This window comes from Streptomyces sp. NPDC042002, assembly GCF_055588305.1.
In genome coordinates this window covers 97273-152691 of the sequence record NZ_JBVJCT010000004.1, presented here as the reverse complement: position 1 = coordinate 152691, position 55419 = coordinate 97273, and the positions used below count along the sequence as shown (strand labels likewise).

46 protein-coding genes and 4 pseudogenes (1 of these 50 only partly in view) are annotated in these 55419 nt (G+C 72.0%); 20 read left to right on the top strand and 30 right to left on the bottom strand.

The annotated features are described in order from the left end of the window. A protein-coding gene (locus ACZ6KY_RS08370; RefSeq protein WP_469309806.1) for a GAP family protein crosses the window boundary here: on the bottom strand, positions 1-630 show its 5' portion. 15 nt of this gene lie to the left of the window's left edge; only the first 630 of its 645 coding nucleotides appear in the window; the start codon lies at positions 628-630; its stop codon lies beyond the left edge, outside the window. Positions 631-870: 240 nt separating this feature from the next. Between ACZ6KY_RS08370 and ACZ6KY_RS08365 the strand changes: the two genes are divergently transcribed. From ACZ6KY_RS08365 to ACZ6KY_RS08340, 6 genes and pseudogenes are all read left to right on the top strand, one after another. After that, complete coding sequence (locus ACZ6KY_RS08365) at positions 871-1764, top strand: YhjD/YihY/BrkB family envelope integrity protein (protein WP_469309523.1); 894 nt, start codon at positions 871-873, stop codon at positions 1762-1764. 174 nt (positions 1765-1938) lie between these two features. Next, positions 1939-2250, top strand: a pseudogene (locus ACZ6KY_RS08360) (GMC oxidoreductase); the annotation flags it as partial. Continuing rightward, positions 2247-3665, top strand: a complete 1419-nt coding sequence (locus ACZ6KY_RS08355) for a DUF2252 domain-containing protein (protein ID WP_469309522.1) — start codon at positions 2247-2249, stop codon at positions 3663-3665. The pseudogene ACZ6KY_RS08360 and the gene ACZ6KY_RS08355, both read left to right, overlap by 4 nt. A 22-nt stretch (positions 3666-3687) precedes the next feature. Further along, on the top strand, positions 3688-5505 hold the full coding sequence (locus ACZ6KY_RS08350) for a glycoside hydrolase family 15 protein (protein ID WP_469309521.1): 1818 nt from the start codon (positions 3688-3690) through the stop codon (positions 5503-5505). Between the two features lie 179 nt (positions 5506-5684). Further along, positions 5685-6272, top strand: coding sequence for a histidine phosphatase family protein (locus tag ACZ6KY_RS08345; protein ID WP_469309520.1), 588 nt, complete (start codon positions 5685-5687; stop codon positions 6270-6272). Positions 6273-6472: 200 nt separating this feature from the next. Continuing rightward, entirely contained in the window at positions 6473-7207 is a 735-nt protein-coding gene (locus ACZ6KY_RS08340; protein WP_469309519.1) for an SIR2 family NAD-dependent protein deacylase, read from the top strand. 419 nt (positions 7208-7626) lie between these two features. Here ACZ6KY_RS08340 and ACZ6KY_RS08335 read toward each other — a convergent pair. Both ACZ6KY_RS08335 and ACZ6KY_RS08330 read right to left on the bottom strand, forming a co-directional pair. Further along, positions 7627-7905, bottom strand: a pseudogene (locus ACZ6KY_RS08335) (lytic transglycosylase); the annotation flags it as partial. 158 nt (positions 7906-8063) lie between these two features. After that, positions 8064-9350, bottom strand: a complete 1287-nt coding sequence (locus tag ACZ6KY_RS08330) for a glycoside hydrolase family 6 protein (protein WP_469309518.1) — start codon at positions 9348-9350, stop codon at positions 8064-8066. A gap of 552 nt (positions 9351-9902) precedes the next feature. Between ACZ6KY_RS08330 and ACZ6KY_RS08325 the strand changes: the two genes are divergently transcribed. After that, positions 9903-10631, top strand: coding sequence for a glycoside hydrolase family 16 protein (locus tag ACZ6KY_RS08325; protein WP_469309517.1), 729 nt, complete (start codon positions 9903-9905; stop codon positions 10629-10631). A gap of 98 nt (positions 10632-10729) precedes the next feature. Here the strand turns inward: ACZ6KY_RS08325 and ACZ6KY_RS08320 are convergent, their stop codons facing one another. Continuing rightward, a complete protein-coding gene (locus ACZ6KY_RS08320) occupies positions 10730-11743 on the bottom strand; it encodes a LacI family DNA-binding transcriptional regulator (RefSeq protein ID WP_469309805.1) in 1014 nt (337 codons plus the stop codon). A 659-nt stretch (positions 11744-12402) separates the two neighbouring features. On the opposite strand from ACZ6KY_RS08320, the pseudogene ACZ6KY_RS08315 reads away from it, so the two are divergent. Then, a pseudogene (locus ACZ6KY_RS08315) lies at positions 12403-12543 on the top strand (IS5/IS1182 family transposase); the annotation flags it as partial. A 116-nt stretch (positions 12544-12659) separates the two neighbouring features. On the opposite strand, the gene ACZ6KY_RS08310 reads toward ACZ6KY_RS08315, so the two are convergent. The 4 genes from ACZ6KY_RS08310 to ACZ6KY_RS08295 all read right to left on the bottom strand — a co-directional run bounded on the left by ACZ6KY_RS08310 (position 12660) and on the right by ACZ6KY_RS08295 (position 16349). Further along, positions 12660-13142 carry a methylated-DNA--[protein]-cysteine S-methyltransferase gene (locus tag ACZ6KY_RS08310; RefSeq protein ID WP_469309516.1) on the bottom strand — a complete coding sequence of 161 codons (483 nt, stop codon included), beginning with the start codon at positions 13140-13142 and terminating at the stop codon, positions 12660-12662. Next, positions 13139-14746: an AlkA N-terminal domain-containing protein gene (locus ACZ6KY_RS08305; RefSeq protein ID WP_469309804.1), complete on the bottom strand. Its 1608-nt coding sequence runs from the start codon at positions 14744-14746 to the stop codon at positions 13139-13141. Before ACZ6KY_RS08305 ends, ACZ6KY_RS08310 begins: the two co-directional genes overlap by 4 nt. Before the next feature lie 281 nt (positions 14747-15027). Next, positions 15028-15957: a M48 family metalloprotease gene (locus ACZ6KY_RS08300; protein ID WP_469309515.1), complete on the bottom strand. Its 930-nt coding sequence runs from the start codon at positions 15955-15957 to the stop codon at positions 15028-15030. Next, positions 15954-16349 (bottom strand): BlaI/MecI/CopY family transcriptional regulator, encoded by a 396-nt coding sequence (locus ACZ6KY_RS08295; RefSeq protein ID WP_469309514.1) that lies wholly within the window; start codon positions 16347-16349, stop codon positions 15954-15956. Before ACZ6KY_RS08295 ends, ACZ6KY_RS08300 begins: the two co-directional genes overlap by 4 nt. Positions 16350-16467: 118 nt before the next feature. Between ACZ6KY_RS08295 and ACZ6KY_RS08290 the strand changes: the two genes are divergently transcribed. From ACZ6KY_RS08290 to ACZ6KY_RS08275, 4 genes are all read left to right on the top strand, one after another. After that, positions 16468-17139: a DedA family protein gene (locus tag ACZ6KY_RS08290; protein ID WP_469309513.1), complete on the top strand. Its 672-nt coding sequence runs from the start codon at positions 16468-16470 to the stop codon at positions 17137-17139. Further along, on the top strand, positions 17136-17759 hold the full coding sequence (locus ACZ6KY_RS08285) for a phosphatase PAP2 family protein (protein ID WP_469309512.1): 624 nt from the start codon (positions 17136-17138) through the stop codon (positions 17757-17759). The genes ACZ6KY_RS08290 and ACZ6KY_RS08285 overlap by 4 nt, the downstream gene beginning before the upstream one ends. Positions 17760-17768: 9 nt before the next feature. Further along, the gene (locus ACZ6KY_RS08280; protein WP_469309511.1) at positions 17769-18431 is read left to right on the top strand and encodes a response regulator transcription factor; all 663 of its coding nucleotides are present in this window, start codon (positions 17769-17771) and stop codon (positions 18429-18431) included. 64 nt (positions 18432-18495) lie between these two features. Further along, positions 18496-19884 (top strand): sensor histidine kinase, encoded by a 1389-nt coding sequence (locus tag ACZ6KY_RS08275; RefSeq protein ID WP_469309510.1) that lies wholly within the window; start codon positions 18496-18498, stop codon positions 19882-19884. Positions 19885-20116: 232 nt separating this feature from the next. Here the strand turns inward: ACZ6KY_RS08275 and ACZ6KY_RS08270 are convergent, their stop codons facing one another. From ACZ6KY_RS08270 to ACZ6KY_RS08260, 3 genes are all read right to left on the bottom strand, one after another. Beyond that, positions 20117-20965 (bottom strand): COG4705 family protein, encoded by an 849-nt coding sequence (locus ACZ6KY_RS08270; protein ID WP_469309509.1) that lies wholly within the window; start codon positions 20963-20965, stop codon positions 20117-20119. A 69-nt stretch (positions 20966-21034) separates the two neighbouring features. Then, positions 21035-21940, bottom strand: coding sequence for a lysylphosphatidylglycerol synthase transmembrane domain-containing protein (locus tag ACZ6KY_RS08265; RefSeq protein ID WP_469309803.1), 906 nt, complete (start codon positions 21938-21940; stop codon positions 21035-21037). Positions 21941-22260: 320 nt separating this feature from the next. Beyond that, entirely contained in the window at positions 22261-23766 is a 1506-nt protein-coding gene (locus tag ACZ6KY_RS08260; RefSeq protein WP_469309508.1) for a hypothetical protein, read from the bottom strand. 230 nt (positions 23767-23996) lie between these two features. Between ACZ6KY_RS08260 and ACZ6KY_RS08255 the strand changes: the two genes are divergently transcribed. The 3 genes from ACZ6KY_RS08255 to ACZ6KY_RS08245 are packed head-to-tail and all read left to right on the top strand — an operon-like array spanning position 23997 to position 26276. After that, positions 23997-24380, top strand: coding sequence for a BlaI/MecI/CopY family transcriptional regulator (locus ACZ6KY_RS08255; RefSeq protein ID WP_389399498.1), 384 nt, complete (start codon positions 23997-23999; stop codon positions 24378-24380). Beyond that, a complete protein-coding gene (locus ACZ6KY_RS08250) occupies positions 24377-25276 on the top strand; it encodes a M48 family metalloprotease (RefSeq protein WP_469309507.1) in 900 nt (299 codons plus the stop codon). Before ACZ6KY_RS08255 ends, ACZ6KY_RS08250 begins: the two co-directional genes overlap by 4 nt. A gap of 46 nt (positions 25277-25322) precedes the next feature. Further along, positions 25323-26276 carry an endonuclease/exonuclease/phosphatase family protein gene (locus ACZ6KY_RS08245; RefSeq protein ID WP_469309506.1) on the top strand — a complete coding sequence of 318 codons (954 nt, stop codon included), beginning with the start codon at positions 25323-25325 and terminating at the stop codon, positions 26274-26276. A gap of 123 nt (positions 26277-26399) precedes the next feature. Here ACZ6KY_RS08245 and ACZ6KY_RS08240 read toward each other — a convergent pair whose 3' ends face one another. The 7 genes from ACZ6KY_RS08240 to ACZ6KY_RS08210 form a co-directional block, all read right to left on the bottom strand. Next, positions 26400-26909: an O-acetyl-ADP-ribose deacetylase gene (locus ACZ6KY_RS08240; protein ID WP_469309505.1), complete on the bottom strand. Its 510-nt coding sequence runs from the start codon at positions 26907-26909 to the stop codon at positions 26400-26402. After that, on the bottom strand, positions 26906-28315 hold the full coding sequence (locus tag ACZ6KY_RS08235; RefSeq protein WP_469309504.1) for a phytoene desaturase family protein: 1410 nt from the start codon (positions 28313-28315) through the stop codon (positions 26906-26908). Before ACZ6KY_RS08235 ends, ACZ6KY_RS08240 begins: the two co-directional genes overlap by 4 nt. A 221-nt stretch (positions 28316-28536) precedes the next feature. Then, entirely contained in the window at positions 28537-29403 is an 867-nt protein-coding gene (locus ACZ6KY_RS08230; protein WP_469309503.1) for an inositol monophosphatase family protein, read from the bottom strand. A gap of 148 nt (positions 29404-29551) precedes the next feature. Next, positions 29552-31372, bottom strand: a complete 1821-nt coding sequence (locus ACZ6KY_RS08225; RefSeq protein ID WP_469309502.1) for a gamma-glutamyltransferase family protein — start codon at positions 31370-31372, stop codon at positions 29552-29554. A gap of 167 nt (positions 31373-31539) precedes the next feature. Beyond that, complete coding sequence (locus ACZ6KY_RS08220; protein WP_469309501.1) at positions 31540-32358, bottom strand: DUF4232 domain-containing protein; 819 nt, start codon at positions 32356-32358, stop codon at positions 31540-31542. A 35-nt stretch (positions 32359-32393) separates the two neighbouring features. Beyond that, the gene (locus ACZ6KY_RS08215; protein WP_469309802.1) at positions 32394-33062 is read right to left on the bottom strand and encodes a response regulator; all 669 of its coding nucleotides are present in this window, start codon (positions 33060-33062) and stop codon (positions 32394-32396) included. A gap of 32 nt (positions 33063-33094) precedes the next feature. Then, the gene (locus tag ACZ6KY_RS08210) at positions 33095-34207 is read right to left on the bottom strand and encodes a sensor histidine kinase (protein WP_469309500.1); all 1113 of its coding nucleotides are present in this window, start codon (positions 34205-34207) and stop codon (positions 33095-33097) included. Between the two features lie 214 nt (positions 34208-34421). On the opposite strand from ACZ6KY_RS08210, the gene ACZ6KY_RS08205 reads away from it, so the two are divergent. After that, the gene (locus tag ACZ6KY_RS08205) at positions 34422-35429 is read left to right on the top strand and encodes a carboxymuconolactone decarboxylase family protein (protein ID WP_469309499.1); all 1008 of its coding nucleotides are present in this window, start codon (positions 34422-34424) and stop codon (positions 35427-35429) included. 221 nt (positions 35430-35650) lie between these two features. Beyond that, positions 35651-36319, top strand: coding sequence for a hypothetical protein (locus tag ACZ6KY_RS08200; RefSeq protein ID WP_469309498.1), 669 nt, complete (start codon positions 35651-35653; stop codon positions 36317-36319). Between the two features lie 40 nt (positions 36320-36359). On the opposite strand, the gene ACZ6KY_RS08195 is transcribed toward ACZ6KY_RS08200, so the two are convergent. The 10 genes from ACZ6KY_RS08195 to ACZ6KY_RS08150 all read right to left on the bottom strand — a co-directional run bounded on the left by ACZ6KY_RS08195 (position 36360) and on the right by ACZ6KY_RS08150 (position 49157). Then, positions 36360-37886 carry an NCS1 family nucleobase:cation symporter-1 gene (locus ACZ6KY_RS08195; RefSeq protein WP_469309497.1) on the bottom strand — a complete coding sequence of 509 codons (1527 nt, stop codon included), beginning with the start codon at positions 37884-37886 and terminating at the stop codon, positions 36360-36362. Between the two features lie 125 nt (positions 37887-38011). Then, a complete protein-coding gene (locus tag ACZ6KY_RS08190; protein WP_469309496.1) occupies positions 38012-39034 on the bottom strand; it encodes a TIGR03842 family LLM class F420-dependent oxidoreductase in 1023 nt (340 codons plus the stop codon). 19 nt (positions 39035-39053) lie between these two features. Beyond that, positions 39054-40454, bottom strand: a complete 1401-nt coding sequence (hydA, locus tag ACZ6KY_RS08185; protein WP_469309495.1) for a dihydropyrimidinase — start codon at positions 40452-40454, stop codon at positions 39054-39056. A gap of 196 nt (positions 40455-40650) precedes the next feature. After that, complete coding sequence (locus ACZ6KY_RS08180; protein WP_469309494.1) at positions 40651-41493, bottom strand: nitrilase-related carbon-nitrogen hydrolase; 843 nt, start codon at positions 41491-41493, stop codon at positions 40651-40653. Positions 41494-41662: 169 nt separating this feature from the next. Continuing rightward, positions 41663-43219 (bottom strand): PucR family transcriptional regulator, encoded by a 1557-nt coding sequence (locus ACZ6KY_RS08175; protein ID WP_469309493.1) that lies wholly within the window; start codon positions 43217-43219, stop codon positions 41663-41665. A gap of 155 nt (positions 43220-43374) precedes the next feature. Beyond that, on the bottom strand, positions 43375-44658 hold the full coding sequence (locus ACZ6KY_RS08170; RefSeq protein WP_469309492.1) for an aspartate aminotransferase family protein: 1284 nt from the start codon (positions 44656-44658) through the stop codon (positions 43375-43377). Next, positions 44655-45497, bottom strand: coding sequence for a nitrilase-related carbon-nitrogen hydrolase (locus tag ACZ6KY_RS08165; RefSeq protein ID WP_469309491.1), 843 nt, complete (start codon positions 45495-45497; stop codon positions 44655-44657). Before ACZ6KY_RS08165 ends, ACZ6KY_RS08170 begins: the two co-directional genes overlap by 4 nt. Before the next feature lie 287 nt (positions 45498-45784). After that, positions 45785-47521, bottom strand: coding sequence for a hypothetical protein (locus ACZ6KY_RS08160; protein ID WP_469309490.1), 1737 nt, complete (start codon positions 47519-47521; stop codon positions 45785-45787). Between the two features lie 162 nt (positions 47522-47683). After that, complete coding sequence (locus tag ACZ6KY_RS08155; protein WP_469309489.1) at positions 47684-48619, bottom strand: HAD hydrolase family protein; 936 nt, start codon at positions 48617-48619, stop codon at positions 47684-47686. 283 nt (positions 48620-48902) lie between these two features. Further along, positions 48903-49157, bottom strand: coding sequence for a helix-turn-helix domain-containing protein (locus tag ACZ6KY_RS08150; protein ID WP_469309488.1), 255 nt, complete (start codon positions 49155-49157; stop codon positions 48903-48905). Between the two features lie 32 nt (positions 49158-49189). Here ACZ6KY_RS08150 and map point away from each other — a divergent pair, with 32 nt between their 5' ends. Continuing rightward, positions 49190-49957: a type I methionyl aminopeptidase gene (gene map / locus ACZ6KY_RS08145; RefSeq protein ID WP_469309487.1), complete on the top strand. Its 768-nt coding sequence runs from the start codon at positions 49190-49192 to the stop codon at positions 49955-49957. Positions 49958-50026: 69 nt separating this feature from the next. Here the strand turns inward: map and ggt are convergent, their stop codons facing one another. Continuing rightward, positions 50027-51841: a gamma-glutamyltransferase gene (ggt, locus tag ACZ6KY_RS08140; RefSeq protein WP_469309486.1), complete on the bottom strand. Its 1815-nt coding sequence runs from the start codon at positions 51839-51841 to the stop codon at positions 50027-50029. Between the two features lie 103 nt (positions 51842-51944). Here ggt and ACZ6KY_RS08135 point away from each other — a divergent pair, with 103 nt between their 5' ends. Next, positions 51945-52757, top strand: coding sequence for a hypothetical protein (locus ACZ6KY_RS08135; protein ID WP_469309485.1), 813 nt, complete (start codon positions 51945-51947; stop codon positions 52755-52757). A gap of 261 nt (positions 52758-53018) precedes the next feature. Then, positions 53019-54596 (top strand): alpha/beta fold hydrolase, encoded by a 1578-nt coding sequence (locus ACZ6KY_RS08130; protein WP_469309484.1) that lies wholly within the window; start codon positions 53019-53021, stop codon positions 54594-54596. A gap of 73 nt (positions 54597-54669) precedes the next feature. Here the strand turns inward: ACZ6KY_RS08130 and ACZ6KY_RS08125 are convergent. Next, positions 54670-54897 (bottom strand): annotated as a pseudogene (locus tag ACZ6KY_RS08125) (amino acid ABC transporter permease); the annotation flags it as partial. Positions 54898-55419 lie beyond the last annotated feature (522 nt).

Here is a 55419-nt window from a genome sequence, read left to right as displayed (position 1 = left end):
GTAGATGCTCTTGCCCACCAGCCACAGCCCCAGGAACAGCACCAGCGACACCAGCGCCTGGTCCTGGTGCCCCTCCAGCCACCCACGCAGCCTCTCCAGCCGGACGCGCGCCGATCGCGGCGCGAACGTCGCGTAGAGCTCCAACGTGAGGATGCTGGACGTGGCCAGCAGGACGTAGCCCATCAGCGCCGCGTACGACGCGGCGTGCGAGAGGTCGGCGTCCACGACGGTGGCGGCTCCGGCCGCGACCATCCCCCACGGCTGGAGCAGCAGCGCCAGCCCGGCCGCCGACCAGGGCGAGATCCGTTCGATCCGCGACATGAAGCCGGCGGACTTCGGCCGCTTGTCGATGTTGCGGCGGGTGCGCTCCGCGTAGAGGACGAGTCCGACGCCGATGGCCAGTTTGGCGGCCAGCGCGGCCGTGGACGGCGCGGATTTCGCGGGCGGTGGCTGGCCGCCCGTCATGAGCAGGACCGCGGCGATGATGCCGACGAAGGTGGCAAGCCAGGTGAGGATGAAGGCGAGGCCCTTCCAGATCCCGTTCCGCGACGACAGCACCAGCACGAATCCGGTGACCGGCAGCGGGTCCAGGGCGATCACCAGACCGATGAGCAGCAGGTCAAGGACCATCGCCGCCCCCGCGTGGTCTCGCGCGGCTCGCAGCCGCGGCATCGCGCATGCCTTCATCGTCACCTCCCCCGCCCACGTCCACAAATCCGCGCTTCCGCCATGCTCATCACGGCTCGCGGCCCACCCCCGTACGGCCCAACGGCGCTCGCGCCGCACGCCGGGCGACCGCGCCGGACTGCACCCTGGTGGCTCGGTCACCCCCGACGGGGTGCGCGGCCAAGACCCGACGCGGGGAGCGGAATGCGCGCAGGCGAAGGACCCGGCCCGGACACCGGCGGCGGCCGGAGCCGCCTGCGCGAGCGGTCGGCGGCGCTGCGGGCCCGGCTGCTGGGGCTGCGGGCCGGCGCCGAGAGACGGTTCCCGGTGATCACCCGCCTCTCCTCCCATCTCATCGCGGTGAACCTGCTGGACTCCGCGACCCGGCTCGCCGCCCAGGCCTTCCTGACCGCCGTCCCGCTGCTCTTCGTGGTCGCCTCCTTCGCCCCTCAGTCGGTACGCAAGGAGATCGTCGACTCGGTGCACGACATCCTCGGCATCACCGGCTCCGCCGACCAGCAGCTGAAGAAGGTCTACGGGGCCGACTCGGCGGGCCTGCGGCAGAGCACCGGGGCGGTCAGCCTTGTGATGGTGCTGCTGTCCGCCACCGCGTGCAGCCGGGCGATGCAGCGGCTCTGCCAGCGCGCCTGGCTGCTGCCGGCCGCGAGGGCGCGGATCGCCGTCTGGCGCTGGTTCGTGTGGATCGTGACCCTGCTGGTCGTCATCGCCCTGCAGGGACCGCTGCGGACCGGCTTCGGCGTGGGGTCCTGGCTCGGCCTCCCGCTGCTCCTGGTGACCGAGGTCGGTGTGTGGTGGTGGACCCAGCACCTGCTGCTCGCGGGGCGCGTCCCGTGGCTGCCTCTGCTGCCCGGCGCGATCGTGACCGGGGTGGCCCTGACCGTGCTGTCGGTGATCGCCAAGGTGTACGTGCCCAACGCCCTCAACCACAGTCTGGAGCGCTACGGGTCGCTGGGCGCCGTCTTCACCGTGCTGTCCTGGCTGATCGGACTGTGCGTCGTCATCTCCGTGGGCATCACCGCCGGTGCCGTCATCGCGCGGGAACCCGCCGTGGTCCGCCGCCTGGGCTCGCCCGATTAGCTCAACTCGCCGGACATATCGCCCAGAGCTACCTTGGTGATTGATCGGGCCGGATGCCCCCTCTACCGGCAGGCCAGGACGACGATCCAAGGACGGTGGCCGGCATGACCGACTCACGTCACTACGACGTCATCGCCATCGGAACCGGCGACGACCGGGCCGGACCGTGCACACCGGCGCCTGCGGCACGAACGGCAGGGCGTGTTCGGCCACTTGGGGATGCGCGAACACCATCTCCTGTCGCACGGCATCCATCTGCACAAGGGCATGCCCATCGGCGCGACGGCACACCGGGCGGGGACGGTCCGCTTCGGGCCCGACCCCGCCGCTTCGGCTCTCGCCATCAACTGCGAGGCCCATGACCTCGACAGCCTCCACGTCGTCGACACGAGCTTCTTCCCGAGCATCGGCGCGGTGAACCCCTCGCTGACCGCCATCGCCGGCGCACTCCGCGTCGGCGACCAGATCGCGGAGCGTCTGCAATGACCCCCAAGCACCCGGCCGACAGCCACCCCCCGCACCACACCCCGGCGGAGCGCGCCGCGCTCGGCAAGGCCGCCCGGTCCGCCGTACCCCGCTCCAGCCACGCCGACTTCGCCCCCTCACCGAAGCGGAACGACCCGGTGGACGTCGTGGAGGGGCAGTCGGCGAGCCGGGTGCCCGAACTCGTGCCGATCCGCTACGGCAGGATGACCGAGTCGCCCTTCCGCTTCTACCGCGGGGCCGCCGCCATCATGGCCGGGGACCTCGCCGACACCCCCCGGTCCGGTATCAGGGTCCAACTGTGCGGCGACGCCCACCTGTTGAACTTCCGGCTGCTGGCCTCGCCCGAGCGCCGCATGATGTTCGACATCAACGACTTCGACGAGACGCTGCCCGGACCCTGGGAGTGGGACGTCAAGCGGCTGTCCGCCAGCTTCGTCATCGCGGGCCGGGCGAACGGCTTCGACAGCAAGGAGCGCGCCGACATCGTCCGTGCGACGGTGCGGTCGTACCGCGAGTGGATGAGACGCTTCGCCGGTCTGGGCAATCTCCCCGTGTGGTACACGCATTTCGACGAGGAGTGGGTACGGACCCATATCGCCGGGGAGCTGAGCTCGCGGGCCCGCGAGCGCTGGTCCAGGACGACGGCCAAGGCCCGTACCCGGGACAGCCTCCAGGCCTTCGCGAAGCTCACCCACATGGTCGACGGCAAGGCCCGCATCGCCCCGGATCCGCCGCTCATCACGCCGTTGCAGGATCTGCTTCCGGATGTCGAACGCGGCGCGCTGGAGAAGCAGATCCGCAGGCTGGTCGAACGCTACGGCCGCAGTCTGAACTCGGACCGACGGTTCCTCCTGGAGCAGTACCGAATGGCCGACGTGGCCCGCAAGGTGGTCGGTGTCGGCAGTGTGGGCACCCGCTGCTGGATCATCCTCCTGCTCGGCCGGGACGACACGGATCCGCTGCTCCTGCAGGCCAAGGAGGCCGACGAGTCGGTGCTGGCACCGTTCGCCGGCGCCAGCGAGTACCGGACGCAGGGCGAGCGCGTGGTCGCCGGCCAGCGGCTCATGCAGGCCACCAGCGACATCTTCCTGGGCTGGGAGCGGGCCGACGGCATCGACGGCCGCCGACGGGACTTCTACGTACGGCAGTTGCGGGACTGGAAGGGCATCGCCGAACCCGAGGTCATGGTGCCGTCCGGTATGCGGGCCTTCGGTGAACTGTGCGGTGCCACGCTGGCCCGCGCGCACGCGAGGTCGGGCGACCGGATCGCCATCGCCTCCTACCTGGGCGGGGGTGACGTCTTCGACCGGGCGCTCGTCCCGTTCGCCGAGAGCTACGCCGACCAGAACGAGAAGGACCACCGGGCACTCGTCGACGCCGTCCGCTCGGGACGCGTCAAGGCCGAAGCGGCCTGACAAGCCCGACAAGGAGGCCAGCATGGACCGCTATCCGCCCATCGCCGACCACGGCCTGGTCGGGGACCTGCAGACCGCTGCCCTGGTGTCGTCCCAGGGCGTCGTCAACTGGTTCCCGGCACCACGCTTCGACTCCCCCAGCGTGTTCGCCTCGCTGCTGGACCACGACGGCGGCGGCTACTTCCGCCTCGCGCCCGATCACCCCGAGGGAACGTGGAGGCAGCTCTACTACCCGGACACGGCCGTCGTGGTGACCCGCTTCATGTCCCCGGACGGCGTGGGCGAGATCATCGACTACATGCCGGTCCTGCCGGGCCCCACGCCGACCGACCGGCACAGTCTGGTGCGCGTCGTCCGCTCGGTACGCGGCACCGTGCACTTCGCTCTGGAGTGCCGGCCGCGGTTCGACTACGCGCGGGCCACCCACGAACTCGAACTGACCCCCGGCGCAGCGGCGTTCCGGTCCCCGGCCGCGACCGCCTACCTCCAGGGCAACATCCCCTTCGAACGCGACGGACAGGACGTCCGGGGCGGCATCACCCTGGACAACGGCGAGCAGGCGGCCGTGGTGTTCACGGTGTGCGGGCCCGACGGCGAAGCGCCGCCGCCCCCCACGATCGACGGGGTCACCGAGGACCTGTGGAGCAACGTCGACTTCTGGCAGAAGTGGGTGCGCACCTCGAACTACCGGGGCCGCTGGACGGAGATGGTGCACCGCTCCGCGATCACCCTCAAGCTCCTCACCTACGCCCCGACCGGCGCGCCGGTCGCCGCCCCCACCATGGGACTGCCCGAGCAGGTGGGCGGTGAGCGCAACTGGGACTACCGGTACACGTGGGTGCGGGACGGCTCGCTGTCCGTGCGGGCGCTGCTCGACCTCGGCTTCGAGGAGGAGGCGCACCAGTTCACCCGCTGGATCGGCGACCGCCTCCAGGCACGCGAGGGACCGGACGACGAAGTCCTCCAGATCATGTACCGGGTCGACGGTGATCCGCATCTGACGGAGGAGATCCTGGAGCACTTCGAGGGCTACCGCGGCTCGTCCCCGGTGCGCGTCGGCAACGCGGCCTCCGACCAGTTGCAGCTCGACATCTACGGCGAGGCCCTCTACGCCCTGGCCGAGGGCCGCTCGGTCGGTGAGCGGGCCGGATACCACGGCTGGAAGGGGCTGGCCGGCATCCTCGACTGGCTCGCGGACAACTGGGACCGGCCCGACGAGGGCATCTGGGAGACCCGCGGCGGGCGCAAGGACTTCACCTACAGCCGGGTGATGTGCTGGGCCGCCTTCGACCGGGGACTGAAGCTGGCCGCCGAGTTCAGCAGACCGGCCGACACCGCCCGCTGGACCGAGGCCCGGGACGCGATCCTCGAACAGGTGATGGCGCGCGGCTGGAGCGACAAGCAACAGGCGATGGTCCAGCACTACGACGGCGACGTCCTGGACGCCTCCCTGCTGCTGGCTCCCCGTGTCGGCTTCGTCTCCCCGCGGAGCCCCGGCTGGCTGAGCACCCTGGACGCCATGGAGCGCGTCCTCGTCTCGGACAGCCTGGTCTACCGCTACGACCCGCAGGCCTCGCCGGACGGACTGCGCGGCTCCGAAGGGACGTTCAGTCTCTGCACCTTCCTGTACGTCGACGCGCTCGCCCGGGCGGGACGGCTCCCCCAGGCCCGCTACACCTTCGAGAAGATGCAGACGTACGCCAACCATGTCGGCCTGTTCGCCGAGGAGATCGGACCGAGCGGCGAGCAACTGGGCAACTTCCCGCAGGCCTTCACCCATCTCTCCCTCATCATGGCCGCGACGACACTGGACGAGGCGCTCGACCGGCAGCGTCCCTGAACGGCGGGATGTCCGGTCCCTGCGGCAGCGGTTCGACGGTCACGAAGGACACCACGGCGGATCACCAATCCGCGTTCACAGACTTGGACGTCATCTCATTCGGCGAGTCGGCTGCGGCAATGAGGGCGCAGGTGACGAAGTGTCCAGTTGTGACGCCTGATCAGATATCGTGCGCAGCCATGGGTGAACTGATACTGGTCAGGCACGGTCAGACCGGATGGAGCCTGTCGGGCCGGCACGCCGGCCGCACCGACGTTCCGCTCACTGACGCGGGCGAGGCCGCGGCCAGGTCGCTCGCTCCGAGGCTTGCCCGACGCCATCTGACCGCCGTGTTCAGCAGCCCGCTGAGCCGCGCCGTGCGGACAGCCGAGTTGGCGGGCCTTACCGGCGTCAAGCCCGATCCCGACCTGGTGGAGTGGGACTACGGCGGCTATGAGGGCCTTACCGCGGCGCAGATCCAGGAGACGAGGCCGGGCTGGGACCTGTGGCGGGACGGTGTCGTTCCCGGCGACGCGGCCCATCCTGGCGAGCAGCTCCAGCAGGTGGCCGCGCGCACGGACGCGGTGCTGGACCGGATCCGGCCGCTGTTGGACGACGGCGACGTCGCCGTCGTCGCCCACGGTCATCTGGCACGCGTGCTCACCGTGCGCTGGCTCGGCCTGGACGCGTCCGCCGGCCGACTGCTCGGCCACCCGCATCCAGGCACTCTCGGCTTCCTGGCCACCGAGGACGAGCAGCCCTTCATCGCCGCCTGGAACGTCCCGTAGCGGCAGCCCGCCGCTTCACGCCTGCCGTGGAAAGCGCCGGAGGCGAATGAGCGCCGCGGCGATCCCGGCGAAGGCCGGGAAGTATTCCAACTGTCGCTCGTGAGGCTCGTAAGGGCGGTGCAGGCAGCGGCGCCCGACCAGCACGGGCCGCACCCTGATATCCGCTCGCTCCCAGCAGGCAGGCGTCCTACTCTCGCCCCATGACCAAGCCCCTCGTCGCGCTTCTCAGTGGCGCGGGCATCTCGACCGATTCCGGAATCCCCGATTACCGCGGCCCCAACGGCCTGTGGCGGAGGGATCCCGAGGCCGAGAAGCTCGTGACGTACGAGTACTACATGGGCGACCCCGAGATCAGGCGCAGGGCGTGGCGGATGCGGCGCGAGAACCGGACGCTCCAGGCCGAGCCGAACGCCGCGCACCGGGCCGTGGCCGAGCTGGAGCGCTCCGGGGTGCCCGTGCGGGTCCTCACCCAGAACGTCGACGGACTGCACCAGCTCGCCGGCACGCCCGCCCGCAAGGTCCTCGAACTGCACGGCACCGCAAGGAGTTTCGTGTGCACCGGGTGTCATGCGCGCGGGCTCATGGAGGACGCCCTCGCCCGGGTCGACGCCGGTGAGGACGACCCGGGCTGTCTCACGTGCGGCGCGATCCTCAAGCCCGCGACCGTGATGTTCGGCGAACGCCTCGACCCCGTCGTCCTCGGCCAGGCCGCCGCCATCACCAAGGCCTGCCAGGTCTTCATCGCCGTCGGCAGCACCCTCCAGGTCCAGCCCGCCGCCGGCCTCGCGGGTGTCGCCGCCGACCACGGGGCCCGGCTCGTCGTCGTCAACGCCGAACCGACCCCGTACGACGAACTCGCCGACGAGGTCATCCGCGAACCGATCGGCACCGCGCTGCCGGCACTACTGCGCGGGCTGAGCACCGAAGGGAACTAGGGTCCGTCTTCAAAGATCATCAGATTGGTGGTTCATGGTGAGGTGATACGTCGCCATGAACCAACCGATCAGGAAGGGGAGTTGCTCGCTCCACTCATATCGCGGGCCGCGACAGGCCGTCCGCGCGTGGAGGACCGGCAGGTCGTCAACGGGATGGTCTAGAAGATCCGGACCGGGGTCTCGTGGTGTGACCTGCCGGAATGCCACGGACCGTGGAAGACGGTCCGTACCCGCTTCCGCCGCTACGCGCTGGACGGCATGTCCACCCGGGCTCTCCAGCGGATCCAGGCCCACGCGGACGCGGACGGCGACATCGACTGGCTCGTGCGGATCGACTCCACCATCGCGCGTGCTCACCAGCACGCCGCCGCCACCGGCAGAAAAAGGGGATCCACACGGGGCACGCGGTGGTGGCGCGACTACGAGGCGGCGGCCACCGTCAGTTCGACGGTCAGTGTCGCCCCGCCGGTGGTGGTGACACGGAGCAGGAAGGTGCCGGTGGCGTCGTCGGCGTACAGCTTCGGCAGCTTGAGCGGGCCGTCCGCGTCGGTGGCCAGGGTCGTGAGGGCGCGTACGGTCCTGCCGTCCGCGTCCTTGAAGCAGGGGCCCTTGTCGTGGCGGTCGGCACGGCGTTCGGGATCACTTCGACGCCGGCCCGCCGCAGCGGCCGGTACGCCTTGCGTTCGCGCTCCTGAGTACCCATCGGTCACTGTTTCCAGCAGGGCCTACGCGCCGAGGGGCCCCGGCCACATCCGGCGCGGAGCTTTCCCTCCGGCCCGCCCGGGTTGCGGACGGGCCGGAGGGGGTCCCGAGGGCCGGTGTCCGACAGTGCGCTGGTGGGGTCCGAAAGGCCCTGTCAGCGCGGGTGGTTGAACGTCGTTGGCGGGTTGGCGTTGCGGGCGAGGGTGTGGGCGAAGTCCGGCCACCAGGCGCCGGCCGGCGGGTCCTCCACGCCGCCGTACTCGGGGTCGCCCGGCCCGGCCGTGCCGCGGTGGCAGGTGCCGTCGGACTCGCCGATGGTCTTCACATAGAGGTAGGCGTCGGCCAAGGGGGCGCCGGTGTCGGTCGTGGGGCGGTCACCGACTCCGCGGCCGGGGGCGTTGCACCAGTGCTCGTCGTCGGTGTACTTGCCGGGCGGCGCTGTCCACGCGCCGAGTCCGTTGCGGCCGGTGTCGAGGACGTAGTGGGTGAGCCGGTCGGTGGGGGGTGTGCCCACGTTGCTGTCGTACCAGGCGTCCGTCCAGTGCCAGGTCGAGGGATCGGCGAACTCGACCGCGTCGCCCGGGATTCCGTCGTTGGGTGCGGCGGAGGAGTAGTACTGGCTGGCGCATCGGCTGGCCGGTCCGGCCGCGTCGGCTGAACTCGTGGCGAACCAGACGCACTTGGACACCCACGTGGCGTACCGGTTGAGCTGGTCGGTGGGCTGGTAGTTCGAGACGTTGAGGGCGAAGCCCTGGGCCTGTCGCAGGCCGGCGTCGAGGAGCCGGCCTGCGATCTCGCCGACGGGCTGCCAGTTGCTGGTGCCGGCGTCCAGGTAGACGGAGGTGGCGGGGTCGGCCCCCAGGGTGCCTACCGCCGATCTCACCTCGGCGATCCGGGCGGTGGTGAGCGAGCCTGTCGGGTCGGTGGTGGGTCCGCAGTCCTTGGGGAGCAGCGCGAGCGAGTCCGGTTCGACGATGGCGACGGCCTTGCTCGCGCCGATGGCGCCGGCCACCGCCTTCACCCACGCGTCGTAGGCGGCCGAGTCCGCCGCGCCGCCGGCCGAGTACGAACCGCAGTCGCGACCGGGGATGTCGTACAGGACCAGCAGCGGGACGGAGCGGGTCGCCCTCGCGTCCCGGACCAAGTCCTGCACCCGTGTGCCGACTTGCCGGGGTGTTCCGTCGGTCAGCCAGGTCGCTTCCGGCCAGGTGGCGAGTTCGGCCATGTTCCGCGCGTCGGTGATGTGGCCGGCCCGCAGGTCGGTAAGGGCCTGGTGGGCGGCCTCGCTGTGCGGATCGACGTAGAAGCGGGTGGAGCTGTCCAGTGTGCGGCTCGGTGTCGCCCTGGGGGCGGCCTGGGCGGCGGGGGACAGGCCCGTCACCATGACAGCCGCCGCACAGGCCACGAGGGCCAGTCGGCGGAGCGGTCTGCCCTTGATCATGGGGCGGAGTCTCCTTGTCGTGGGTGGGGGGTGTGCCGGGCGGCTGCGCGGACGGCGGCAACCGGGGATCGCGGATCGCGTGACGGACCGTCAGCGGAGCACGACCCGGGGGTGATCGACGCTTGGGAGCGCTTCCAGTTTTCAGTGATGATTGAGCGCCCAAGGAACGGTGTCAAGGCTCACGACGCCGATGTGTACAAAGAGCTGACGGGGAGTCGTGTCCGCCGAGCGGTCGGCGGCCGGCCGGGCGAGAAGGACCGTACGACGCCACTTCGCCTTCAGGTGTCGAACTCGCAGCGCATCTCTCATCTCGCTTGATGCGGTGGGAACTTCATTCGAGCTCGCCCGGTGAAGTGATCGACCTCCATCAGTTCAACAGTTGAAGTCGAACCCATTGACAGCGTGTTACGGCGCTGCCATGTTCACCGTCAAAGGCGTGACTCCGTGCCGGTCCGGCACCGGCGCCCATGCCGCACCTGTCGAAGGGAAGCGTCTCCTCGACCTTGGAAGCGCTTCCAAAAATCCCCCACGACCCGAGCAATGGAGCTCACCATGCCACTTACCCTCTTCAAGTCGGTCCGGAGCGCGGTCACGCTGCTGGCGGCGTGCCTGCTGCTTCCGCTCGCGGCTCATCCGGCACACGCCAGCTCCTGGGGAAGCCCCCAGGCCGTCAACTCGTGGAACACCATCAACGGGAGGTGGACCCCCAACAACGAGCTGGAGACGTACACGCCGAACTGCGTCTGGTACGACGGCGGCACACTGATGATCAAGACCTACAAGGCCGCCGACGGCACGTACTACTCGGGCCGCGTGGAGTCGAAGGCGCTCTACGGCTACGGCACCTACAGCTTCACCGCGAACATGCCAAGCGGGCAGGGGCTGCTCCCGGCGGTGTGGGCGGCCTACCTGAACCCGTGGCTGCCGGAGTTCGACGCCGCCGAGATCGTCGGGCAGAACCCGAACACCGTGTTCCAGACGCTCCACGACCAGAACAACGCGCAGACCCAGTACTCGAAGAACAACTCCTCGGGCTGGACCAACGCGTTCCACACGTACTCGTTCACGTGGTGGCCCGATCACGTCGACTTCGCCGTGGACGGCACCATCACGGGCTCGAAGCCGTACACCACCCCGGCCGGCACCGGGATGCACTTCATCGTCGACACGGCGGTGGGAGGCGACTGGCCGGGCAGTCCGAACGCCTCGACCTGGGCGACAGCGGACGGCGCCCGCTACCTGAAGGTCTCCTCGATCACGTACACGCCGTACTACCCGTGACCTGACCTGACCTGACCCGGCGGCCGTCCTCCTGGGTGGCCGCCACCTTGTTGTGGCCCCCATCTAGTGCGGGGCGCCGTGAAGGCGGGCCGTCCGGGTCAGGCGCTGGCGCGCACCACCAGATGCGAGGGAAGCAGCAGCGGACTCGGATCGCCGCCCTCGATGACGCCGACCAGCATGCGGGCCATCTCCCGTCCCAGGTCCCGGATCGGCTGGTGCACCGTCGTCAGCGCGGGGTCGGTGATCCGCGCCACCGGCAGATCGTCGAAGCCCACGACGGCGACGTCGTGCGGAACGGAGCGGCCGGCCTCGCGCAGCGCCCGCAGCGCTCCCGCGGCCATGTTGTCGTTGGCCGCGAACACGCCGTCCACGTGCGGGTGTTGCGCCAGCAGCCTGGCCATGGCGGCAGCCCCGCTGGGCTCGTTGAAGTCGCCGATCTCGAAAGCGTGCGGTGTCCGCCCGGCGAGCAGCAGCGCTTCCCGGTGACCCTGGTGGCGGGCGCGCCCCACCTCCGTGTCCAACGGGCCGCAGATGGTGACGATGTTCTTCCGCCCGCTCGCGAGGAGATGTTCGGTCGCGCGGCGCGCACCTGCGGCATTGTCGATGTCGACGTACCAGCGCGGGTCCGAGCCTCCCGGCCGTCCGCCGAAGACGACCGGCAGAGTCGTCTCCGTCGCTATGTGCGCCAACGGGTCGTCGCCGTGGAGCGCCATCATCATGACGCCGTCCACACCGCGGGACCGCAGCAGGTCGCCCACCCGCTTGCGAGCACGGTCGGAGGCGGCCAGGCACAGCATGAGATGCAGGTCGGCCTCCTCCAAGGCGCTGGAGACCCCGGCGATGACCTGCCCGAAGAAGGGGTCGGCGAGCACCGAGGGGTCGTGCTGCGAGATGACGAGGGCCGCCGCCCCCGCCTGCCGGGTGGCCAGCGCCCGGGCCTTCGGGTTCGGGACGTATCCCAGGTCCCGTACCGCCCGCTCGACCGCTTCGCGTTTGGCGCGGCTGACATGAGGGGCGTTGTTGAGCACGCGGGACGCGACGGAGCGGGAGACCCCGGCGAGTACGGCCACCTCGTCGAGCGTCGGCCGTCCCGGCGGCGAGACCTCTCTCATCATCTGCCCCTTCTTGTCACCGCTGTTGTCACCGCATCCTTTGAAGCGATTGGAAGCCCTTCCATTCTCGTCTGTTCCGACCCGGGCCGTCTGCTTTCCCGGTCCGCAGGCAGCACACGCCGACGATGGTTCCGGGACCGCCGACCGCGAGGCCCGTTCATCCCACCGCGCCCCGCTCGCAGCACACTGCCTCAACCCCGTCCACGATCCGGGTCGTTGGAGCCCGCACAGCACGGGGCGACGACAGTGACACTCCGACCGGTGCAGCCAAAGGGAGGAGGAGCTCGGGTCCCCGGAGGAATACTTCCAGCCGCCATCTATTGCTGTGGCTGGTTTTAGGTGCAAGGTGTGTGTGAGCCCATCCTGTGTCCCCCTCAGGTCGGGATCACCCCTCGGGTCCCGCCTGAGCCGCGCTCTTGGCGCGGGGCCCGCCGCTCCTCCCGGCTCCCCACGGGAGGCTCTGCGGCTGCCCTCAGCCCGGGGCGCGGTTGCCGGACGGGCCGTCATCAGTTCAGCCAGGGCACCCTCAGTGAACGGCAGGTGCCGCTGCGGGTGTTGGTGGGACAAGCCGGGTTCCGGCGGTGGGCTGGGCGCCAAGGCCGGTGTCGACGTTCAAGCGGCCGACGGCGGGTGTGGTCCGGCCTGCCAGGTGGCGGTTCGACCGGCAGATCTACCGCCGGCGCAACGTCGTCGAACGCTGCTTCAACCGGCTCAAAGGCTTCCGCGGCATCGCCACCAGATACGACAAGACCGCCACCTCCTACGAAGCAGCGGTCAGTCTCGCGTCATTCCCGCACTGGGCAAGATCAGTTCGAAGACGGACCCTGGAACCCGGGCCCGGTCGGCCGACGTCACCGAATGGGAGGCACCGCCCAGAGCAGCCAGACGCGCCTCGACTCCTGACGGCCGAGCCGGGTCAGAAGAGTGCTGATCCGCTCTCGAAGTCCAGGAGTTGACGCTTGCGGTCCAGGCCGCCGCCGTAGCCGGTGAGGCTGCCGCTCGCGCCGATCACGCGGTGGCAGGGCACGATGAGGCCGATCGGGTTCTTGCCGTTGGCGAGGCCGACCGCTCGGGAGGCGCCCATGTTGCCGAGGGCTTCCGCGAGTTCGCCGTACGAGCGGGTCTCGCCGTAGGGGATCTGCCGCAGCTGGTCCCACACGCTGCGCTGGAAGGGCGTTCCGATCATGCGCAGTTCGACGGTGAACTCCTTCAACTCACCCTCGAAGTAGGCGTGCAGCTGCTCCGTCACCTCGTCGAAGAGCGTGTCGTCGCGCTCGCCGAAGCTCTCCTCCGGCGGGCGGTGACGCTGCCCGACCATGTGCAGGCCGCACAGGACACCGTCGTCGGCGACGAGGGTGAGGGGGTCGTAGGGGCTGTCGATGACCGTGTGCCGTTTCACTGGGCGTCCTTGATGCGTGAAGTCCGTGGGGTGTGTGAAGTGCGGGGAGTGCGCGTGCGGGGAGTCGGAGTGCGTGGTGCGGGCTTCGTGGCGTGTTCGGGGTGCGGGGTGCCGGCTTGTGACGGGAGGAAGTTGATCGGGTGGGTGTCCGTCGCCCACAGGTACTGGACCGCGTAGGCCCTCCAGGGGCGCCAGGCCGCGGCGCGGGCCGTCAGGGCGGCGGGTGTGGACGGGAGCCCCAGCTCCTGGGCCGCGCGCCGGATTCCGAGGTCGGTGGGGAGGAAGGCGTCCGGGTCTCCGAGGGCGCGCATCGCGATCACGTCGGCGGTCCAGGGTCCGAAGCCGGGGAGCGCGAGAAGCCTGGCCCGGGCCTGCGCCCAGTCGTTCTCCACTCCCAAGTGAAGTGTTCCTTCGGCGAGTTGGCTCACCAGTGTGGTGAAGGTGGTGCGTCGGGTGCGGGGCATCGCGAGCGACTCGGGGTCGAGCGCGGAGAGCGCCTCCGGTGAGGGGAAGAGGTGGGTGAGGCCGCCTTCCGGATCGTCCACCGGCTCGCCGTGCGCGATGACCAGGCGAGCGGCGTGGGTACGCGCGGCGGCCGTGGAGACCTGCTGCCCCAGCACGGCCCGTACGGCGAACTCGGCCTCGTCGACCGTGCGCGGTACGCGGCGGCCGGGGGCCTTGTCGACCAGGGGCGCCAGCAGCGGATCCGTACGCAGCTGGTCGTCGACCGCCACCGGATCGGCGTCCAGGTCGAGCAGGCGGCGGCACCGGCTGATCGCGACGGACAGGTCGCGCAGATCGCTGAGGGTCAGGCGGCACGCGATGTGGTCCGGCATCGGTGTCAGTCCGGCGATCCCGTGTCCGTACGGCAGCCGCAGGGTCCGCCGGTACGCCCCGTCGCGCCACTCCTCCACCCCGGGTACGGCGGTCGCCGCGAGGTGCCCGAAGAGGTTGTCGGGGTTGAGCGGGGCACGGAAGGGGAGCCGGAGGTTCAGTACGCCGGGCGTGCCCGGGGTTCCCGAAGTGGCTCCGGCCCGGTTCTTGGGCAGGCGGGCGCGCAGCTCGCTCGGGGACAGTGCGAAGACCTCGCGGACGGTGTCGTTGAAGGTGCGGATGGAGGAGAAGCCGGCGGCGAAGGCGATCTCTGCCATCGGGAGCGGTGTCGTCTCGATGAGCAGCCGGGCCGTCTGGGCCCGCTGGGCACGGGCCAGCGCCAGGGGTCCCGCGCCCAGCTCGGCCAGGAGCTGCCGCTCGATCTGGCGGGTGCTGTATCCGAGCCGGGTGGCCAGGCCCGGTACGCCGTCGCGGTCGACGACACCGTCGCCGATCAGCCGCATCGCGCGGGCCACCAGGTCGGCGCGGTGGTTCCATTCGGGTGAGCCGGGGCTGGTGTCCGGGCGGCACCGCTTGCAGGCCCGGAATCCGGCCTGCTGACAGGCGGCGGCGCTCGGGTAGAAGGTCATGTTCTGCGGCTTCGGCGGCACGACCGGGCAGCTGGGCCGACAGTAGATCCTCGTCGTCGTCACCGCGGTGAAGAACCATCCGTCGAAGCGCGCGTCCTTCGACCGGACGGCACGCACGCAGCGCTCCGTGTCCGTGTGCATCGCGTTCTGCATGCCTCAAGCATCGGGCACCTCAGAGGGCGGGGCTGGCGAGAATCCGACATCTACCTTGCCCGGCCTGCGACCGACCCGCACCCCTCCCCTTCCTGCTCCTTCCCTTCCTGTCCTTCCCTGTCCCCTCGCGCTCCCCGAGCCGCCGACCCGGCTCGAAGCTCGCGGGAGTGGTGCCGGGCAACCGGCGCCAGAGCTCTACCGCGGCCGGGGCCACCGCCCCGCGTCTGCCCAAGCGCCCGCCGAACCGACACACGTACTGCCGGGAACCGTCAGCGAGCCTCCTCGCCCTGCGCGACCTCCACGTCGTGGTGGAAGGCGACGACACCCGCCCCCGACGCACCGGCCGAGACGGCGGCGCAGGCGGCGAGGAGGAGGGCGATCCAGGCGGCGGCGCGGGGCCGGTGCCGCGGGGTGGAGAGAAGGGCCGCGACCCGCTGCGGAACGGGACCCGTCGTGGCCGCGGGGGCGAAGTCGGGACGGTCGGAGCGGGCGTCGCCGACGGCCAGGGCGGCGCGGGCGATGGCCCGTGCGGTCAGCCTGCGGTCCCCCACGACGACGGCGGCGGCTTCGTCAGCGGCGCGCTCCGCCGCGAGCGCGACGGTCGCGCGAGCCGCGCGCAGGCCCGGGTGGCAGTGGGCCGCGAGTTCGGCCACGACGAGGAAGCGGTGATGGCCGCCGGCGTTGTGGGCCCGCTCGTGGGCGAACAGGGCCTCGCGCTCGTCGGCTCCGAGGCTGCGCAGCATCGCCGTGGTGACGACGATGCGGTGCGGCCGGCCCGGGAGCGCGTAGGCGTCGGGGTGCGGCGATTCGATGACGCACAGGTCGCCCGCGGCGGGCCGGCGGTCGGCCTGGCTGCGCGCGGAGCGGAAGGCGCTCAGCTGGCGCAGGGCCGAGCGGGCGACGGTCCAGGCGCCGAGGGTGAGCGCGCCGGTCGCGGCGGCGGCCGCGGGCAGGACGACGAGGTCCGAGGCCGTGTGCAGGGGGTGGACGAGGTCGCCGAGGCCCGCGAGCAGGGGAAGCTTGAGCAGCCCCGTCAGGACCAGCGCGCCCAGCGAGGCCACGGAGGCGCAGGCCAGCACGACGAGCGCGAGGGTCACCGACCACAGCGCGGCCACCGGGGTGAGCCGGTCGGGGCAGCGGCGGGCCAGCGGGCCCAGCGCGAAGGGGACCAGCAGGGGGACCAGCAGCAGAAGGATCATCCCTCACCCGGTTCCGGACGTGCGTCGAGACCCGGTTCCAGCAGATCCCGCAGGAGCCGCTCGTCGTCCGGGTTGAGCTGCGCGACGAACCGCGCCAGCGCGGTCTCCCGGTCGTCGTCCCGGTCGAGCTCGCTGTGCATGCGGCGTGCGGTGAGGCCGTGCGGGTCCTGGACGGGGAAGTACGCGTAGCCCCGGCCCAGCCGCTCGCGGCCGACGATGCCCTTCTCGTGCAGCCGGGACAGGATCGTCGTCACGGTCGTGCGGGCCAGACCGGAGTCCAGCTCGCTCTGCACGCGTCCGGGCGTCAGCGGCACGCCGGCGGCCCAGAGAGCCGCCATCACGCTGGCCTCCAGCTCACCCGCCGGTCGGCGTTCGTCCTTGTCACTGCTCATGGGAACGATCCTCACCCCGCCATCGTCTACAGTTCAGTAGACCGTCTACAGAATTGTAGTCAGTCGGGTACGAGTATCGACCGTGCCCGCCCGTCCCAGTATGAGAGGGCCCGCGACGATGGCCGCATCATTGTTCACAGCGTCACACCTCGCCGTGAATATTCTCAGCGCCCAGTCCCTGCTCGCCGCCTTCGGCGTACTGGGGGTGGGCGTGGTGATGTTCGCGGAGACCGGCCTGCTGATCGGCTTCTTCCTGCCCGGGGACTCACTGCTGTTCACGGCGGGCCTGCTCTGCACGGGATCGGGGCACAACGGCCTGAAACTGTCACTCCCCCCGCTGCTGATCGCCGCGGCCGTGGGCGCGCTGCTCGGCGCGCAGACCGGCTATCTGATCGGGCGGAAGGCGGGCGGCGCCCTCCTGTCCCGCGATTCCGCCCCACGGCTCCAAGCGGGCGCGCACCGCGCCGAGGAGCTGCTGGAGAGGTACGGCCACGCCAAGGCGATCGTGCTGGCCCGCTTCGTCCCCGTCGTGCGTACGGTGCTGAACCCGATGGCGGGCGCCCTGGGCGTGCCCGTGCGCACCTTCACCGTGTGGCAGGTGGTCGGCGGCCTCGTCTGGAGCATCGGCCTCACGCTCGGCGGGTACGCGCTGGGTTCCTCCATCCCGAACGTCGACCACTATCTGCTCCCGGTCATCGCGGTCATCGTCCTCGTTTCCCTGGCCCCGCTCGCCGCTGGGCTGTACCGCTCCCGCCGAGAGGCCGCGGCGAGCAAGGGGGTCCAGGGATGATCCTGGCTTTCGACGGCTCCTCGATCGACGGCTCCGCCTACCGGTACGTCGCCGATCTCGCTCAGGACTCCCCCTCATGGCTCGACGGCCTGGTGTCGGTGTGGTCGACGTACGGGCTCGGACTGTTCGCCGTGCTGATGGTGCTCGGCTGGTGGCGGGCGCGGCGCGAGAGCCCGCGGGTCGCGGTGGCCGCGCTCGCTGTGCCGGTCGTCGTGCTCGTGGCCTACGGGGTGGACCTCGGCGTGAAGCTGCTGGTGCGCGAGGACCGGCCCTGTCAGAGCCTGCGGGTGGCGACGCTTGAGGCGTGCCCGGCGCCGGGCGACTGGTCGTTCCCCAGCAATCACGCGGCGATCGCGGCCGCCGCCGCCGTCGCGCTGTTCTTCGTCTCGCGGAGCCTCGGCGGCATCGCCGTCGTGGCCGCGGGCGCCATGGCCGCTTCCCGCGTCTGGGTCGGGGTGCACTATCCGCACGACGTCGCGGCCGGTGTGCTCGTCGGCACGCTGGTCGCGATGGCGATGACGGCCGCCCTCCGCAGGCTGCCCGACGTGTCGGAGCACCGGCTGGCCGCTTCGCGGCTCGGAGCCCTGCTCGTCGCGCCCCGGCTCGCGAAGAGCGGGTGAGCGGGGAGTATGCGCCGGCGGATCCTGGTCGTCGAGGACGACCACGCGCTGCGTGACGTCCTGCGGCGCGGGCTGCGGGACGAGGGCTTCGACACCGTGCCGGCCCAGGACGGCGCGACCGCGCTGCGGCTCGCCGGGGACGACATCGACGCGGCCGTCCTCGACGTCGGCCTGCCCGACGCCGACGGACGGGACGTGTGCCAGGCGATCCGGGCCAACGGCTTCCTGTCCCCCGTGATCTTCCTGACGGCCCACCACCACCTCACCGACCGGCTGGCCGGCTTCTCGGCCGGCGGCGACGACTATCTGCCCAAGCCGTTCCATCTGACGGAGCTGGCGGCCCGGCTGCGGGCGGCCCTCAAGCGCGCCGGACCGGGTCCGGCCGGCACGGCCGGTGACCTGGTCCTGGACCCGGTCGCGCACAGCCTGACCGTGCGGGGCCGTCGCGTCGGCCTCACTCCGACGGAGTTCCGCCTGCTGGCGGCGCTGATGGCGGCGTCCGGGGGAATCGTCAGCCGGCGGGAGCTGACCCGGGCCGGCTGGCCGGAGGGCGCCCAGGTCAGTGACAACACGCTCGACCAGTATCTGACCCGGCTGCGCCGCAAGCTGCGGGACGGCGGCAGCGAGCAGACGGTCACGACCGCGCGAGGCATCGGGCACCGCCTGTCATGAAACGCGGTCCTTCACACACCCGGCCGGCCGCCACCGCGGGTTTCCCGACCGGAGGCGTGCGCCCATGAGAACGTTCGCCTCCCGTTGGCGGCCAACGCTCGTCTCCCGTTGGCGGCCGCAGACCCTGCGCGGCCGGCTCTCCCTGGTCGCGCTGACCACCGCCACCCTCCTGATGGTGATCCTCACGGTGGCGTTCAACACGGTCGTACGACAGCACCTCCAGCACCAGGCGGACGACGAGCTGCGCACCCGGGGCACCGCCGTCGCCGCGACCGTCGACACCAGCGGCGCGCGCGTGCGTGTCCTGGAGACGCCGGGCGAGGAACTGCTCGACGCGAACGTGTGGATCTACGCGGGCGACCGGCTCCTGGAGAAGCCGCCCACGGCCACCGCCTCCGGCCCGCTCACCCGGGCGGCCGGAGCGCTCGCCGCGCGGGGCGGGACGCACTGCGTCACCGCCCGTGCCCACGGCCCGGTCCGGCTGTGCGCGCGACCGGTGCCGGGCGACAGCACCGGCGCGACCGTCGTCACCGCCCTCGACCTGGCCCCGTACCGCAGTTCGGCCGACACCCTGCTCTTCGCGTCGCTCGCCCTCGACGCCGCCATGCTCGCCTGCACGTACGCGCTGACGCGCCTCGCGGTGGGGCGCGCCCTGCGTCCCGTGCGCACGATGACCGACCAGGCCACCCGGTGGAGCGCCGTGGCCTCCGAGGAGCGCTTCGGCAGCATCGCCCGGCCCGTCGAACTCGCCCGGCTGGGAGGGTCGCTGGACGCGCTCCTTGACCGCATCCGGGCCCTGCTCCGCCATGAGCGGCAGCTCACCCAGGAGCTGTCGCACGAGCTGCGCAATCCGCTCGCCCGGATCGTCGCCGAGCTCGACTGGTGGCAGTCCCGGCCGCGCTCCGCCGAGGAGACCCGGGCCACGCAGGAGGCCATAGCGGACGCCGCCCGGTCCATGCGCACGATCTGCGACACGCTGCTCGACGACGCCCGTGACGGCGCGTCCGCCGCACCGGGCACCAGTGAGGTCGGGCCCGTACTGCGCCGGCTCGCGGACCGTGCCGTCACGGCGCGGCCGGAGGTGGAGATCGTCGTCACCGGCCCGCAGACGGGCCTGGTGGCCGGGGTGCCGGACGCCCTGCTGGAGCGCATCGTCAGCCCCCTGCTCGACAACGCGCTGCGGCACGCCTCCGCCCGGGTCGAGCTGCGGGCCGGGGGGCGGCCCGGCGGCGTCCGGGTGGAGGTCACGGACGACGGGCCCGGCGTACCCGCGTCGTTCGCGCCGCAGCTCTTCCAGCCGGGGCGGCGCGCCGATCCCGGGGACGGACACGGCGGAGGGGGCCTCGGTCTGCCGCTGGCGCGGCGCCTGGCCCGCTCCGCCGGCGGCGAGGTGCTCCACGAGGAGGCACGCGCCACCGGCGCGACGTTCGTGGTCGGCCTTCCGTCGGGCTGAAGAGTCCGCAGGCGGGTCCGCCCGTGGCCTGGGCACTGCGGTGGCCCGACGGCCTGCGGGACGACCGGCCGGGATGCGGCACTCCTCCCACGTGGCCCCTCGGGGGCCTGACCACCTCTCCGGTGAGCCCGTCGCACACCAGTCCTTCCCCGGCGTGAGAACGGCCGGAGGCGGGCCGCCTCCGGAAGGAATCTCCGGAAGCCGGCCCGCCTCGCGCGTGGACCGATCGCGGTCAACTCGCCTGAAGGGTCGGCCTGTCGGCGGTCGCGACGTCGCGGCGGGTGATCGAGAGGTAGACGACCAGGCCGAGGATGACCGCCAGGAACAGCACGCTGGTGATGACGGTGCCGAAGCCGAGGCCGCCGTCGCCGGTCGGCTGCGAGAGGTAGTCGCCGATCGACGCGCCCAGCGGGCGGGTCAGGATGTACGCGATCCAGAAGCTCAGCACCGCGTTCAGGCCGAGCGCGAAGTGCGCGACGGCGACCGCGGCGATCGCGAGACCGAACAGCACGGCGGAGACCCAGTACCCGAGGGCCATGCGCTCGGCGACCAGGTCACCGGCCGCGGTTCCGAGCGCGAAGGTGAACAGCACCGCCAGCCAGTAGTAGGCCTCGCGGGAGAGCGTGTCGACACTGTGGATGGACAGCGTGCCCTCGCGGCGGTACCAGACGAAGAAGGTGATGGCGAGGGCGACCGCGAACACCGCGGTGCTGGTCTCCAGCGGCACGCCCAGGTTGTCGGTGAGGTTGTCGCTGATCAGCGTCCCCACGACGCTGATCAGGGCCACGGCGAGCCAGTACACGCCCGCCTGGTAGGTCCTCGTACGGAACTGGACCACCAGGACGACCGCCAGCAGCCCGCTCATCAGCAGCGAGACACCGGTCAGACCCATGCCCAGCTTCTCGTTCAGGAGGTCGGCGGCGGTCTCGCCGACCGTCGTGCACAGCACCTTGATGATCCAGAAGTACGCGGTGACTTCGGGAACCTTGTTCCAGCGCAGGCCCGGCCCGGCCGCGTGCGGGGCGCCGGTGCGGCCGTACGCCTCAGGAGTCCCGGAGGTCTCTGTTGTCTCATAGGTCATGAGGCCCGAGGGTGTCAGCGGGAGTCTGAACGCATCCTGACTGCCGTACGCCCCCGGTGCGCCCCCCGTTCACAGCACCCGGCGGCGGATCAGCGTGCCCAGCGCCACCAGCCCCGGGAGCAGCGGGAGCCATACGGTGAGCAGCCGGTAGCCGAGGACCGTCGACGCCGCCGCGCCGCCGGGCGCCCCGGCGAGGGTGAGGGCCAGCGCGAGGGCGGCGTCCAGGGAGCCGAGGCCGCCCGGGGTGGGCAGCAGGACGGCGGCGCTGCTCGCGACGAGGTAGGCGAGCGCCACCCGCGACGGGGGCAGCGGCAGGTCGATGGCCTGCGCGACGGCGATCACCACGGTGGCGTGCAGGGCGGCGAAGGCGAGCGAGCCGCCCCACAGCGCGGCGGCCCGCGCGGGGAGTTCGTGTACGGCCCGGACGTCCAGCAGTACGGAGCGCAGCGCGCGCCGCAGCGGTCGGGCCAGCAGAACCGCGGCGACGGCGGCCACCACGACGGCCGTCGTCCAGGCGGTCACGGTCCAGGCGTTCGCCGTCAGCCGCGGAAGACGAAGGGCGCCGGGGCAGGCCAGGGCGAGGCCGCCGATCAGACAGCCGCGCACGACGGTTCCGGCGCAGGCCTTGACCGCGAGCGCGGTCGCGGACCGGGCGACGGGCAGTCCGCACCGGGTCAGGAAGCGCAGGTTGACGGCGCCCGCGCCGAGTCCCGAGGGCAGGACGTGGTTGGCGGAGGAGGCCGCGAACTGCACCGCCACCAGTCGACCGGCGGGCAGCGGCTCCGTCACCGCGCCCTGTTGGGCGAGGGCCGAGCACACCCAGGTCGCCAGGGTGGCGGCGGTCGCCACCAGGAGCCAGCCCCGGTCGGCGTGGGTGAGCCGGCCGGCTCCCGCCTCGATCACCGGCCAGTGCCGGTGGGCGAGGAATCCGGCGCACAGCAGCACGAGCAGCGAAAGCCCGGCGTGCCACCCCATCCGCCCGTCCCGCACGGCCAGCCGCCGGCCGACGGTCGTCCACCTGCCGTCGGCCGTCACGGCAGACGACGGGCCGCCCGGTCCGGACACGGGCTCGGGCGGCGGCGTCCCCTGGCCGTCGGTCGTCGGCCCGGCGACCGGGCCGGAGTCGGCGGAGTCGGCGACGGACACCGGGGTGCGGCCGGACAGCCCGCTCCCGGCCGGTCCTCGCGTCGCAGCGCCCACCGGTTCGCCGCCGGGAGACCGGCCGAGGCCGACCGCTGGACCGCCCCGGGCCGCGGGCCCGCTGTGCGCCGGCGAAGGCGTCTCCGGCGGAAGGGTCACGGCGTACGGCTCCCCGCTCCCGGAGATACGTAGACGTCCAGGTCACCGGCGCGATGGGGTGCCCAGGTGCGGGCGTACGCGGGCGGCTCGCCCCCCGGAACGGTGACGACGGCGACCGGCGTGCGCCGGGCGGAACGCGTGATGCTCTCCGCGGTGGCGTTGGCGTTGTGGCCGCCGATCGCCAGGGAGGAACAGCCGGCGTAGAAGGCGATGGGGACGGACTGAGTGCCGGTCAGCGCGCAGGGCGGGCGGACACCGAGCCGGTGCAGTTCCGCCGCCGTCACCGCCCAGCCGTGATGACTGTCGGTGGTGCGCCCCACCGCGGCCTGCAGGACCGCGAACTGCACGGCCAGATGTCCGGCCAGACCGACGGCCACCAGTGTCACGATCAGCGGACGCCGGCGCGGGCGGGGGTCGGTGACCAGGTGGACGAGGGCGTCGGCGACCGGGATCGCGACGAGGGCGTAGAGAGGCAGCAGGAAGCGCGGGGCCGCGTATCCGATCATGAAGAGGTACGGGATTCCGGCTGTCGTCGCGCAGGCCAGGAGCAGGAGGGTGGGGGCCGTGCGACGGGCCCTGACGGCGATCACCAGGCCGAGGACGGCGATCAGCGGCAGGACGAACCACCAGGCCATCACCACGGGGTTCGGCATCCCCCCGGTGCACGGCCGGCACAGCACGCGTCCGCCGAGGCTGCGCATCTGGTCGCCGACGGCGATGTTCCAGCCGAGGCCGCCCTGGATGCGCGAACCGTCGGAGAGCCGTTGCCCCAGGCCGCCGTAACCGACGTACGCCTCGATGATCCACTCGGCCGCCCCGGCCAGCAGGCCCCCGACGAGCGCGAGGAGCGGCCGGACTCGCCGCCACCGGGGGACGGCCACGGCGAGGACGAGAAGCGGCAGGGTCACCCAGACCGCGTCGGGGGGCCGCATCCACGCCATCAGCGCGGCACCCAGCCCGATCCCCCACAGCGCCGCCCGGTCACGCCCGCCTGCGTGGGCCCGCAGAAAACACCCGACGCAGACCAGGGCGCCGATCGCGACCCAGTAGTTGGGCATGGCCTGCGGGCCGTAGAAGAGGGTCACCCACAGGGTCGCGAACAGGGCGCCGGCCAGGGCGAGGACCCGCACCGGGAAGAGCCCGCGCCAGACGCGCAGGGCCACGAACAGGCCGAGTCCGGACAGCAGGGCGAGGTAGACCCGCAGCAGGACGGTGGACGACGACCAGGAGGCTATCGGCGCGACGAGCAGCGGGACGCCACGGGCCCGTGGCGCGCTGAAGAAGGCCGCGGGGGCATGCGGGGAGACCTGGCTGACGTACACCGTCTCGTCCCAGCCGAGACCCATCCCGGGGTGCACGATGATCAGTTGGGCGAGCGTGAAGGCGCCCGCGACCAGGGCGAGCAGGCCCAGGTCAGCAGGAAGCCGGGACACGCGGGCCGACCCGTCCGGCGGTTTGGGCCGCCGGGCGCCGATGAACGGGACGTTCAGGGTCTTGACCATCGTCCACCCTTCAGCCCTACACGCTGTAGGGTTTTTTTCACCCTACAAGACGTAGGGTGAAGGCGGGATCCGGGGAATCATGGACAAACTACCGCTCACCGAATGAAGGTGCCGAACGGGAGGGGCGTTCGAGGAAGTACCCGGGGGCGGTATGCGGCCCCTCGCGCCCGGGGCGTGCGCCCCGCATCGGCACCCTTTTCGGCTCCCCTACACGCTGTAAGGTGACGGGCATGGCTGGCACAGGTCCCCACGGGCGGGTGGAACGGCGCAGCGCGGGCGAGCTGGAGAGCGAGGTCCTCGCCGCCCTGTGGGCCACCGACGACGCGCTGACGCCCGCCGAGATCCAGGCCGAGATCGGCGGTGGACTCGCCTACAACACGGTGCACACCATCCTCAAACGTCTGTACGACAAGGGCCTCGTGCTCCGTGACGTTGACGGCCGGCGCGGCGCGTACCGGCCCGCCAAGAACGCGGCACAGCTGACGGCCGAGGCCATGCACGAGGCGCTCGACCGCGGGCCCGACCCGATCGCGGCCCTCCAGCAGTTCGTCACCGGGCTCAGCCGCCAGGAGGAGGAAGCCCTGCGCGACCTCCTCGGAGGGAACGGCCCATGAGGATCGACGTCTACGTTCCGCTCGTACTCGCGCTGTTCCTCACCGGAATCGCCCCGCAGGTCGGCAGGCGGGTGTCGCCGGCTCTGGCGGCCCGGGTCCTCGCGGCGGCGGCCGTGCTGACCGCGGCCGCCTCGACCTGGGCGCTGCTGCTGCTCGGGGCGACGCTGATCGACCAGGCGCCGTCGGTGATCGCCGAGGCCGGTGAGGAGGGCCGGGCGCTGCCCGAGCCCGTCCCGGAGGCCGTCGCCGTCCTGGCGGTGGCCGCCCTCGGCGTGATCGCCCACCGGCTCCTTCGTGTCGTACGGGCGCGCGCCGCGACCCGCCGGGTCCTGCTCAGGCTCTGCGAGGGACACCCGCCGGACAGCGAACTCGTCGTCGCCGCCTCGCCGACCCCGCACGCCTTCGCCATCCCCGGCAGGCCGGGCCGGATCCTGGTCACGGCCGCGATGCTCGGTGCGCTGGAACCCGCCGAACGGCGTGTCCTGCTCGCGCACGAGCGCGCTCATCTCACCCACCGGCACGCGGCGCTGTCGACCGCCGTCGCTCTGGCCGCGGCGGCGAACCCCCTGCTCGTGCCCGTCCGCGACACCGTCGCCTTCCTGCTGGAGCGCTGGGCCGACGAGGAGGCCGCGAGCACCGTCGGGGACCGGCACACGACGGCCCGCGCCCTGGCGCGTGCCGCCCTCGTCTCCCAGCGCGCCCGCCCGGAATGCGCCCTGCACTTCTCCGAACACGCCGTCACCCGCCGGATCGCGGCCCTGCAGACCGCTCCGCCGCCCGTCATGCGGTCCGTCGGTGCGGCCGTGCTCGCGCTCGGCGCCCTGCCCGCGCTGGGCGCGGCCGACGCCACGGGCGATCTGCTGCGGCTGCTGGGCGAAACGCTGCCCTGGGTATAGGAAACCGGGCCACCGCTCGCGGCTCCCGCTGGGTACGGTCGCGCTCATGACACCTTCCGAGACGGCTCACCCCGCCCCCTCGCGCTCCGGGCGGGTGCGGTTCGCGACGTTCAACGTGCTGCACGGCCGGCCGATGGCGGACGGCAGGCCCGTTTCCGTCCCGGCCGCGAGCGGCCCCGAGGCGCCGTTCGTCCGGGCCGTCGCGTCACTGGACGCCGACGTGCTGGCGCTTCAGGAGCTGGACCGGTTGCAGGAACGTTCTGGCGGGGTGGACCAGGCGTCGGCCGCCGCCGCGGGGTCCGGCGCGCGGTACTGGCGCTACGCGTCCGCGTTCCACGGCGTCGCGCAGACGGGCGGCGGCTGGATCCCGGCGGCATCCGAACCGGGGCTGCGGGTGTACGGCCCGCGCGCGACCGACGCGGGCGACGGTGTCCCCTCGCACGGCGTCGCCCTGCTGTCCCGGCTGCCCGTACGGCACTGGAGAGCCCGGCGGCTGGCCCCGGCGCCGGTCCCCATGCCGCTGCGGACGCCCGGACACCGTGGACTCACCGTCTCCAGGGACCAGCCGCGGGCGGCGCTGGCCGCCGTCCTGGAAGGGAGTCGCGGGCCGTTCACCGTGGTGGCACTGCATCTGTCGTTCGTGCCCGGCTGGAACATCCGCCAGTTGCTCACCGTCCGCGCCTGGATCGCCGATCTGCCCCGGCCCCAGGTGCTTCTCGGCGACTTCAACCTGCCCGGCGCGCTTCCGCGGGCGGTCCTCGTCGCGCCCGGGGGGTTCGACGGCAGCGGGCTCCGGTGGAATCGGCCGACGAGCACCCCGCCGGCGCCGCTCGGCTGGCGGGATCTGGCCCGCACACCCACGTATCCGGCGCACCGGCCGCTCGTCCAGCTGGACCACGTACTGGCCACCGGAATCGAGGCGGGCGCGGCCCGTGCCGCGCACGCGCCGAGCACCGCGATCTCGGATCACCGGCCACTGGTGGTCGAACTGCCCCGGTAACCGGCCCGACGGCCAGCAAGGCCGCTCGGCCGACCCGGCCACCCGGCCCACCGTGCGCCCCTGAGCCTCGACGATTCCCGGCCGCCCGGTCCGCTCAATACGCTGGGCCCGGCGTCCGGACCGTCAGCGCAGCTGCCCGGCGAACGCGTCGTACGCCCTTTCGTCGAAGAGCACGAAGCGGACCTCCTCGACGTCGGTCTTCGCGGCCCTGACGGTCTCCACCGCGATGCGCGCCGCGTCGTCCATCGGCCAGCCGTAGATGCCCGCGGAGACGGCGGGCAAGGCGACGGTACGGGCGCCGAGTTCGTCGGCGACCCGCAGCGACTGCCGGTAGCAGGACGCCAGCAGCTCCGACCGGTCCTCCCCAGGGGCATAGCGAGGCCCGACGGTGTGGATCACCCAGCGGGCGTCGAGGTCACCCGCGGTCGTGGCGACCGCCTGGCCGGTCGGCAGTCCCTTGCCGTAGTGGCCGGCGCGCAGCTTGCGGCAGTCGGCGAGGACGGCCGGGCCGCCGCGGCGGTGAATGGCCCCGTCGACGCCTCCGCCGCCGAGCAGCGAGGAGTTCGCCGCGTTGACGACGGCGTCGACGCTCTGCCGGGTGATGTCGCCCTGCACCAGCGTGATCGTGGTCATGACTCTCTCAGCCTTCGCCAGACGGCCTTCGCCGCGTTGTGCCCCGACATGCCGTGCACTCCGGGACCGGGCGGGGTGGCCGAGGAGCACAGGAAGACGGCGGGATGCGGGGTGCTGTACGGGAACGCGGACAGCTTGGGGCGGAACATGAGCTGGAGCCCGGAGGCGGCACCGCAGGCGATGTCGCCGCCCACGTAGTTGGCGTTACGGGCCGCGAGTTCGGGCGGTCCGGCGGTCGCACGGGCCAGTACCCGGTCCCGGAAGCCCGGCGCGAACCGCTCCAGCTGGCGCTCGATCGCGTCGGTGAGATCGCCGGTCCAGCCGTTCGGGACATGGCCGTACGCCCAGAAGACCTGCTTGCCCTCGGGTGCCCGGGACGGGTCCATGACGCTCGGCTGCACGGTGATCAGGAACGGCGCGTGGGGTGCCCGGCCCTCGCGCGAGGCCGCCCGCAGCGCGGTGCCGATCTCCGCTCTGCTCGCCCCGACCTGCACCGTCCCGGCGACACGGGCCTTCTCGGCGGTCCAGGGCACGGGTCCGTCCAGCGCGTAGTCGATCTTGAAGGCGCCCGCCCCGTACCGGTAGCCCTCGTAGTACCGCCCGAACCCCGCGATGCGGGCCAGCGCCTTGGGCGAGGTGTCGAAGACGTACGCGCGCGCGGGCGGCAGATCGTCGAGGCGCTTGACCTCGTAGTCGGTGTGGACGGTGCCGCCGAGGTCCAAGAGGTACGCGGTGAGCGCGTCCGAGATGGACTGGGAGCCGCCGCGCGCCACGGGCCAGCCCCGGGCGTGCGCGGCCAGCGCGAAGACCAGGCCGACGGCGCCCGTGCCGACGCCCTCCAGCGGCGCGATGACGTGCGCCACCAGACCGGCGAACAGGGCCTTGGCCCGCTCGTCACGGAAGCGGCGCATCAGCCAGGTCGACGGCGGCAGCCCGGCGAGACCGAAACGGGCGAGGGTGACGGGGTCCCGGGGCAGCGCGGTCAGGGGCAGCGACATGAAGTCGTGCGCCAGAGTGTCCCACTTGCTCAGGAACGGCGCGACGAGCCTGCGGTACGCGCCCGCGTCGCGCGGCCCGAAAGAAGCCGCCGTCTCGGCCACCGACCGCGAGAGCACCGCCGCCGAGCCGTCCAGGAACGGGTGCGCCATGGGGAGCTCGGCGTGCAGCCACTCCAGGCCGAACCGCTCCAGGGGCATCGCCCGGAAGGCGGGCGAGTTGACGCCCAGCGGATGCGCCGCCGCACACGGGTCGTGCCGGAAACCGGGCAGGGTCAGCTCTTCGGTGCGCGCTCCCCCGCCCACCGTGTCCCGGGCCTCGAACACGGCCACGGAGAAGCCCCGGCGGGCCAGCTCCACGGCAGCCGTCAGTCCGTTCGGCCCCGCACCCACCACGACGGTATCGAGCATCGACGGCACCTTCGGACTCCTTTGTCAGCCGACGGCCACTGAGGATCAGGATATGCCGGAGGACTGACAGCCTTGACGGCACGGGGCGTTGACAGGAAGCGCCCCGGAATCCCGGGCCGGCCGTCGGACCGGAACCGTGTGCCGGCCGCCGGACCCGGAACCCTGGCGGGCCACGGTCGCCGGACGGGAGCCGGAGCCCCCGCGGGCCGCGGAGTTCCCGCTCAGGCCCCGGCCGCCACCTGTTCGGGCTGTGCCGCCAGCAGGCCCGTCACCCGGCGGGCCGTGGCCGCGTCCCGGGCCGCCGTGAACGGCAGCGCGTTGCCCCCTGTCACACGGAACGGCCCGCCGCCGAGCGTCAGGTGAGCGCCGCCCGCCTCCTCGACCAGCAGGAGTCCCGCCGCGTGATCCCAGGCCGCCTCCCAACTGAATGCTGTGGCATCCAACTCGCCGCGGGCGACGGCCAGATATTCAAGCCCGGCCGAGCCGCACGGGCGCGGGACGACGCCCTCGACCCGCAGGCCGAGGAGGGCGCGCTTCTGCTCGTCCGTGGTGTAGTCCGGGTGGGAGGTCGCGATGTCGAGGTCACGGCCGGGCTCGGGCGAACCGGAGCGCAGCGGCACGCCGTCGAGCACGGCGCCCCGGCCCCGGATCGCGGTGGCGAACTCGTCTCGGGCGGGCGCGTACGTCCACGAGGCGTGCACCACGCCGTCCAGCACGAGCGCGACCAGTGTGCAGAACCCGGAGTCGCCGTGCACGAACTGCCGGGTGCCGTCGACGGGGTCGACTATCCAGACGGGCGCCGTGCCGCGGATCGCCTCGTAGCTCGCCGGGTCGGCGTGCACCGCCTCCTCGCCCACCACGACCGAGCCGGGCAGCAGCGCGGTGAGGGCCTCGGTGAGGTACGCCTCGGCCAGCCGGTCGGCGTCCGTCACGAGGTCGTGCGGGCCGGACTTCTGGTCGATCTCGTGCGCGGCGAGCTGCCGGAACCGGGGCATGATCTCGGCGGCGGCCGCCGCGCGGATGGTCTCTTCCACGTCGGACGCGCGGTGTGCGAGAAACTCGTCGATGGTTTCGATGTCTTCGATCATGGCTCCATGACAGCACGCGCCACTGACAATCCCCACCCCTCCGGGGTACTCAGGGTGGAATCACCATGAATTCCCGGAGCGGGACGATCACTGGCGCGGGCCCGCGATCACTGACGCCGGCCCGCAGCCACCAGCGTCGGCCCGCTCCTCACCGTCCGACCGCGTAACCCTGCATCCCGCGCGGATTGGCCCCCGCCGACAGGACGCCCGTCGCGGGATCCCGGGCCACCGCGCACAGCCGCCCCTCGGACCAGGACTCGGCGACCGTGACGTCATGGCCCCGGCGGCGCAGTTCCTCGACGACCCCCTCGTCCGTGCGGGACTCGACGGTGAGGCTGCCCGGGCGCATGCCGCGCGGGTAGAAGGAGCCGGGGAAACTGTCGTTGTGCCAGTTCGGGGCGTCGATCGCGCCCTGGAGGTCGAGTCCGCCGCGCACCTGCGGGCGCAGCGCCACGGACAGGAAGAAGTGCGTCTGCCACTGGTCCTGCTGGTCGCCGCCGGGGGTGCCGAACGCCATGACCGGCACGCCGTCGCGCAGCGCCAGGGAGGGCGTCAGCGTGGTGCGCGGCCGGCGGCCCGGAGTCAGGGAGTTGGGCAGTCCCTCCTCCAGCCAGGCCATCTGGAGCCGGGTGCCGAGCGGGAAGCCCAGTTCGGGGACGACCGGGTTGGACTGGAGCCAGCCGCCGCTGGGGGTGGCGGCGACCATGTTGCCCCAACGGTCGACGACGTCCAGGTGGCAGGTGTCGCCCCGGGTGCCGCCGTCCGGTGCCACCTCGGGTTCCGCGGCCGCGCGGGCCATGGTGGGCTCACCGGCGCCCGGCACCGCGAGCGCGTCGAAGCCGGGCTCCCCGGCGGCCACCACGCGCGCGTGCCCGCTCAACCGCGGATCACGGCCGCCCGGACTGCCGGGACGCAGCTCGTACGACGCCTTGTCCCCGACGAGCGCCCGCCGGGCGGCGTTGTAGGACTCGGAGAGCAGTTCGCCGAGCGGTACCTCGGCCGCGTCGCCGTACCAGGCCTCCCGGTCGGCCATGGCGAGCTTGCAGCCCTCGACGAGCAGGTGGACGTACTCGGCGGAACCGTAGCGGGGCAGTTCGGTCGGGAGCAGCGCCAGTTGCTGGAGGAGGACCGGACCCTGGCTCCAGGGGCCCGCCTTGCACAGGGTCCAGCCCCGCCAGTCGTACGTCGCCGGGGCCTCGTAGGCCGCGGACCAGCCGGCCAGGTCGGTGGCCGTGAGGGTGCCGGTGCGGCGCTCGCCGCTGGTGTCCATGGTGGGCCGGCGGGCCTGCCTGACCAGGGCCTCGGCGATGAAGCCGGAGCGCCATACCTCCCGTGCCGCGTCGATCTCGGCCACCCGGTCCCCCGCGCCGGAGACCTCGTCGAGCAGCCGTCGCCAGGTCGCGGCGAGGGCCGGATTGCGGAACAGCTCGCCGGAGCGCGGTGACCTGCCGTCGGGCAGATACACCTGGGCCGACGAGGTCCACTCCGTCTCGAACATCTCGCGGACCGCTTCCACGGTCTCGCCGACGCGCTCCACGGGCGCGTGCCCGTCCTCGGCGTAGCCGATGGCGTACTTCAGGACGGCGGCGAGCGGCTTGGTGCCGTGGTCGCGGAGCAGCAGCATCCAGGCGTCGAACGCGCCCGGCACGGCGGCGGCGAGCGGGCCGGTGCCGGGTACGAGATCCAGACCGAGTCCCCTGTAGTGGGCGATCGTCGCTCCGGCGGGTGCGACGCCCTGTCCGCACAGCACCCGCACGGCACCGTCCGCGGGGGCGAGGATGATCGGGACCTCGCCCGCGGGTCCGTTGAGGTGGGGTTCGACGACGTGCAGGACGAAACCGGCCGCGACGGCGGCGTCGTAGGCGTTGCCGCCGTCCTCCAGGACGGCCATCGCGGACTGCGAGGCGAGCCAGTGCGTGGAGGACACCATGCCGAAGGTGCCCTGGAGGGTGGGTCGGGTCGTGAACATGCCTGCCACCTCACGGTACGGAGCGATCAGACTCGGTCCCGACTATGGCATTCACCCGGGCCCGGACGGCAGGGCGGGTGGGCGTGGTCCGGGGAGGTCCGGAAGGCAGGCGGTACCGGGGAGGGGCGGGATCGGGCAAGGGTGCGCGTGCCCGGGTGGACCGATGTTCAGGACGCGGGCGCCCAGGCCGTGGTCCCCAGTGTGTTCTCCGGGCCGATGTCGAGGGGGTCCGGCAGCCGCAGGACGACGGCGTCCCGTCCCTTCTGGGGCGCGACGCGCAGATACACGCCGTCCTGGGCCGCCATCCGCCAGTAGAGGACGGCCCGCGCGCTGTCGCCGGGGTGGAGCGTGAAGGGCTCCGGGCCGGGGTCGGCGGGTGCCATGGGCACCTTGTCCGTCCCCGTCACGCTGTGCACGCCCGTGATCGGGGCGCCCTCCCGGTCGAGGACGTCGATGACGGCCGGGTGGCCGTTCACCTGGTACGGCCGCTTGCCGCAGTCGGTGAGGGTGAGCGTCATGCCGCGCAGGCCCATGGCCGCGTCGACCGGTCCCGTGTCGAGGCGCAGGCCGGACGGCGGGCAGCCACGGCCTTGTTGCAGCGGCAGGGGTTTCGACGACCCGGGCACCACGATGACGAGAGGATCGCCGGCGGCGGTCCCGGCCGCGTGCGGGGCGTGAGCGGCGTCGGTCCCGACGACGCTCGGGACCGTGGCCGGAGCGGAGGTGCGTTCGGGGTCGCGCTCACGGTCGATCTCGGCGGACAGGCCGCACCCGCTGGCGACTGTGGCGACCAGGCAGGCGAGGACGAGCGCGCGGATCCACTTCGCACGGAGACCGACGGCGGGGCGCCCGCGACCACTGCTCGGCGGTACGGCAGGGCGCGTACGACCACCGCGCGGAGGTACGGCGACGGTAGGGGCATCGGACCGCCTCGGAAGCTCGGCGGCGGCTGCCGTGCCGGCCCGTGCCGGGCTTGTCGCGATCACGGGCCGATCATGGCACGGTCGCTTGACGGAGGGCGTCACTCCGCCTGCCCTCGTGCCGTCACCAGGCCCGACTCGTAGGCGAAGACGACGAGTTGAGCCCGGTCGCGGGCGGCCAGCTTCGTCATCGCGCGGCTGACGTGCGTCTTGGCCGTCAGGGGGCTGATGACCATGTGCGCGGCGATCTCCTCGTTGCTGAGACCACGCGCGGCGAGCGCGGTGACCTCGCGTTCGCGGCGTGTGAGGCCTTCGAGGCCGGGCGCCGTGGCCCGGTCGGGAGGGCGGGCCACGAACTCCCCGATGAGGGTGCGTGTCACCGAAGGCGACAGCAACGCCTCCCCGCGGGCGACGACTTCGATGGCCTGGAGCAGATCGGCCGGCTCGGTGTCCTTGAGCAGGAATCCGCTCGCCCCGGCCCGCAGCGCCTCGAAGACGTACTCGTCCAGCCCGTAGTTGGTGAGGATGACGACCCGGACTCCGGCGAGCTCCGGGTCGGCGGCGATCCGACGGGTGGCCTCGATGCCCGTCATCACGGGCATCTGTACGTCGACCAGGGCGACGTCCGGCAGCTCGGCGCGGACCAGCGCGAGCCCCTGTGCCCCGTCGGCCGCCTCGCCCACCACCTCGATGCCCTCCTCCGCGTCCAGCAGAGCGCGGAAGCCGGCACGCATGAGTGCCTGGTCGTCGACGAGGGCGACCCTGATCAGGCGGCTCCCCCTGGTCGGCGCGTCCGGATCGCTCATCGCGCCTCCTCCGGCGTGTCCAGGGGCAGTTCGGCCCGGACGGAGAAGCCGCCCTCCGCGCGCGGGGCGGCATGCAGGGTGCCGCCGAGGGCGGTGACGCGTTCACGCATGCCGGTGAGGCCGATGCCCGGGGTGGGAGGCCGGGACTGCCGGGCCATGCCGTCGTCGTACACGCTGATCGTCAACTCGTCCGGCGTGTAGCGAAGTTCGACCGTCACCTTGGCGGGGCCCGCGTGACGGGCGGCGTTCGTCAGGGCCTCCTGGACGATGCGGTACGCGGCGCGGTCCACGGTCGCCACGAGCGGGCGCTCCTCGCCGGTCACCCGCAGATCGACGGCGAGGCCCGCGGCACGGGCCCGCTCCACGAGCAGCGCCGGGGTGCCGGTCGGTTCGTCGGAGCGCAACACTTCGAGCGTGGCGCGCAGTTCGCGCATCGCCTCGCCACCGGCCTCCTGGATGGCGAGCAGCGCGGGCGGCACCTCCTCGCCGCGCTTGCGGGCCAGATGGACGGCGACTCCGGCCTGGAGCTTGACGATCGAGATGCTGTGCGTGAGCGAGTCGTGCAACTCCAGGGCAATGCGCAGGCGTTCCTCTCCGGCACGACGCAACGCCGCTTCCTCGCGGGTCCGTTCGGCCTCCAGGGCGCGCTGTTCGGTCTGACGGAGATAGGCCTGCCAGTTGCGGTCGGCGAGGCCCGTGACCAGGGCGCACAGGAACCAGCCGGTCAGCAGCAGCGCCCGCTCCACCGCTTCCCGCGTCCCCGGTCCCGTCGCCACGAATCCGGCCAGGTACACGGCGCTCGCGAGCGCCGCGACGCCCCGGTGGCCGGCTCTGGCCGCCGTGTGCACCGCGCCCAGGACGGGGAGCGCGGACAGGGTGCCGGGGTGGGCGTGCACGACGTAGCCCGTCGTGGTGGCGGTGGTGATCGCCAGTACGACGCGCGGGGCGCCGCGGTAGGCGGCCAGCGTCAGCGAACCGACGGCGATCAGGGCGTAGTCGAGGGCGGTCGTGCCGTCGTCGAACGCGGCCGCGGTCGCCACGAGGGCGCCGACCACGACCGCGAGGGCCGCGTCGGCCGGACGCCCGCGGACGACGTGGTCGAGCTGCATGTACGGCACTTTATGCGGGCGTGGAGACCACCGCGTCGGACCTGGGGACGGCTGTCCGGCTACTCCCGCCGGAGTAGTCGGCGCCGGGCACCGGGCCGGCGGCGGCAGCCCGGATCGCCCTCGCCCGTACGACGCCCGCGCCGCCTCCTCCGGGCCATCGTTGACCGCGGTCGCCGCTCGCCCGGCGACCGCCCGGTCCACTCAGGAGGCATCCATGGCCATGTCCCTCGCCACCCCTTTCAGGTACACCACCCCGCCCTCGCGGCAGTCCGCCACCGGTGCGACCGCCGACGTCTACGCCCAACTCGCCTCGGACTTCGGCATGGAGCGTCCGCCCACTTTCGTCGTCCTCTCCTCCGCTCCCGAACTCCTTACCGCCACCTGGGCGTTGATGCGGGAGTCACTGATCGCGGGCGAGGGCGACCGGACCGGCAAGGAACTGGCCGCGCTCGGTGTGTCGTTGGCCAACCGGTGTCCCTTCTGCGTGGACGCGCACACGATGATGCTGCACGCGACCGGGGACCACTCCCTGGCCGAGGCGATCGTGCGCGGCGAGACACCGTCCGACGAGGGGCACGCGCGCGTGCTGGCCTGGGGCCGGGCGAGCCGGACGCCCGGGGCACCGGAGTTGACGCCGTATCCGTTCCCCGCCGCGCACGCTCCCGCGTACCTCGGCACCATGCTCACGTTCCACTTCATCAACCGGATCGCGTCGGCGCTGCTGACCGAGAACCTCCTTCCGGGCAATGCGCAGCGGTTCAGGGCGGTGCGGAGTCTGGGCGGCCGATCGCTGGCCGGGACGGTGCGCCGCCGGCCCGCCCCGGGTGCGGGTCTCACGCTGCTCGACGCCCCGGGTCCGGGTCCCGGCTGGGCGCGGGGCACCGCCGTCGGCCCCGCCTACGCGGCCCTGCGCGACGCCGCCACCGCGGGCGGAGAACTGCTCGACGAGGCGGACCGTGCCCTCGTACGGGAAACGCTTCAGGGATGGGACGGCGCCCATCCGTCGCTCGCGTGGGAGGGCCTCCCGGACCGTTCGCGCCCCGGCGCGCGGCTGGCACTGCTGGCCGCCCTCGCCCCGTACCGCGTCACGGACGAGGCCGTGGCGGCCTGGCGCGCACCCGGTCGTTCCGACCGCTGCCTGGTGCGTCTCGTGGCCTACGGCGCGTTCGCGGCCGTCGGCCGCGTCGAGCGAGCCCTCCCGGTCCGGACCTCGAAGCGGTAGCCGTGATCGCGATGCGACAGGACGCGGAGAGCAAAGTGATCGCCTGGCCGAACAAAACAGACATCCTGCCACAGCAGCAGTCAATCAACGCCAAGGTGAGTCACTGTCATTACACGGGCATGAAACCTGTTGGCCCTTTCGCACCACGGCGTCTCGTGTGACACTGGCGTCCCGTCCGCAGTGCGGACCGTCTCCGCACCATCCCCCACGAGAAGTGCGCTTTGGGTTCTCTTCCTCTGCCGCTCGCGCTCGCCGCGCGCCTGCTACCGGTCGCTCTGCTCGCCTCCGCGGGCTGGGCCCTGGCCGCCGGCCCGTCCGCAGCGACCCCCAACGCCGAGGACAAATCTTCACAGAAGCAGACAACCGGCTCAGCGTCGGCTCCATCGGCCTCGGCCGCTGTCAAGACGTTCGCCGCGTCGCCCGCCCCCTGTGGCGGCATCCAGATCGCGACGATCAAGTCCCTGGTCCCCGGCGCCAAGACAGCCGGCCAGGAGATCGCGTCGACCGACAAGGCGCTGCGCCGCACCTGCTCGTGGAACGCGCTGAAGGGTTTCGACTACCGCTGGCTCGACGTCTCGTACGAGATCAAGGACTCGGACGCGGCCGCGGAGAAGGCCTACAAGGAGCGCGTGGCCGACAAGAGCGGCGGCGGGGCGGTGCCGGGTGTCGGCGACTCCGCCTACTCCGTGGTCAACCTCACCACCGAGGACAAGCAGCAGACCCGCGAGGGAGTGGTGATCGTCCAGGCGTCCAACGCGCTGGTGGTCGTCACCTACAACGGCAGCGACTTCGAGACCAAGAAGGCGCCCGGTACCGAAGAGATCAACAAGGGCGCCATCAAGGCGGCCAAGGACGCGACGGCGGCGCTGAAGGACGGCCAGAAGAGCTGAAGGACGGCCAGAAGAACTGGCCGTCCTCCGGTCGCCGCGCTCAGACCGTGGTTCTGTCCTTTCCGCGCAGCAGCATCAGGACCACGTACAGCGCCATCGACGTGCCGAGGCCGACCGCCCATCCGTAGTCGGCGAGCGACTCCAGTGCCGGGATCGGCCGCCCGTCGATCAGCGGGTGGAAGTCCGCGCCGCCGACGGCCAGGACACCGCCGGTGACGAAGGCGGCCACGGCCCGCCAGTTCCAGCCGCCGTCGTACCAGTAGCGGCCGCCCGTGCGATACAGGTCGGCGAGGTCGAGCTTGGTGCGGCGCAGGATCCAGTAGTCGGCGATGAGGATGCCCGCGACCGTCCCGAGCAGACCGCCGACCAGGCCCAGCCAGGTGAAGATGTAGCCCTGCGGGTCGGAGTACAGCTTCCACGGGAAGATCAGCACGCCGAGGACACAGGTCGCGAGCGCGCCGGTACGGAAGTTGATCTTCCGGGGCGCGATGTTGGAGAAGTCGAAGGCCGGGGAGACCAGGTTCGCCGCGATGTTCACGGACAGCGTCGCGACCAGCACGGTGACCAGCGCGAAGACGATGCCCACGACGTTGTCCGTCTTGGCCGCCAGCTGGACCGGGTCCCAGATGGCCTTGCCGTACACCGCCTGCGAACCCGAGGTCACCATGACGGACAGGAAGGCGAAGAGCGTCATCGTGGTGGGCAGGCCGAGCGCCTGTCCCCAGGTCTGCGCCTTCTGGCTCCTGCCGTAGCGGGTGAAGTCGGGGATGTTCAGCGACAGGGTGGACCAGAAGCCGATCATGCCCATCAGCGAGGGCCAGAACAGCTTCCAGAAGTCGCCGCCCCAGCCGAGCTTCGACGGCTGGTCGAGCAGCGGCCCGAAGCCGCCGGCCTTGTTGCTCATCCACCACAGCATCACGCCGGCGCCGACGAGCACGAAGGGCGCGGCCCAGTTCTCGAACCGGCGGATGGTGTCCATGCCCCGGTAGATGATGGCGACCTGGAGCACCCAGAAGACGGCGAACGACAGCCACATCGTCCACGCGTAGCCGCCGATGTGCGAGGCGTTCGCCCAGTTGTCGCCGAAGAGCTTCCCGGCGAGGAAGTAGATCGCCTCGCCGCCGATCCAGGTCTGGATGCCGAACCAGCCGCACGCGACCAACGCCCGTACGACAGCGGGCAGGTTGGCCCCGCGGATCCCGAAGGAGGCACGGGCGAAGACCGGGAAGGGGATGCCGTACTTCGGTCCCGCGTGCCCGGTGAGCAGCATCGGGACGAGCACGATCAGGTTGGCGAGGGCGATGGTGAGGACGGCCTGTTTCCAGTCCATGCCGACGGCTATCAGACCCGAAGCCAGCGTCCAGGAAGCGGTGTTGTGGGCCATGCCGACCCACAGGGCCGAGAAGTTGTACGTGGTCCAGGTGCGCTTCTCGACCGGAACCGGCAGCAGGTCCTCGTTGGCGTAGGGGCCGGTGGGCGCGGGAGCGTCGGGTGCGATCTCCACCCGGCCGTCGGGGAGCGTGACCTGTCCGGCGGGCGGGCTGTCCGGGGGGACGGTTTCTGTCATGAGCAGGCCAATCAATGAGGAGTGACGGGAAAGGCCGTGCGGGGACGACTCGGGGGGTGCGCGGAGAGCGCCCTGGTCCCCTTCCCGGGACGGCGGGAAGGGGAGATCGAGGGATGGGCCTTCGGTTACTGCCCGTTGATGCCCGGGATGACCCGCGTTCCGTACGCGTCGATGGTGGCCTCCTGGGCGTCGTGCATGTCGTAGACCGCGAACTGGTCGACGCCCAGCTCGCGCAGCGCGTTCAGCTTCTCGATGTGCCGCTCGGCCGTGCCGATCAGGCAGAACCGGTCGACGATCTCGTCGGGCACGAACGCCGTGTCGGGGTTGTCGGCCCGTCCGTGGTGGGAGTAGTCGTACCCCTCACGGGCCTTGATGTATTCGGTGAGTTCGTCGGGTACGGCCGCCGAGTGCTCGCCGTACTTGGAGACCAGGTCGGCGACGTGGTTGCCGACCATGCCGCCGAACCACCGGCACTGCTCGCGGGCGTGGGCGAGCGCCTCGGGCGAGTCGTCCTCGGTGATGTACGCGGGAGCGGCCACGCAGATCTTCACCTCGGCGGAGTCGCGCCCGGCCTCGGCCGCCGCGTCCTTCACGGCCTTGACCATGTACTCGGTGAGGTAGAGGTCGGCGAGCTGGAGGATGAAGCCGTCGGCCTCCTCGCCGGTCATCTTGAGGGCCTTCGGGCCGTACGCGGCCATCCAGACCGGCAGTTCGGCGCCCGGCCTGACCCACGGGAACTTGACGACGGTGCCGCCGAGGTCGGCCTCGTCGCCCCGGCCGAGGGCGCGGATGACCTTCATCGCACCGCTTATCCGGGCGAGCGTGTTGGGCTTGCGGCCGGCGACACGCATCGCCGAGTCGCCCCGCCCGATGCCGCACACCGTGCGGTTGCCGTACATGTCGTTGAGCGTCGCGAAGGTGGAGGCGGTGACCTCCCAGGTGCGGGTGCCCGGGTTGGTGACCATCGGGCCGACCGTCAGTTTCTCGGTGTTGGCGAGAATCTGACTGTAGATCACAAAGGGTTCCTGCCAGAGCACGGCCGAGTCGAAGGTCCAGCCGTACGTGAAGCCGTTGGCCTCGGCCCGCTTCATCAGGTCGATGACACGGGAGGCCGGGGGGTCTGTCTGCAGGACGAGTCCGAAGTCCATTGGCGCCACTCCTGGTCGCTCAGAGAAGGTACTGACAGGTGGAACGCGGGGTGTAGACGCCGTGACCCGCGCGTCCGGTGAACTCCCGCTCGGTGATGACCGGTTCGCCCCGTGAGAGCACGGTCTCGACCCGTCCGGTGACGCGTTTGCCCTCGTACGCCGAGTAGTCGACGTTCATGTGGTGGGTCTCGACCGACATGATCTGCTCGGCGTGCGGGTCGTAGATCACGACGTCGGCGTCGGCGCCGGGCGCGATGGTGCCCTTCTTCGGGTACAGGCCGAACATCCGGGCCGGGGTGGCGCAGGCGATCTCGATCCAGCGGCGCCGGGAGATGTGTCCGTCGACGACGGCCTGGTGGAGCAGGTCCATGCGGTTCTCGACGCCGGGAAGGCCGTTGGGGATCTTCGAGAAGTCGCCCCGGCCGAGCTCCTTCTGGCCGGTGAAGCAGAACGGGCAGTGGTCCGTCGACACGACCTGGAGGTCGTTGGTGCGCAGGCCGCGCCACAGGGCCGCCTGGTGCTCCTTGGGCCGAAGGGGCGTACTGCACACGTACTTCGCACCCTCGAAGTCGGGTTCCACGAGGTTGTCGGTCGACAGGAACAGGTACTGGGGGCAGGTCTCGCCGAAGACGTTCAGGCCTTCGTCGCGTGCGCGGGCGATCTCGGCGACCGCTTCGGTGGCGGAGACGTGCACGACGTAGAGCGGAGCACCCGCGACCTGGGCGAGCTTGATGGCGCGGTGGGTGGCCTCCGCCTCCAGGAGCGCCTTGCGCACCTCCCCGTGGTAGCGCGGGTCGGTCTCGCCGCGGGCCAGGGCCTGTTCGACGAGCACGTCGATCGCGATGCCGTTCTCGGCGTGCATCATGATGAGGCCGCCGTTCTCGGCGGAGCGCTGCATGGCGCGCAGGATCTGGCCGTCGTCGCTGTAGAAGACGCCCGGGTAGGCCATGAACTGCTTGAAGGAGGTGACGCCCTCCTCGACCAGCAGGTCCATCTCCTTGAGCGTCTCCTGGTTGACGTCGGAGACGATCATGTGGAAGGCGTAGTCGATGGCGCACTTGCCGTCGGCCTTGGCGTTCCAGGCGTCGAGGCCCTCGCGCAGGGAGTGGCCGACGCTCTGGACCGCGAAGTCGATGATGGTGGTGGTGCCGCCCCAGGCGGCGGCCCGGGTACCGGTCTCGAAGGTGTCGGAGGCGAAGGTGCCGCCGAAGGGCAGCTCCATGTGGGTGTGGGCGTCGACACCGCCCGGGATGACGTACTTGCCGGCGGCGTCGATGACGCGCTCGGCCGTCCACGACTCGGCCGCGGGCGTGCCCGTCGCGGCGAGGGCGGCGATCCGGCCGTCCTCGATCAGGACGTCGGCGTGGATCTCGTCGGACGCGGTGATGACGAGACCACCCCGGATGACGGTACGGCTCATGCTGCCTCTCCTTCCGGTCGTGTGTGCGCTGAGGGGGTTGCGAGGCTGTCGGGGGCCGAGGTCGGCGCTGTTTCCTGGTGAGGAGGCTCGTGGGGCGGTTCGCGGGCGGGGCCGTGCGGACCGCCGTGCCGCGGGTGGCTCCGGGCGCCGCCGTCCGGCGCCCGGAGCCGGTCCGGGTCCGTGGCCCGGGGAGGCCCTAGGGCGCGGTCAGCGGCCCGTAGGCGCCCGGGGCGCGGTCGCGGTAGAACTGCCACCGGTCGCGGACCTCGCGGAGTCTGGCCATGTCCAGGTCGCGGACGACGAGTTCGCTCTCCTTGTCGCTCGCCACCTCCCCGACGAACTGCGCCTCGGGGTCCACGAAGTACGAGGTCCCGTAGAAGTCGTTGTCGCCGTACTCCTCGACACCCACCCGGTTGATCGCGCCCACGAAGTACTCGTTGGCGACGGCCGCGGCCGGCTGCTCCAGCTGCCAGAGGTAGCCCGACAGGCCGCGCGAGGTGGCCGACGGGTTGAAGACGATCTCGGCACCCGCGAGGCCGAGCGCCCGCCAGCCCTCCGGGAAGTGCCGGTCGTAGCAGATGTAGACGCCGATCCGGCCGACGGCCGTGTCGAAGACGGGCCAGCCGGAGTTCCCGGGCCGGAAGTAGAACTTCTCCCAGAATCCGGGCACTTGGGGAATGTGGGTCTTGCGGTACTTGCCCAGGTAGGAGCCGTCGGCGTCGATCACGGCCGCGGTGTTGTACAGGACGCCGGGCTGTTCCTCCTCGTACATCGGCAGCACGAGGACGAGGCCCAGTTCCTTCGCCAGCGCCTGGAAGCGCCGGACGATCGGGCCTTCGGGGATCTGCTCGGCGTACGCGTAGAACTCCTTGTCCTGGACCTGGCAGAAGTACGGTCCGTAGAACAGCTCCTGGAAGCACAGGACCTGTGCGCCCTGCGCGGCCGCGTCGCGGGCCGCCTGCTCGTGGACCTGGATCATCGATTCCTTGTCGCCGGTCCATGCGGTCTGGAAGACGGCGGCGCGGATCACTCTGCTCATCGGGACCTCCACTCGCTCGGTGTGCGAGGAGCTTAGGAATCCCGGACCCGGTCTTTGAGTTGCACCGTGTCACGTCCGAAGTGCTGTGCCGTTCCACGGTGTCACCTCCGCGTCGTTCCGTGTTTCACCTGGGTCGTCGTGTGTTTCACCGCTGTTGCCCATCGGGGGTTCACCGTTGTTGTGCGTCGTGCGCGAGCAGCGCGATGTGGACGGAGGCGGCCTGTTCGAAGTCGTCGAGGTCGACACCGAGGCGCGCCTCTATGACCTCCAGACGGCGGTAGAGCGCGGGCCGGCTGACGTGGTGGAGCTGGGCGGTGCGCGACTTGTTGCGGCCGGTGGCGAGATAGGTCCGCAGGACGGGCAGGAGCCGCGGGTCGGCCTGCGGACCGCAGAGCAGCCCGTCGAGTTCCCGTTCCGCGAACGACTGGACGTGCGGGTCGTCCCGGAGCAGCCGGACCAGGCCGCGCAGATGGACGTCACGCAGCCGCACCAGCGCGGGCCGGTCCTGGTCGGCGGGTGTGTCGGCGGCGGCCTCGGCGACGTGCAGGGCTTCGCGCAGTCCGGCGGGGACGTCGTCCCAGGCGGTACGGGGTGCGGCGGCGGCCACCGTGGTGGGGACGCCGGTCTCGTGCCTCAGCCGCAGGGCGAAGTGCGCGGCCAGGGCGTCCGCGTCCTGGTCCCGGGCAAGGCTGAGCAGCAGGGCGGTGGCTCCGTCGGACAGTTCGGCGACGAGCCCCGGCAGCCCCAGCAGCCGTAGTACGCGGTCGAGCTGGGCGGGGTCGCCGTTGCGGACCACCAGGGGGACGAAGGTGCGGCGGTTGACGGGCAGTCCGGCGGCCCGCGCGCGTGGCAGGAGCTGGCGGGCCGGTACGACACCGCTCACCAGGTCGGTCAGCAGGCCCTGCGCGGACTCCTCCTCCCAGGTGTGGGCGGAGCCGCCGAGCATGCGGTGCAGGACGAGGGCCTCGGCGGCACGGTCGGCGAGCAGCCGCCCGGTCGCCGCGTCGCCCCGGTGGCCGCACAGCACGATGCGGCCCCATCTCTCGCCCCGGCCGCCCAGTTCTGCGCGGATCCAGCCGTCGCCCTCGCTGCCGCCCGCCTGCCGGGCGATGCGGTCCCAGTCGCGCAACACGTCGTCGACGGCGGAGCGTTCACCGGCGGTGGCGAGGACCCGGTGGGCGAGGTTGGTGACGACGACGGGGCAGGCGGCGTGCACGGCGATCTCGTCGAGCATCCGCTGGAGCGGGGCCCCCGTCGTGATGAGTCCGGTGAGCGCGGTGCGTACGGCCTCGGAGAGGCTCACGGCGGCGAACTTGCTCCGCACCAGCCGGGACTGCACCTCCTCCGTCAACTCGGCGAAGGGGAAAGGCCGGTGGAGGACCACCATCGGCAGTCCGCAGCGTTCGGCGGCCCGGCGCATCACGTCCGGCGGCGCGGGGAAGGCCCGGCCGAGCCCGAGGACGACGGCCGCGGCCTCGGCGCGGTGCAGCGAGCGGATGTACTCGGCCTGGGCGTCGGGGTCACCCGCGAGCAACACCCCGGTGGTGAGGACCATTTCGCCGCCGCTGAGCATGACGCCCACGTCGGCGGCCTCGGCGACGTGCACCCAGCGGACGGACCGGTCGAGGTGTCCGGCGCCGGCCACCACCTCGGGCTCTCCGGCGAGCACCCGGTCCAGGGCGAGGACCTGGCGTACCGACAGGGCGGGTTCCAAGGCGGTGGTCATGGCGGCGTTCCCCTTTTTCTGTGGCTCGGTTCGCCTCCGGATCGCTGCGGCCGGTGCCGAGGACCCGGCGCGTACCCGGCCCTTCGGGTCTTCGCGCGCCGGGGTCCTCGACACCGTCCGCCTCTTCGGCTCACCCGCCCTTGCTCACGATCTGTTTACTGGGCCCGCCTCAGGGCGCGTTCCAGGATCGCCGCGCCCTCCTCCGCCTCCGCGACGGTGAGGGAGAGCGGCGGTGCGATGCGCAGCACGCTGGTGTCGTGACCGCCGCCCTTGCCGATCAACAGGCCTTCCTCGCGGGCCGCTTCGAGTACGGCCGCGGCTCCCTCGGGGTTCGCCCGGTCGGTGCCGGGCCGGACGAGCTCGATGCCGATCATCAGTCCGCGCCCGCGTACCTCGCGTACACCGTCGAACTGCGCGGCGACCGCGCGGAGCCGTTCGATGAGCAGGCCGCCGACGCGCCGGGCGTTGCCCTGGAGGTCGTGTTCGAGGAGGTAGGTGAGGTTCGCGAGCCCCGCCGCCATCGTGACGGGTGAACCGCCGAAGGTGGAGATGGAGTTGGAGTCGAGGCAGTTCATGATCTCGGCGCGGGCGACGACGCCGCCGATGGACATGCCGTTGCCGATGCCCTTGGCGAAGGTGAGCATGTCGGGCGGGCCGGAGGCGGCGTGGGCCTGCCAGCCCCAGAAGTGCTCACCGGTGCGGCCCCAGCCCGTCTGCACCTCGTCGGAGATCCAGAGGATCCCGTACTCCTGGAGGACGTCACGGAAGGCCGCGTACAGGCCGTCGGGCGGTGCGGTGAAGCCGCCGACGCCCTGGACGGGTTCGGCGATCAGCGCCGCGGGCGGGCGGACATGGCCGAGCAGGTCCCTGAGATCGTCGACACAGGCGTCGATGAACGCGGCGTCGCCGAGGTCGGCGTACGGACCGCGGGTGCGGACGCCGCCGTGCACGTACAGCGTCTGGAGCGGTGAAAGGGAGGTGGGTGACCAGCCCTTGTTGCCGGTGATCCCGACCGCGCTGAACGACCGGCCGTGGTAGCTGTTGCGCATGGCCAGGATCTGGTTGCTCCGCCGGTGCGCGGTGGCGAGCAGCAGGGCGGTGTCGTTGGCCTCGGTGCCGGAGGTGGTGAAGAAGACGCGGGCATCGGGGATGCCGGACAACTGGGCTACGCGCTCGGCGAGTTCGACCATCGGCCGGTTGAGGTAGAGCGTCGAGGTGTGGATGATCCGGCCGGCCTGCTCGCTGACCGCCTTGGTCACCTCGGGAAGGGCGTGAGCGGTCATCGTGGTGAGGATGCCGCCGAAGAAGTCGAGGTACTTGTTGCCCTCGGCGTCCCAGACGTGGCGGCCCTCGCCGTGGGTGATCTCGATCGGGTCCTCGTAGTAGAGGGCGAGCCAGTCGGGCAGGACGGCCTGGTGGCGGGCGTACAGGTCGGTCATGGCTGCACCAGCCCTTCGTAGGCGTCGGGGCGCCGGTCGCGGTAGAACGCCCACTGCCGGCGTACTTCCTCGATGAGGTCGAAGTCCAGGTCGCGGACGATGAGTTCCTCGGCCTTGTCGCTCGCCGTCTCGCCGACGAACTGTCCGCGCGGGTCGACGAAGTACGAGGTCCCGTAGAAGTCGTTGTCGCCGTACTCCTCCTGCCCGACCCGGTTGATCGCGGCGATGAAGTACTCGTTGGCGACGGCCGCCGCGGGCTGCTCCAGCTGCCAGAGATGGGCGGACAGACCGCGGGAGGTGGCGGACGGGTTGTACACGAGCTGGGCGCCGTTCAGGCCGAGCTGCCGCCAGCCTTCGGGGAAGTGCCGGTCGTAGCAGATGTAGACGCCGATCCGGCCGACGGCCGTGTCGAAGACGGGCCAGCCGAGGTTGCCGGGCTTGAAGTAGTACTTCTCCCAGAAGCCCTTCACCTGCGGGATGTGGTGCTTGCGGTACTTGCCGAGGTAGGTGCCGTCGGCGTCGATCACGGCCGCGGTGTTGTAGTAGAAGCCGGACTGCTCGACCTCGAACACGGGGACGACGATCACCATGCCGGTCTCGCGCGCGAGCTCCCTCATACGGGTGACGGTGGGCCCATCGGGGACCGGCTCAGCCCAGCCGTAGTGCTCCGGCTCCTGGACCTGGCAGAAGTAGGGGGCGTTGAAGACTTCCTGGAATCCGATGACCTTGGCACCCTGCCGGGCCGCCTCGCGGGCGTGTTCCTCGTGCTTGGCGACCATGGATGCGGTGTCGCCGGTCCAGGTGGCCTGGACCAGGGCGGCACGTACGACGTTGGCCATGAGCTGCTCCTTCGACGGGACGTCAGAGAGCCTCTACGCCCGTAGACAAAGGCTGTAGAGGCTCGAAAGTAAGCCCCCCGGACAGCCTTGCCAAGACCATCGTCGTTAACCCGCTGAGTCGATCACGTTTCTGACCCCCACGGGTGAGTGACGTGGCCGGTGGGTCCGGCCGGTGCGGCCGATCGGAGGACACGGCGGGCGACGGCACTCGCGCGCGCCCCGCCGTCCGCGGGCGGGAGCGGAGGCGGGGCCGGCCGGGTCGCGTGACCGTCCCGCCGGGCGGGCGGTCACGCCGTGAAGCCGGCGACGCGCAAGGCGTGGACCAGGTCCCACTGACATTCGTCGGACACGCTCCGGGCCGCCTGGAGGAGGAGCGGCACGAGGCGCTGCGGGTCCGTCTCGGCGCTGCGGGCGGCCTCCTCCGGGGTGCGCACGCGGACGTACGCGTCGAGGAGCGCGCCGATCTCGCGACCGCGGCCCTCGTCGGCGAGGCCGAGCACGGCGGCGCCGATCTCGGGTGCGGGCCGGGTGACACCCTGGCGCAGCATCTGCCGGCCGTCGTCGGTACGGCCGACCGCGGTGAGCGCGTCGGCCGCGGCGACCAGCCGGTCGGCGGGCAGCGAGGCCGCCTCCCAGAGCAGGGTGGCCCAGTCGGCGTCGAGGCCGGCGCGGTGGAGTTCGGCGGCGAGCAGGGGGAAGCGTGCCGGGGGCCAGTACGCCGCTTCGACGAGCAGGGCGTGCGCCTCGCCGCTGCGGCCCTCGCTCCGCAGCCGCGTGAGCGTCGCGACGGTCTCCGCGGTGAGCCGGCGCGCGTCCGGGTCCGGCGGTTCCGTCTTCGTCTCCGCCCGCGGGCGCGCGGGTTCCTCGGCGGCCCCCGCGAAGCGTGCGCCGCGGGGCGTGCGCCTGCCCTGCTCGGGCGGTGCGGGCAGCATCGGTGCCGTCTCCGGTACGGCCATGGGCGCCGCGTCCGGCTCCGTCATCCCGGCGAAGCGGGCGCTGCCCCGGGGGCGGCGCTTGGAGCGTCTCTTCGGGTACGTGCCAGGACCGGGAGGGGTCGTGCTGTCGTTCAGCGGGGCCGGCGGGGCGACTTGGTCGTACGCCCGCTCGCCGCGCGGCGCGAGGTCCGCCGGCGGAGACCCGGGCTCCGCGGCGGGCGCGGGGCCCGTCGGAGGGGACCAGGGCCCCGCCTGCTCGGAGACCGTCGGGCGGGGGCCGGGGGATTGCCCGGGGCCGGAGGCTGGGAAACGGGCGATGGGGCTCGCGGTGGGATCGTGTGCGCCCGCTCGCGCGCTGGGATGTGCGCCGGAGCGCATGCCGGGCGTACCTGTCTCCGAGCCGCGCCGGGCGCCTCCCGTCTCGGACGGGTCCCCTCCGGCGGAGCCCCTTTGGGCGGGGTCCCGTTCGGGCGGGTCCCCGTCGGACGGGTCCGCCCAGTTCTCCGGTTGCCGCGCCCACGCGCCGTCCCCGGTGGCGGAGGCCGGAAAGCTCGGCGTGCCCTGTGCGCGGGTGCGCAGGGCGTGACGGTCGACGTTGTCCATGCGGTGGCGCAGTTCGGTGCAGCGGGCGGTGGCGCGTACGTGATCGTCCTGAGCCCAGGCGAGGTCCAGGTGGATCTCCTCGGCCGCTTCCCGGGATGCGGCCGAGGGAAGCAGTCCGCTCAGTTCGGCCTGGCGTTCGGCGGCGTAGCGCTGTTCGCGGAGCATGACGTCCAGGCGGTCGCCGAGGGCGTCCCGGCCCCCTGGACGGGCGTCGTACGCGGCCAGCGAGGCGTCGTGCAGGGCGCGGGCCCGGCCCGTCTCCTGAGCGGCGGCTCGCTCCCCGTACTCCGCGAGGACGTCCTGGAGGAGCGCCTCCACGACGTCCCAGGGTGGCACTTCCCAGCCCTCCAGACACGCCCGCATACCGTCGGGGTCGCGTTGCCAGAAGACCCCGCACCAGCCGCCGCCCCGGTCGAGCCGCTCCACCAGCCCGTTCAGGTACCGCGCGAACTCCAGTACCTGTCCCGGGAGTTGTTCTACAGCCATAGCCCGACTCCCCGCCCGACGTGAGTACTCCGACCCGATAGAAAACAGCAGCCGTGTTACGGATCGACTACGGGGAGTTTTCGGCACGGACGCGGAGCGCTCAACGGTGGCCACCTCGTCGTACTCCCGTACGAGCACGCCGAACGCCCGGGGACCGCGTTCTCAGATGCGGCGCGTCTCCCCCGCAGCCGTACGGGGCAGGACGAGCCGGATGAGGGCGGCGACGCCTTCGTCGTCGTTGCTGGGCAGCACGATGTCGGCGGCGCGCAGGGTGTCCTCGTGGGCGTTGGCGACGGCGGCGGCGAGTCCGGCCGCGCGCAGCATGGGGATGTCGTTGGGCATGTCCCCGACGGCGGCGGTGTGTTCCAGCGGGAGTCCGCGCCGTTCGGCGAGCAAACGCAGCGCCTCCCCCTTGTCGACGCCGGGGGCGGACAGTTCGAGGAAGTCGCCGGTGGACCGCGTGATCACCGCGCGGTCACCGATGACCGAGGCGAGCACGGCGGCCAGTTCGTCCACGAGCAGCATCGGGTGGGCGACGAGGATCTTGACCACCGGGTCCGCGTCCACCGGTGCGGACGCGCGCTCAACCGGCATGTGGCGCCAGAGGTTCGGTACCAGCCGGACGAAGGCCGCGTCCAGCCGGAGCCCGGACACGGAGTCGACCCCCACCGCGATCCCGGGCACCGCGTCCCGCGCCGCGCGCAGGATCCCCGCCGCGTCGCCGGGGCCGAACCCCCGGCAGTCCAGCAGCCGCCCCGACGCGACATCGACGGTCACCGCGCCGTTGCCGCACACGATGGGCCCCGTGAGGCCGTAGCGCCTGGCCAGGTCCAGGGTGTCCCGGGGTGGCCGTCCGGTCACCCCCACCACGGCCACCCCGGCCCGCCCCGCCTCCGCGAGCGTGCTCAGGGTGCGCTCGCGGATGGCGCCGGCCGAGTCGAGCAGGGTGCCGTCGAGGTCGGTGCAGACGAGCCGCACGACCGTGCGCGCGCGGCGTCCGCGCCTGGCCCTGGGGTCCGTACGGGTGGAAGGCCGCGCCTCGCCGGGAGGCGGCTCCTGCGAAGTCGCCACGCCGGAGCGGGCGTTGGTGTTCGACATGGCCGGAGGTTAGTGACTACGCGCGTAGACGACAAGGGGATATTCCATGAATTCAACAATCTCTTGATCGCGCACGACCACAGGCACGCGAAACCGGGACACGCGACCCCGCGCCGGCGCCCCGCCACACCGACCGAACCACCCCCGGCAGGGGCGGCCGACCGGCAAGCCCTGCCGACGACAGGGGCGGCCGACCGGCGAGCCCTGCGACGACGGAGACAGGCGACCGGCAGGCCGTGCGCCGACCGGCAGGCGCGGCCGGTCGCCACAACCGTTGAGGCCGTCAGACCACCGGCACCAACGCGCACCGCACGACAAGGTCGTCCATCGAGAGTCCGAGGGCCCGCGCCAGCGCCGCGACCGTGAAGAAGGCCGGCGTGGGCGCCCGGCCGGTCTCGATCTTGCGCAGTGTCTCCGCGGAGATCCCGGCCACCCCCGCGATGTCCGTCATGCTGCGCCCTCCGCGGGCCTCCCGCAGCAACCGGCCGAGCCGCTCGCCGCGTTCGCGCTCTTCGGGGGTCAAGGGGTTTCGCACCATGGACCCATTCTAATACCGGTATAGTAATTGGCATGGTGGAACTGAAGACGGACACATCGATCGACGAGATGCACGCGGCCGGCCAGGTCGTGGGCAAGGCGCTCACGGCGGTACGGGAGGCCGCCGACGTGGGCGTCTCCCTCCTGGAGCTGGACGAGGTGGCGCACCAGGTCCTGCGCGACGCGGGCGCGCGCTCGCCCTTCCTCGGCTATCGCCCCTCCTTCGCGCCCACGCCCTTCCCCGCGGTCATCTGCGCCTCCGTGAACGAGGCGATCGTGCACGGCATCCCGACCCGCCACCGGCTGCGGGACGGCGACCTGGTCTCCATCGACTTCGGCGCCGAACTGGGCGGCTGGGTGGGCGACTCGGCGATCAGCTTCATCGTCGGCGAGCCGCGCGCCGACGACGTGCGGCTCGTGCGGACCGCCGAGCGGGCGCTGGCCGCGGGTATCGAGGCGGCCGTCGTCGGCAACCGCATCGGGGACATCGCGCACGCCGTCGGCACCGTGTGCCGCGCGGCGGGGTACGGCATCCCGGAGGGCTTCGGCGGGCACGGCGTGGGCCGCCGGATGCACGAGGACCCGCCGGTCCCGAACGAGGGCCGTCCCGGCCGCGGACTGCGGCTGCGGCACGGGATGGTCCTCGCCATCGAGCCGATGCTCATCGGCGGCGGCACGGACGGCTATCACGAGGCCCCCGACGGCTGGACGCTGCGCACCAACGACGGCTCCCGGGCGGCCCACGCGGAGCACACGGTGGCCATCACGGACTCGGGCCCCCGCATCCTGACGGCACGCTGACCGCGCGCTGACCGCTCGGGCGTCGACTGCCGCGGGGCGGAAGGGTGTTCCTGCCCCGCGGCACGAGCGCTACGGCGTGGGCCGCACGACCATGGCCGATCCTCCGCCCCTCCGGACCTTCTCCGCCGCGGCCAGCCACTTGCCGTTCGCGAGACGCTGGACGCCGGTCGCCGCGCCGATCTCCGGGTTCAGCGTGAAGGAGTGCCCGATGCCTTCGAGCCGCGCCCTCAACGGACTGTCGTACAGGCCGGGTTCGAGTTCGGTCCGGGCGGCGTTGCGCTGGCTGGCACGTGGTGCGGCGATCGCGTCGACCAGCGGGAGGCCCCGGTCGACGAACTCGGTGAGTGTCTGCAGCACGGTCGTGATGATGCTCGCGCCGCCCGGCGAACCGAGCGCCACGACGGGCCTGCCGGTCCGGTCGAGCACGATGGTCGGCGAGATCGACGAGCGCGGGCGCTTGCCGGGACCCGGCAGGTTGGGGTCGTGCACGGCCGGGTTGGCCGGGGCGAAGGAGAAGTCCGTCAGTTCGTTGTTGAGGAGGAAGCCGCGTCCCGGGACGGTGATCCCGCTGCCGCCGGTCTGCTCGATGGTCAGGGTGTAGGCGACGACGTCGCCCCACTTGTCGGCCACGGTCAGATGGGTCGTGTTCTCACCCTCGTACGTCGTCGGCGCGGCCGTTCCGGCGGTGGCGCAGGCGGCGGGACGGCTCGGGTCGCCCGGCGCCAGCGGGCTCGTCAGCACCGCGTCGTCCTTGATGAGGCAGGCCCGGCCGTCCGCGTACTTCTGCGAGAGCAGGCCCTTGGTGGGTACGTGCTCGAAGGCCGGGTCGCCCACCCAGCGGCCCCGGTCCGCGAACGCGATGCGGCTCGCCTCGATGTAGTGGTGCAGGTACTGCGTCTGGCTCGCCTTCGAAAGGTCCGTCTTCTCCAGGATGTTGAGCGCTTCGCCGACGGTGGTGCCGCCGGAGGAGGAGGGCGCGATGGAGTAGACGTTCAGACCGCGGTACGAAGTCCTGGTGGGCGCCTGGCGCTTCGCCTCGTACGTCGCGAGATCCTTCAGGGACAGCTTGCCGGGGCGGGCGTTGTAGCCGGACGCGGGGTCCACGGGAGGCTTGTCGACGGTGTGGACGATCTCCCGCCCGAGGTCGCCGTCGTAGACCGCGCCCATTCCCTTCCTGCCCAACTCCTCGTACGTTCGCGCCAGTTCGGGGTTCTTGAAGGTCGAGCCGACGGCCGGCAGCGAGCCACCGGGCAGGAAGAGCTTCGCGGTGGCGGGGAAGTCCTTGAAGCGGTCCTCGTTCGACTCGGTCTGCGAGCGGAAGGTCGCGTCGACCGTGAACCCGGCGCGGGCGATGCGCTCGGCGGGTTTCAGGACGGTGCCCAGCCGTCTGCTGCCCCAAGTGTCCAGGGCGGTCTGCCAGGTGGCGGGCGTGCCCGGTGTGCCCACGCTCAGCCCGCTGGTGACGGCGTCCGCGAAGGCGAGCGGCTTGCCGTTCTCCAGGAACAGTCCGGAGTCGGCGGTCAGGGGTGCCGTCTCGCGTCCGTCGATCGTATGCACCGTACGGGACTTGGCGTCGTAGTAGACGAAGTAGCCGCCCCCGCCGATGCCGGACGAGTAGGGCTCGGTGACGCCGAGGGCCGCCGCCGTGGCGACGGCCGCGTCGACGGCGTTGCCCCCCTTCTTCAGCACCTCGATGCCGGCGGCGGAGGCGTCCGCGTCGACGCTCGCCACGGCGCCTCCGTAGCCGACCGCGACGGGCACCTTCGCGACGGGCGTCCTCGCGGCCGTGCCCGCCGTCGGCGCCCCCGGCGCCGCCGCACCCACTAACACCGTCGCGGCCGAAACCGCCAGGACCGTCAGATTCCTCGCAAGAGGGCGTCGCATCCGTACCTCCAGTCAACAGCCGTCTGCGCAGCGTAACTTCACTGCCATGCCCGCGTCAGGCCCCTTCGAACACGGTTCCGTGAGCCCGCTAGCATGCGCCCACATGACTGACGACGTGCGCAACATCGTCCTCGGCGTCCTGGCGGCCGGCATCAGTGCCGCGCTCGGCTGGCTCGCCCGCACCTATCTGTGGAGGCGCAAGCTCCGCCGCAAGCAGGCGTTCTTCGGGCTGCCCGACAACTCCGAGTCACTGCTGGTGGTGAACCGCGAGGCGGGCGGCCCCGAACTCACGGTGATGCGCCACGACGTGTTCGCGCTCCTCGAACTCTCCGCACTGATCAAGGACTGCGGCGCGCACGCCCAGGTCATCGCGCACGACGCGACCCAGCAGGGTTTCGGCGAGCGGACGGAGTTCTGCGTGGGCGGGCCGGCGTCGAACCGGCGCATGGCCGCACACCTGCACTCCCTGCTGCCCGGCATCCATGTCAACGTCGACTCCGAACCGGGGCCCGACCGGGGCGCCTTCCAGATCGGCACCGAGCACTACCGCCTGGAGTCGGGCAAGGCCGAGTACGTGATCCTGGCCCGGCTCACCGCGGGCCAGAGCCGTGACGTGAGACCGGTCTTCCTCTTCTGCGGCCAGCGCGCCATCACCAACCAGGCGGCGACCCGCTATCTCGCCCGCAACCACACGCGTCTCGCCCGCAAGCACGGCGGCAGCAGCTTCGTCCTGCTCCTGAGGGTCGCGAACTCCCAGGCGTACGGCCCCGATGTCGTCGAGGTCGTCGCGGACGTCACCCGCGCGGCCCAGACACCGCTGCCGACGCCGCCGGCACCGGACCCGGCAACGGACCCCCAGCAGGACGAGGAGTCCACGACGAAGGCGGCCACGCCCCGGCCGCGCCGGCGCACATGACCCTTGCGCCCCCGAAGCGCAGGCCTGGCCTGCCTGACGGCCGGCGCGCTCGGCACCTGGCGGCCGGTTCGCAGGACGCCCGGTTCGCAGGACGCCGACGCTTTTCGGCCGTCCGCGTGAGCACAGGCCGACGGGGTCTCGGACGATGAAATGAACACTTCAATAATCGTTACTCGCACGTAACTTACCGACGGGTTACTTCAAGTAAGCCACCGGAGTTACCGTCGGGTCACTTTGCACTGTCGAGTGAGGAGTGACCCGTTGGGAAACGGTCGCAATCCCCTGCGCACATCGGCCGTCGGCGCCGTCTCCGCGACGCTGATCGCCGCGGCGGGCCTGGGCCTGGCGCCCGCCGCCGCCCAGGCCGCCGACAGCACGAACGCCGTCCGCTTCGTCGACATCTCCGGAGACGGCGGCACGATCCTCAAGGCCAACGTCGTCACCCCCGCGGGAGCCGACGGCACCCGCGGCTACCCGCTCATCGTGCTGCCCACGAGCTGGGGCCTGCCGCAGATCGAGTATCTCGCACAGGCCCAGAAGCTCGCGAACTCCGGCTACGTGGTGGTCAGTTACAACGTCCGCGGCTTCTGGCAGTCGGGCGGGGAGATCGACGTCGCCGGCCCCCGCGACACCGCCGACGTGTCCAAGGTGATCGACTGGGCCCTCGCCAACACCCCGGCCGACGCACGGAAGATCGGCGTGGCGGGCGTCTCCTACGGCGCCGGGATCAGCCTGCTCGCCGCAGCGCACGACAAGCGCATCAAGGCGGTCGCCGCGCTGAGCGGCTGGGCGGACCTGACCACGTCGATCTACTCCGGCCGTACCGAACACGTCCAGGCGGCGGCCCTGCTGGACGGCGTCGGCCACATCACCGGCCGTCCCAGCGCCGAGACCCAGCAGGTGTTGAAGGACTTCTTCGCCTCGAACCTGGCGAAGGAGCAGGATCTGATCGACTGGGGGAAGAAACGTTCTCCCGAGACCTACGTCGATCAGCTCAACAAGAACGGTGCCGCCGTCTTCATGGCCAACGCCTGGGGCGACACGGTCTTCTCGCCCAACCAGTACGCGAAGTTCTACGGGGAGCTGACCGGGCCCAAGCGGCTGGAGTTCCGCCCGGGCGACCACGCCACCCCCGAGATCACCGGCCTGTTCGGACTCCCCAACGACGTGTGGACCGACACCGGCCGCTGGTTCGACCACTATCTGGCGGGCGAGGACAACGGCGTCGACCGCGAGCAGCCGGTACAGCTCAAGTCCCGTTCCACGGGCGGCTACGAGGGCTACCCGGACTGGAAGTCGGTCGGCGCGACCACGCGGAAGATCGACCTCGAGGGCACCACCAGGATCCACACGAACGTCGACTCGGGCGCGGACGGCGGGATCATCTTCCTGTCCAGCATCCTCGACCAGCTCACCCGGATTCCGCCGATGGCCGCGATCCCGCTGCTGCCGCGCTACTGGGCCGCCGTGTGGCAGTCGGAGCGGTACGCGAGCGCCCAGCGCATACGTGGCACCGTCAGGCTGCACACCACGGTGACCGGCACCAAGGAGAGCGGCACCCTCGTCGCCTACCTCTACGACGTGGGCCCGCTCGGCCTCGGCAAGCTGGTCAGCAACGCGCCGTACACCTTCCACGGGCAGACGCCCGGCGAGCCGTTCGGTGTGGACCTGGACCTGTTCTCCACGGCCTACGACGTCCCGGCAGGGCATCGTCTCGCCCTGGTCGTCGACACGGTCGACCCGCTCTACATCGAGCACAACCCGTCCGGCGCGCAGCTGACCTTCTCTTCGCCGGAGCACGACCCGTCGTATGTGTCGGTGCCCCTGCGCGAGCAGTGATCTCCGGCTGCCGCCGGCCGGGCCTGGCCCTGTGAGCTGCTGCTCCCCCTACAGTGTCGGGGCTGTGGGGGGGTACCCCACCCGGCAGCAGCGTCCCTGGTTCGGCCGGAGCCACGTCCACGGCCTCGGTCTCGGGACTGCGCCGCCCCCACCGGAACACCCACGGGGCGGACCGGAAGAACAGCACACACATCCCGATGCAGATCGGCGCGATCACCGTCACCACGGGGATGAACGGCAAATCGTAGTCGAGGATCGGCGCGATCAGCTTCCCAGTACCAAGGAAGTCTTCATACGTGAAGGGCGCGGAACCTTGCCGCGCCCCCAGCGCCAGGAGAACTGCCGCCCGCGGTGGCATGAGCGGCAGTTCCTGGGCGGCGGGGCTCGGCGCGTTGACCTCGCGCGGGACGCGACCGCCGTACGGCCGGGCCGTCTCGCCTCGACGTCGTGCAGTTCGGTCAACGGATCGACAGCCATTCCGGTCCTGCCCACTCTCAGCCATGTCGGTCAGCGCAAACTATCGACGCAAATCGCCATTTACCGGGCGACACGCACGCAGGGGAATCAACCCTGTCCAAGGCCGGACGGCGGGCGGATCGCGCCGCTCCGGACGATCCCCCGGATGCCGCTTCGGACGCTTCAGGCCTCCGCGGCCTCGGCGTACATCTGGGACAGCTCCGGGACGCCCTGTACGGCCCAGGGGGGGGGGGGGGGGGGGGGGGGGGGGGGGGGGGGCGGGGGGGGGGGGGGGGGGGGGTGGGGGGGGGGTCCTTCTGGGGTAGGGGCGGGGTTCGGCACGATTGGAGAGGCGGCGCAGGGAGAG

Excerpts from the sequence above, each read along its gene's own strand:
- ACZ6KY_RS08365 (WP_469309523.1), top strand. The coding sequence starts at position 871 with ATGCGCGCAGGCGAAGGACCCGGCCCGGACACCGGCGGCGGCCGGAGC.
- ACZ6KY_RS08355 (WP_469309522.1), top strand. The coding sequence starts at position 2,247 with ATGACCCCCAAGCACCCGGCCGACAGCCACCCCCCGCACCACACCCCG.
- ACZ6KY_RS08350 (WP_469309521.1), top strand. The coding sequence starts at position 3,688 with ATGGACCGCTATCCGCCCATCGCCGACCACGGCCTGGTCGGGGACCTG.
- ACZ6KY_RS08345 (WP_469309520.1), top strand. The coding sequence starts at position 5,685 with ATGGGTGAACTGATACTGGTCAGGCACGGTCAGACCGGATGGAGCCTG.
- ACZ6KY_RS08340 (WP_469309519.1), top strand. The coding sequence starts at position 6,473 with ATGACCAAGCCCCTCGTCGCGCTTCTCAGTGGCGCGGGCATCTCGACC.
- ACZ6KY_RS08330 (WP_469309518.1), bottom strand. The coding sequence starts at position 9,350 with ATGATCAAGGGCAGACCGCTCCGCCGACTGGCCCTCGTGGCCTGTGCG.
- ACZ6KY_RS08325 (WP_469309517.1), top strand. The coding sequence starts at position 9,903 with ATGCCACTTACCCTCTTCAAGTCGGTCCGGAGCGCGGTCACGCTGCTG.
- ACZ6KY_RS08320 (WP_469309805.1), bottom strand. The coding sequence starts at position 11,743 with ATGAGAGAGGTCTCGCCGCCGGGACGGCCGACGCTCGACGAGGTGGCC.
- ACZ6KY_RS08305 (WP_469309804.1), bottom strand. The coding sequence starts at position 14,746 with ATGCACACGGACACGGAGCGCTGCGTGCGTGCCGTCCGGTCGAAGGAC.
- ACZ6KY_RS08300 (WP_469309515.1), bottom strand. The coding sequence starts at position 15,957 with ATGATCCTTCTGCTGCTGGTCCCCCTGCTGGTCCCCTTCGCGCTGGGC.
- ACZ6KY_RS08295 (WP_469309514.1), bottom strand. The coding sequence starts at position 16,349 with ATGAGCAGTGACAAGGACGAACGCCGACCGGCGGGTGAGCTGGAGGCC.
- ACZ6KY_RS08290 (WP_469309513.1), top strand. The coding sequence starts at position 16,468 with ATGGCCGCATCATTGTTCACAGCGTCACACCTCGCCGTGAATATTCTC.
- ACZ6KY_RS08285 (WP_469309512.1), top strand. The coding sequence starts at position 17,136 with ATGATCCTGGCTTTCGACGGCTCCTCGATCGACGGCTCCGCCTACCGG.
- ACZ6KY_RS08280 (WP_469309511.1), top strand. The coding sequence starts at position 17,769 with ATGCGCCGGCGGATCCTGGTCGTCGAGGACGACCACGCGCTGCGTGAC.
- ACZ6KY_RS08275 (WP_469309510.1), top strand. The coding sequence starts at position 18,496 with ATGAGAACGTTCGCCTCCCGTTGGCGGCCAACGCTCGTCTCCCGTTGG.
- ACZ6KY_RS08270 (WP_469309509.1), bottom strand. The coding sequence starts at position 20,965 with ATGACCTATGAGACAACAGAGACCTCCGGGACTCCTGAGGCGTACGGC.
- ACZ6KY_RS08265 (WP_469309803.1), bottom strand. The coding sequence starts at position 21,940 with ATGGGGTGGCACGCCGGGCTTTCGCTGCTCGTGCTGCTGTGCGCCGGA.
- ACZ6KY_RS08260 (WP_469309508.1), bottom strand. The coding sequence starts at position 23,766 with ATGGTCAAGACCCTGAACGTCCCGTTCATCGGCGCCCGGCGGCCCAAA.
- ACZ6KY_RS08255 (WP_389399498.1), top strand. The coding sequence starts at position 23,997 with ATGGCTGGCACAGGTCCCCACGGGCGGGTGGAACGGCGCAGCGCGGGC.
- ACZ6KY_RS08250 (WP_469309507.1), top strand. The coding sequence starts at position 24,377 with ATGAGGATCGACGTCTACGTTCCGCTCGTACTCGCGCTGTTCCTCACC.
- ACZ6KY_RS08245 (WP_469309506.1), top strand. The coding sequence starts at position 25,323 with ATGACACCTTCCGAGACGGCTCACCCCGCCCCCTCGCGCTCCGGGCGG.
- ACZ6KY_RS08240 (WP_469309505.1), bottom strand. The coding sequence starts at position 26,909 with ATGACCACGATCACGCTGGTGCAGGGCGACATCACCCGGCAGAGCGTC.
- ACZ6KY_RS08235 (WP_469309504.1), bottom strand. The coding sequence starts at position 28,315 with ATGCTCGATACCGTCGTGGTGGGTGCGGGGCCGAACGGACTGACGGCT.
- ACZ6KY_RS08230 (WP_469309503.1), bottom strand. The coding sequence starts at position 29,403 with ATGATCGAAGACATCGAAACCATCGACGAGTTTCTCGCACACCGCGCG.
- ACZ6KY_RS08225 (WP_469309502.1), bottom strand. The coding sequence starts at position 31,372 with ATGTTCACGACCCGACCCACCCTCCAGGGCACCTTCGGCATGGTGTCC.
- ACZ6KY_RS08210 (WP_469309500.1), bottom strand. The coding sequence starts at position 34,207 with ATGCAGCTCGACCACGTCGTCCGCGGGCGTCCGGCCGACGCGGCCCTC.
- ACZ6KY_RS08205 (WP_469309499.1), top strand. The coding sequence starts at position 34,422 with ATGGCCATGTCCCTCGCCACCCCTTTCAGGTACACCACCCCGCCCTCG.
- ACZ6KY_RS08195 (WP_469309497.1), bottom strand. The coding sequence starts at position 37,886 with ATGACAGAAACCGTCCCCCCGGACAGCCCGCCCGCCGGACAGGTCACG.
- ACZ6KY_RS08190 (WP_469309496.1), bottom strand. The coding sequence starts at position 39,034 with ATGGACTTCGGACTCGTCCTGCAGACAGACCCCCCGGCCTCCCGTGTC.
- hydA (WP_469309495.1), bottom strand. The coding sequence starts at position 40,454 with ATGAGCCGTACCGTCATCCGGGGTGGTCTCGTCATCACCGCGTCCGAC.
- ACZ6KY_RS08180 (WP_469309494.1), bottom strand. The coding sequence starts at position 41,493 with ATGAGCAGAGTGATCCGCGCCGCCGTCTTCCAGACCGCATGGACCGGC.
- ACZ6KY_RS08175 (WP_469309493.1), bottom strand. The coding sequence starts at position 43,219 with ATGACCACCGCCTTGGAACCCGCCCTGTCGGTACGCCAGGTCCTCGCC.
- ACZ6KY_RS08170 (WP_469309492.1), bottom strand. The coding sequence starts at position 44,658 with ATGACCGACCTGTACGCCCGCCACCAGGCCGTCCTGCCCGACTGGCTC.
- ACZ6KY_RS08165 (WP_469309491.1), bottom strand. The coding sequence starts at position 45,497 with ATGGCCAACGTCGTACGTGCCGCCCTGGTCCAGGCCACCTGGACCGGC.
- ACZ6KY_RS08160 (WP_469309490.1), bottom strand. The coding sequence starts at position 47,521 with ATGGCTGTAGAACAACTCCCGGGACAGGTACTGGAGTTCGCGCGGTAC.
- ACZ6KY_RS08155 (WP_469309489.1), bottom strand. The coding sequence starts at position 48,619 with ATGTCGAACACCAACGCCCGCTCCGGCGTGGCGACTTCGCAGGAGCCG.
- ACZ6KY_RS08150 (WP_469309488.1), bottom strand. The coding sequence starts at position 49,157 with ATGGTGCGAAACCCCTTGACCCCCGAAGAGCGCGAACGCGGCGAGCGG.
- map (WP_469309487.1), top strand. The coding sequence starts at position 49,190 with ATGGTGGAACTGAAGACGGACACATCGATCGACGAGATGCACGCGGCC.
- ggt (WP_469309486.1), bottom strand. The coding sequence starts at position 51,841 with ATGCGACGCCCTCTTGCGAGGAATCTGACGGTCCTGGCGGTTTCGGCC.
- ACZ6KY_RS08135 (WP_469309485.1), top strand. The coding sequence starts at position 51,945 with ATGACTGACGACGTGCGCAACATCGTCCTCGGCGTCCTGGCGGCCGGC.